Consider the following 41,505-nt stretch of genomic DNA (forward strand, 5'->3'; position numbering starts at 1 on the left):
TTCCACACCGGTGGTGCCGTGTCCGCAAGCGGTGGCGACGACATCACCCAGGGTCTGCCCCGTATCCAGGAACTCTTCGAAGCCCGCACTCCGAAGGGTGTTGCACCGATCGCCGAAGCGGCCGGCCGCATCACCATCGAAGAGTCCGAGCGCCAGATGCGCCTGATCATCACCCCGGACGACGGTTCCGAGGAGATCGCCTACCCGGTGCTGCGCCGTTCCCGCCTCCTCATCGAGGACGGCGAGCACGTCAGCGTCGGCCAGAAGCTGATCAACGGTCCGGTGGACCCGAAGCAGGTTCTGCGCATCATGGGCCCCCGTGCCGCCCAGAAGTTCCTGGTGGACGAGGTCCAGGGCGTATACCGCAGCCAGGGCATCGGCATCCACGACAAGCACGTGGAAGTCATCGTCCGCCAGATGCTGCGCCGCGTGACCGTCATCGAATCCGGCGACTCCGAGCTGCTTCCGGGCGAGCTCGCCGAGCGTGCCCGCTTCGAAGACGAGAACCGCCGCGTGGTGTCCGAGGGTCTTACCCCGGCGTCCGGCCGTCCGGAACTGATGGGTATCACCAAGGCGTCGCTGGCGACCGAGTCGTGGCTGTCCGCCGCTTCCTTCCAGGAGACCACCCGCGTCCTGACGCAGGCGGCCATGGAAGGCAAGAGCGACCCGCTGCTCGGCCTCAAGGAGAACGTCATCATCGGTAAGCTCATCCCGGCCGGTACGGGCCTGCCCCGTTACACCGAGGTCACCGTGGAGCCGACTGAAGAAGCAAAGGCAAGCCTGTTCACGGGCCCCAGCGCCTTCACCGACTTCTCGTACGACGCCCTGGGCGGCGACGGAGCTCCCGAGTTCCACGCCATCCCGCTGGATGACTACGACCTGGGCAACGACTTCCGCTGAGCGGAAGCCTGAACCAGGTGGCAGGAAGCCCCCGCGTCCGTCAGGACGCGGGGGCTTCCTGCTTTCCCGGCCGCCTCTTTGTCCGTGCCCCCGCAAGGGGAGTACGACGGCGGCAGGCGCCGGCCGCCGTCGTACACCGGATTAAGGCGGTTCGGCAAGCCATGCTAGACTTTTCGTAATTGTTCTGTGTGGCAGTGGATGAAGGCCGCCGCGGCATCATTTTGGTTTTGTTCTCATGATGTCGGGTGGAGCCTGTTTCCGGGTTGCGGGCAACTTGCGCAACGAATGCCGCACTTTTGCACGCCCACCGGACCTTCTGGACCTGAAGCTGCATGAGCAACGCCAAAGCTTCCACGTCCCGGGCTGGCGCCTGGTGTGGTGGCAGAGATCAAATTACGGAGAACACGAAAGTGCCTACGATTAACCAGCTGGTCCGCAAGGGCCGCACGCCGAAGGTCTCCAAGACCAAGGCTCCCGCGCTGAAGGGCAGCCCGATGCGCCGCGGTGTTTGCACCCGCGTTTACACCACCACCCCGAAGAAGCCGAACTCGGCCCTTCGTAAGGTCGCACGTGTGCGCCTTGCCGGTGGCATTGAAGTTACCGCCTACATCCCCGGTGTTGGCCACAACCTGCAGGAGCACTCCATCGTGCTCGTCCGCGGTGGTCGTGTTAAGGACCTCCCGGGTGTCCGCTACAAGATCGTCCGTGGTGCACTCGACACCCAGGGTGTGAAGAACCGCAAGCAGGCCCGCAGCCGCTACGGCGCAAAGATGGAGAAGAAGTAATATGCCTCGCAAGGGTCCGGCCCCCAAGCGGCCGCTCGTTTCCGATCCCGTCTACGGCTCCCCGTTGGTCACCCAGCTGATCAACAAGGTCCTGATCGACGGCAAGAAGTCCACTGCAGAGCGCATCGTTTACGGTGCTCTTGAAGGCGCCCGCGCCAAGACCGGCGGCGACCCCGTTGCCGCTCTGAAGAAGGCCATGGACAACGTCAAGCCTTCCCTCGAGGTCCGCTCCCGCCGTGTCGGTGGCGCCACCTACCAGGTTCCCGTTGAGGTCAAGCCGGGCCGTTCCACCGCCCTGGCTCTGCGTTGGCTCGTGGGCTACTCCAAGGCCCGCCGCGAGAAGACCATGACCGAGCGCCTCCAGAACGAAATCCTGGATGCCTCCAACGGTCTCGGTGCCGCTGTGAAGCGTCGCGAAGACACCCACAAGATGGCCGAGTCCAACAAGGCCTTCGCCCACTACCGCTGGTAATACTTCCGTTCGCCGCCGGCTCACCGAGCCGGCGGCGTGCGCGTAGTTCATCCGAAAGGGAGACCCCGTGGCACAGGACGTGCTTACCGACCTTAACAAGGTCCGCAACATCGGCATCATGGCCCACATCGATGCCGGCAAGACCACCACTACCGAGCGCATCCTGTTCTACACGGGTGTGAACCACAAGATCGGCGAAACGCACGACGGCGCTTCGACGACCGACTGGATGGAACAGGAAAAGGAACGCGGCATCACCATCACGTCTGCCGCCGTGACCTGCTTCTGGAACAAGAACCAGATCAACATCATCGACACCCCCGGCCACGTTGACTTCACCGTCGAGGTTGAGCGCTCCCTGCGCGTCCTCGATGGCGCTGTCGCCGTCTTCGATGGCAAGGAAGGTGTGGAGCCGCAGTCCGAGACCGTGTGGCGCCAGGCTGACAAGTACAACGTTCCGCGTATCTGCTTCGTCAACAAGATGGACAAGCTCGGTGCGGACTTCTACTTCACCGTGGACACCATCATCAACCGCCTCGGTGCCAAGCCGCTGGTCATGCAGCTGCCGATCGGTTCCGAGAACGACTTCGTTGGTGTCGTGGACCTCCTGGGCATGCGTGCCCTCGTGTGGCCCGGCGACGCCAAGGGTGACGTGACCATGGGTGCTTCCTACGAGGTCCAGGAGATCCCCGCCGATCTCCAGGCCAAGGCCGAAGAGTACCGCGCACAGCTCGTTGAGACTGTCGCCGAGTCCTCCGAGGAACTCATGGAGAAGTACCTCGAAGGTGAAGAACTCACCATCGACGAGCTCAAGGCCGGCATCCGCAAGATGACGATCAACTCCGAGCTCTACCCGGTCTTCTGTGGTTCTGCCTTCAAGAACCGCGGTGTTCAGCCGATGCTGGACGCTGTTGTGGACTTCCTGCCGAACCCGCTCGACGTTCCCGCCATGATCGGTCACGATCCGCGCGACGAAGAGAAGGAACTGACCCGCAAGCCGTCCGCCGACGAGCCGTTCTCGGCCCTCGCGTTCAAGATTGCTGCCCACCCGTTCTTCGGCCAGCTGACCTTCATCCGCGTGTACTCCGGCCAGGTTGAATCCGGCGCTCAGGTGGTCAACTCCACCAAGAGCAAGAAGGAGCGCATCGGCAAGCTGTTCCAGATGCACGCCAACAAGGAAATGCCCGTTGAGGGCGCTACCGCCGGCCACATCTACGCAGCCATCGGCCTGAAGGACACCACCACGGGCGACACCCTGTGTGATCCGCAGAACCCGATCGTCCTCGAGTCCATGAGCTTCCCGGAGCCCGTGATCTCTGTGGCCATCGAGCCGAACTCGAAGGGTGACCAGGAGAAGCTCTCCACCGCCATCCAGAAGCTCTCCGCTGAGGACCCGACCTTCCAGGTCTCCCTCAACGAAGAGACCGGCCAGACCGTTATCGCCGGCATGGGCGAGCTCCACCTGGACATCCTGGTGGACCGTATGCGCCGCGAATTCAAGGTCGAAGCCAACGTCGGCAAGCCGCAGGTTGCGTACCGCGAAACCATCAAGAAGGCTGTCGAGAAGGTCGACTACACCCACAAGAAGCAGACCGGTGGTTCCGGTCAGTTTGCAAAGGTGCAGGTTTCCTTCGAGCCGATGGACACCACCGACGGCGAGTTCTACGAGTTCAAGAACGCTGTCACCGGTGGCCGTATCCCGCGTGAGTACATCCCCTCGGTTGACGCCGGTATCCAGGACGCCATGCAGTTCGGTGTCCTCGCCGGTTACCCGATGGTGGGCGTGCGTGCAACCCTGATCGACGGCGCTTACCACGACGTCGACTCCTCGGAAATGGCGTTCAAGATCGCCGGTTCCCAGGTGTTCAAGGAAGGCGCCAAGCGTGCCAACCCGGTTCTCCTCGAGCCGCTCATGGCCGTCGAGGTCCGTACTCCCGAGGAGTACATGGGCGATGTCATCGGTGACCTCAACTCCCGTCGTGGCATGATCCAGTCCATGGAAGATGCTGCGGGCGTGAAGGTTGTCCGTGCCAACGTTCCGCTGTCCGAAATGTTCGGCTACATCGGCGACCTGCGGTCCAAGACCCAGGGCCGCGCTGTGTACTCGATGACCTTCGACAGCTACGCGGAGGTCCCGAAGGCTGTTGCCGACGAGATCATCCAGAAGACCCGCGGCGAGTAATCAGCTTCGGAAAAACCAAGGGTGCCTGCCGTCAGGGAGCGCATCCGATGCAGTGGCCGGACCGGGGTTCCGGCTCCGATCCGGCCCCTGCATCACCAGCTTCACGAACCGGTTTCGGTTCCCGGAGCTGTAAATTTCACCAAAACCAAAGCCCCCAAGTAGACTTGCTGAAGTTTCTGCCGCGAAAAGCGCGGTTGAGGAGCACGTCACTTGAAATCGTTCTAGGAGGAACCTGTGGCAAAGGCAAAGTTCGAGCGGACTAAGCCGCACGTCAACATCGGCACCATCGGTCACGTTGACCACGGTAAGACGACGCTGACTGCCGCCATTTCCAAGGTGCTGTACGACAAGTACCCGACTCTCAACGAGCAGCGCGACTTCGCGTCGATCGACTCTGCTCCGGAAGAGCGTCAGCGTGGTATCACCATCAACATCTCCCACGTTGAGTACCAGACCGAAAAGCGCCACTACGCACACGTGGACGCCCCGGGTCACGCTGACTACATCAAGAACATGATCACCGGTGCTGCCCAGATGGATGGCGCGATCCTCGTGGTTGCCGCTACCGACGGCCCGATGGCTCAGACCCGTGAGCACGTTCTGCTCGCCCGCCAGGTTGGTGTTCCCTACCTGCTGGTCGCGCTGAACAAGTCCGACATGGTTGAGGACGAGGAACTCCTCGACCTCGTGGAAATGGAAGTCCGCGAGCTCCTCAGCTCCCAGGGCTTCGACGGCGACGACGCTCCCGTCATCCGCGTTTCCGGCCTGAAGGCTCTGGAAGGCGACCCGGTGTGGGTCAAGTCCGTTGAGGACCTGATGGAAGCTGTCGACGAGTCCGTTCCGGACCCGGTTCGTGACCGCGACAAGCCGTTCCTGATGCCGATCGAAGACGTCTTCACCATCACCGGCCGTGGCACCGTTGTTACGGGCCGCGCCGAGCGTGGCACCCTCGCCATCAACTCCGAAGTTGAGATCGTCGGTATCCGCCCGATCCAGAAGACCACCGTTACCGGTATCGAGATGTTCCACAAGCAGCTCGACGAAGCATGGGCCGGCGAAAACTGTGGCCTCCTGCTCCGTGGTCTGAAGCGCGACGATGTCGAGCGTGGCCAGGTTGTCGTCAAGCCGGGTTCCATCACCCCGCACACCGACTTCGAGGCCAACGTCTACATCCTCTCCAAGGACGAAGGCGGCCGTCACAACCCGTTCTACTCGAACTACCGCCCGCAGTTCTACTTCCGCACCACCGACGTGACCGGCGTTATCACCCTCCCCGAGGGCACCGAAATGGTCATGCCGGGCGACAACACTGAGATGACCGTTGAGCTCATCCAGCCGATCGCTATGGAAGAGGGCCTCGGCTTCGCTATCCGTGAAGGTGGCCGCACCGTTGGTTCGGGACGTGTTACCAAGATCATCAAGTAGTTTCTGCTTGTAGATCGGTAGGACGCCGGGCGCCAGCGCCTGGCCGAACACCTGAAGAAAGCCCCGTCGCTTACGCGGCGGGGCTTTCTTTTGCTATGATTTATCTATCGATTGGATAAATGCTGGAGATCGTGTCCGGCGTTGGCAGCAGGGGGAATGGCGGATGGCCGGTTTGCTGGTGGGATTGTTGATCCTGGTGGTTGTGCTGTGCGGGGTCTCTGCCCTGTTTGGCTATGCGGTGGGCGTCACAAAGGGCAAGCGGCTCGCTGTGGGGAACGACGACGCGCGGTACCGCTCCGGATTCCTGGCAGGCCATTTCGCGGGTTGGCAGGAGGCCGCGGCGCGTTTCGGACCGCCATCCTTGGTGCCGCCGGTGCCCCGTGGCCCCGCCTCGCACTTCATTGCACAGCCCGTGGCCAAGCCCCAGGCCGCAGCCGTTCCCGCTGCTCCGCCGCGTCCCGCGCCTACCGTTGCCCCAATGACGCCGCCGGCCCCACCGCCCACGCCCGAGGAGCTCGCGGCCAAGGCCGAACGCAAAGCCAAGCGCGAGCGGCAGAACATCAACATCACCCTGTACGTGGCGAGCCTCCTGCTCGTTGCGTCCGCGGCGCTTTTCATCGGTTCCGGCCTCCCGGCCGCGCTGCGCTTTGCCGGCGTCTGGGTGATCACCGTGTTGTTCTACGCGGGCGGTTTCATCCTGGCGGCGAAAGCACCCCGCCTGCGGGCGGCCGCTCTGGCCTTCACCGGCACCGGCTTGGCGCTCATCCCTGTCACCGGGCTGGCGATGTACAACTTCGTCCTCCACCACGGCCCCTCTGCATGGCTGGTGACATCGTTGGCAGGCACAGCGGCGTATGTCTTCGCAGCCGTCCGCCTGGACAGCAAGGTGCTGGCCTATCTCTCCTTGACCTTCGTCGTTTCCTCGGCGTGGTCCGGTGTTTCCATGCTGGGTGGCGCGCTTGTCTGGTATTTCGTCGCGTTGATCGGCCTCGCCGTCGTCCTTGGTATCGCGAATCTCAGCGGCCTGCGTGGCGTACCGTCGATTTACCTCCGGCCCTTGCAAGTGCTGCATCCCTGCGTCGTGCCGTTCGTGGCGGTCGCCGCGACCTTCGCTCCGCGTTTCCTCGGCCCTGGCGACTACGCGCTCATCATGGCGATGTGCGGGCTGTACCTTGCGGTGGCGTCGGCGTTCCGCAGTACACCGGGCCGGAAGTTGCATTTCCTCGGGGCGCGCGCTTGCCTCACGGTCGCGGCAACTGTGGCCGTGTCCGACGCCGGTGCCGGACTGGGCGCCGTCCTGTACTTTGCCTCGCTGTTGCTCGGCCTTCAAAGCATCGGGGTGGCATTCGCGTCCGCACAGCTCGACAAATGGTTCCCTGTCGTTCCGGCACGCCCGCGGCCCGACGATCACGCAACCACTGCCTCGGAGCCGGGAGGCTTCTGGCGTTTGGACGCGCTGGTGGGCTTTGTGTTGCAGCTCAGCGCCGTACTCGTCGCGACGGTCATGCTGGTTCCGCAGCGGGAGCTGCCCCTCGCGTTGCCTTTCTATTCGGCGCTGGTGTGCGCGCTGGTCCTGGCGTGGAAGCTTCGCGGCAGCGCGGAACTGCTTCCGGCCGGCGTCTTGCTGGCAGCTTCACCGTTTGTGCCTTCCCTCGGAGGGGGCCCGACGGCGGTCCTGCTTTTGGCTGCGGCGGTCGCCTGGGGGCTCAGGTGCGTTCTTCCGGGAACGGCGGGCATTGTCCGGCGCCGTTTCGTGCTTGCCGCCCGGATTGCCTTGACGCTCGCGGTGCCGGCGTTCCTTATGGCTGCCTTGCCTGCGTCCGCGGAACGGCCAGCCGTCGCCGTTCTGGGCTTCATCACGGCCTGCCTCGCGCAGTTGGTGTTCGAGGCGGGGGCGGTGCGTACCGGCCTCCAGTTGCATGGCCCGGACGCGTCGTTGGCCGGATTTGGCGCAGCCGCAGTGGTCTTCCTTCCGTTTGTGTGGGTGCTCGAAGCCGCAACGGGAGACCACATGCTCAGTGCCACGACCGCGGTGGCCATCGGAGCGGCGTCCGCCGTCGCCGGCTTCCTGCTGTCCGGCCGCGAGGGCGCAAGGCGCCCCGGCCTGCGGGACGGCTTGGCCCCGGCCATGATGCTGGCGGCCGGACTCTTCGCCTTCACTGCGTTGCCTTTGATATGGGGGAACTTCCTTCTCGTCCTTGGCGTCGGCTATTTCACGGGCCAGGCTGTCCGTCCCGGCAACGGACTGCAGCGGCAGCTCCATGCCTGGGCAGCGAGGACCGCCTTCACCCTCCTGCTGTGCACGGCGTACCTGCAGTTCCTCGACGCCGGCGGTGCCTTGGTCTTCTTCGCGGAGTCTGTCTCGCCCGCAGCCGTGGTTTTCGCGGCATGCGGTGTCCAGCTGGTGGTCGCCCTGATGAAAGCGGCGCGCCGGCTGCGTGCCGCAGCGGGGGAGTCCGCCGTCGCCCTCGCGTTCATGGCCATGGCATGGGCTTTCTTGTCGCTCTCGGAACCCGGCAGCTGGCAGCATGGTGGCCTGGCGGTGGCATTGGCCGTTGCCGCCGCGGCGGCGGGATTCCTGCTCAGGCGGACGGCGGCGTCCGTGGCGTTCGCGCCCGCGGCGTTCTTCCTGCTGCTGGTCTTCGGTCCCGGCGGTATCCACCAGCTTGAGCTGGTCCTTGGGGTTTTCGCCGTCTTTTGTGCCGTCATGGTGGCAGCGTCTGCCGGGCCTACGGCGAAAGGCGTCCATTTTGCGGCGGTCCGGGTCCTCACCGCAGCCCTGGCAGGGGTGCTTGCGTACGACCTGGCCGCCTCGGTCACGGTGGTCTCGTTGACTCTTGCCGCCGTGTTCCTTGCCCAGCACGTAGTCCAATGCGCCGCGCGCAGGCTCTTGGCTGAGGTTCCCTTCCAGCACGAAGCCGTCTGGATCACCCTGGCGGCCCAAGCGGTCCTGCCTCTGGTCTACATCTTCCAGCAGGCCGACGACGGCGGACGCTGGGTCCTGCTGCTCGAATTGCTCCTGCTGGGGTGCTCGGCCTTCGCAGCGGACCGTTTCCTTGCCGCGACGGGCGCACGCTACATCGCAATACCGGCGACGGTTGCCCTTGTCCTTGCCGCGGGCCTGGAGATTCCTCTGCAGAGCCCCGAGTGGCTCGGCGTGCCGCTCCTTGACCGCGTAGGCATGGTCGTTGCCCTGCTCGCACCGGCCGCCGCCGTCATGGCCGTGCGGCTGCGCATTACGCCGGGGCCGGCGGCCGACCGTTGGTTCTGGCTGTGGGCGGCGGCCGTTTTCATCGCTTCCGCTTATGTCCTCGCCATCCGGATCGACGCAGCGGCCGGTGCCTCATTGCTGCTCGGAGCCTTGTTGTGCTTCGAAGCCTCGCACCTCGAGCGGATGCCCAAGGCCTACCTCGGGGCGGTGCCACTGAGCCTGGCCGGTGCCACCGTGCTGGCCTCGGGCCTGCCTTCGGCGGGGGAGTGGACGGAGTTCCTGCCGTGGCTGTGCGGCTGCTCTGTTGCAGCCGGCTTGCTTTATGCGGGGTACCGTGGGGCTCCCGTCACGGTCCGGGGCGAGCAGTGGCGCCGCCTTCCGCTGCTTGCCGGCTCGCTCGGCGGTCTTGGCGTGTCCGCCGTCGTCGGGCTGCTGCGTGATGCCACAGCCTTGGCCGGGACAGGCCTGCTGGCTGCGGCCGCCGTCATCGTCGTCGTCGAAGTTCCCCGCAAATACGCGTGGCCATGCGGCGAGGCTGCTGCGGTACTCCTGCTCGCGGCCGTGCAGCGGGCGCTCCTTTTCGCCAGCGGACGGACGCCGGACTTCTTTTGGGCAGCCCAGTGGTTCGTGGTCCTGGGAGCCGTTCTGGCAGTACTGTGCTACATCCGCTCCAGGGGTGGTGCGCCGGGCACGACGGGGGCGCGGGGCAGGATGATTGCCGCCGCGGCCCTCTTCACCGTCTCCGCAGCCGGCACCCTGCTCGCCGGGACGGCACCTCAGCAACTGTGGGTTCTCGCGGGATTCGTCCTGTTGCTGGTGGCGGGACTGCTGCTCGGCGAACGGATTTTCACCTGGTGGGGCGCGCTCGGGGTGGCGGCGAGTGTCCTGTGGGCGATGCGGGCCTATGCCTTCGCGCTCCTGGCGCTTACTGCCTTGGCGCTCATCGGCTTTGCCGTGTGGCGCCTGAACCGGACCAAGGAAGCGCCTGCTCCCGTGGCGGAGGGCCGTCCCGTGGACCCGCGGTCTTGATAGCGTTGCTGGCGGAGAGGAGACGTCAATGGACTTTGTCATAGTGTTGGCCGTTATCGCAGGGGTAGCCGCTGCCGTGTTGTGGGGGCGCAAGTACTTTCGGCACGAAATCGAGCGGGCAAAGCGGATCCGGCGGGCGAACAAGCAGAAGTAGCGTATTTCGCACGCCTGTGCCACCAAGCAGCCTTCGCTGCTTCAGGCGCGCCGTGCACGGCTGAGGGACCTGTACCAGTGGAATGATTCCTTGGGAGTCCGCTGCTGGGTTTCGAAATCGACGTGGACCAGCCCGAAACGCTGCGAGTAGCCGGCGGCCCATTCGAAGTTGTCCAGCAGCGTCCAGACGTAATAGCCTCGCAGCTCGACGTCCTCTGCGACTCCGCCGGGGCTGGTGGCTCCAAGGGCCTGGCCAAGGTGGGCGGCAAGATACCCCACACGTTCCGTGTCGCGCACTGTTTCCGTGACGCGGGCAGGCTCAGGGAAGCTGGCCCCGCTTTCCGTGATCATCACCGGTGGCAGGGAAGCGCCGTAGCGGTCCTTGAGCGTCCGCAGCATGGTTCCAAGGTGCTCCGGGGCCACGGGCCAGCCGAAGCCGGTCACCTTGTATTCGGGAAACGGCACCAGGTGGAACGGCAGCTTGGCCATCACGTCGCTTTCACCCGCCGGCGTGTTCCGGGTGCCGCCGCCGGCCGCGATGCGCACGGGGTAGTAGTAGTTCACCCCGTAGAAATCCAGCGGCTGGTGGATGGTGCGCAGGTCCTCGTCGGGGGCGCTGTTCAGCAGTCTGAACCATGGGCGCACCAGCAGGGGCGGTACCGGATAGCTTCCCGTCAGCAGGGGATCGGAGTAGATCCTGTTCACCAGCAAGTCGAAAGTGTCGGCCATCAGCTTGTCGCGGTAGCCGCCACCTGCCGCAGTGACGGGGGCGTGCATATTGGCGACGCCTATGCCGCCGGGAACGCCGGCCGCGCGCAGCGCCTGGACTGCCAGGCCGTGGCCGAGCAGTTGGTGGTGGACCGCGGGAAGCGCGTCGAAGAGGAGCCCGTGCCCGGGCGCGTGCACACCGAGTCCGTAGCCCTGCAGCGCGACTGATACCGGTTCGTTCAGGGTGACCCATTGGGCGACGCGGTCGCCCAGCCGGGCGGCCACCACTGCGGTGTATTCACCGAACCGTTCCGCGGTCGCGCGGCTCAGCCAGCCGCCGTCGTGCTCCAAAGCGAGGGGTGTGTCCCAATGGAAGAGGGTCACCATCGGCGAAATTCCGGCGGCCAGCAGCTTGTCGACCAACCGGTCATAGAAGTCCAGGCCTTGTTCGTTGACCGGCCCCTTCCCGTCGGGCTGGATCCGGGGCCAGGAGAGCGAGAAGCGGTAGGAGTCGACGCCGAGCTCGCGCATCAGCGCGATGTCCTCGCCGCTGCGGTTGTAATGGTCGCACGCGACGGCGGGGGAGCTGCCGTCGCTGATGGCGCCCGGCTTCTCCGCGAAGGCGTCCCAGCTGGACGGACCGCGCCCGTCGACGTCGAGCGAGCCTTCGATCTGGAAGGCCGCAGTGGCCACGCCCAGGACGAATCCGGCCGGAAGCAAGCGCGCGAGCTGCTCGACGGAAGGTCCATCCTGGACGGTCATGACCCCATCATCCTGACCGCCGCGGGGGATGGCAACGGGTGTTGGCCGCCCGATTCGCATCTGCCGCCGAATTCCGGCATACTAGATGAGTTGTTCAAGCGCTCCTTCGCGTCCCGATCCGGATAATGCCGGGTGCAGGGTCCAGGCTGGAGCCCAAACATAACCCAGATCCCCAAAGGAACTACGGGTCGTTTTGCGTGAAAATCGCGACACGCCCGACCGCGGGGGTCGGAGCATCGGCGGTCTGAGGAACCCGGATTTCCGGATTCAGGCCGTGCGGTGGGTGGTGGTAGAACCTCAATTGCTTCGGCAGCCACGGAACGCAAGTAAACAGGGCAGCCCTAACCCAGGGAAGCACAGACTGAAAGAGAGTCAGGCGACATGGCGGGACAAAAGATCCGCATCCGGCTGAAGTCATATGACCACGAGGTCATTGATGTTTCAGCGCGGAAGATCGTTGAGACGGTCACGCGCGCAGGCGCAACGGTAGTAGGCCCGGTGCCGCTTCCGACGGAGAAGAACGTGTACTGCGTTATCCGCTCTCCCCACAAGTACAAGGACAGCCGTGAGCACTTCGAAATGCGTACTCACAAGCGTCTGATCGACATCATCGACCCCACGCCGAAGGCTGTTGACTCGCTCATGCGTCTCGACCTGCCGGCTGACGTGAACATCGAAATCAAGCTCTAAGGGAGGTGCTGAGAGACTATGACCGCAACCCGCAACGTTAAGGGCCTGCTGGGCACGAAGCTCGGCATGACCCAGGTCTGGGACGAGAACAACAAGCTCATCCCGGTAACTGTCGTCCAGGCTGACTCCAACGTCGTCACCCAGCTGCGCAACGCAGAGACCGACGGCTACGTCGCCGTTCAGATCGGCTACGGCCAGATCGATCCCCGCAAGGTCACCAAGCCGCTGGCTGGTCACTTTGAAAAGGCCGGCGTCACCCCGCGCCGCCACGTCGTCGAACTGCGCACTGCAGACGCCGCGTCTTACGAGCTGGGCCAGGAGCTTTCTGTTGAGCTCTTCGAAGCCGGCCAGAAGATCGACGTCGTCGGCACCAGCAAGGGTAAGGGCTTCGCCGGTGTTATGAAGCGTCACGGCTTCTCCGGCGTCGGTGCTTCCCACGGTGCACACAAGAACCACCGCAAGCCTGGTTCCATCGGTGGCGCATCCACCCCGAGCCGCGTCTTCAAGGGCCTGAAAATGGCCGGCCGCATGGGCGCCGTACGTCACACCACGCTGAACCTCACGGTTCACGCTGTTGACGTTGAGAAGTCGCTGCTCCTTATCAAGGGTGCCGTCCCCGGTGCCCGCGGCCAGGTCGTACTCGTACGTTCCGCCGTGAAGGGAGCCTAGTTAAATGACTAGCACTGTGAAGGTTGACCTGCCTGCAGAGATCTTCGACGTCCAGACCAACGTGCCGCTGCTGCACCAGGTCGTCGTCGCACAGCTCGCTGCTGCACGCCAGGGTACCCACAAGACCAAGACCCGCGCTGAAGTTTCCGGTGCCGGCCGCAAGCCGTTCAAGCAGAAGGGTACCGGCCGCGCCCGTCAGGGCTCGATCCGTGCTCCGCACATGACCGGTGGTGGCATCGTCCACGGCCCGACCCCGCGTGACTACACCCAGCGCACCCCCAAGAAGATGAAGGCCGCTGCTCTCCGTGGCGCCCTGTCGGACCGCGCCCGCAACGGCCGCATCCACGTCGTCGCTGAGCTGGTTGCCGGCACCAAGCCGTCCACCAAGGAAGCCCTGGCGACGCTGAAGGCTGTTACCGAGCGCAAGAACCTGCTCGTCGTGATCGAACGCGCCAACGATGTTGCTGCACTGTCCGTGCGCAACCTCGCCGACGTCCACACCCTCTACGTGGACCAGCTGAACACCTACGACGTTCTGGTTTCCGATGATGTGGTCTTCACCAAGGCTGCTTTCGAAGCGTTCGTCGCTGACAAGGCAAAGAACGAGGAGGCCGCCAAGTGAGCGTCACCACCATCAAGGACCCGCGCGACGTCGTCATCGCACCCGTCGTTTCGGAAAAGAGCTACGGCCTGATCGACGAGGGCAAGTACACCTTCCTGGTGGACCCCCGTTCGAACAAGACCGAGATCAAGCTGGCCGTGGAGAAGATCTTCTCCGTCAAGGTCGAATCGATCAACACCATCAACCGTGCCGGTAAGCGCAAGCGCACCAAGTTCGGATGGGGACAGCGCAAGAGCACCAAGCGTGCGATTGTCACCCTGAAGGAAGGCACTATCGACATCTTCGGCGGTCCGCTCGCGTAGCGGAGACCACTTTAACGAGGAAATAAATTATGGGAATCCGTAAATACAAGCCGACTACCCCGGGCCGTCGCGGCTCGAGCGTAGCCGACTTCTCTGAAATCACGCGATCGACTCCGGAAAAGTCGCTGCTGCGTCCGCTGCACAAGACCGGCGGCCGTAACAACACCGGTAAGATCACCACCCGCCACAAGGGTGGTGGACACAAGCGCCAGTACCGTCTGATCGACTTCCGTCGCCACGACAAGGACGGCGTCAACGCCCGCGTTGCCGAAATCGAGTACGATCCGAACCGTACGGCCCGCATCGCGCTCCTGCACTACGTTGATGGCACCAAGCGTTACATCATCGCCCCCAACAAGCTGTCCCAGGGCGACTTCGTTGAGGCCGGTCCGGACGCTGACATCAAGCCGGGCAACAACCTGCCCCTGCGCAACATCCCCGTTGGTACCGTGATCCACGCAGTTGAACTGCGTCCGGGTGGCGGCGCCAAGATGGCCCGCTCCGCCGGTGCCTCGGTGCAGCTCGTTGCCAAGGAAGGCCGCTTCGCCCAGCTGCGTCTGCCCTCCGGTGAAATCCGCAACGTCGACGTGCGCTGCCGCGCAACGATCGGCGAAGTCGGCAACGCCGAGCAGTCGAACATCAACTGGGGCAAGGCCGGCCGTATGCGCTGGAAGGGCGTCCGCCCGACCGTGCGTGGTGTCGCCATGAACCCGGTTGACCACCCGCACGGTGGTGGTGAAGGCAAGACCTCCGGTGGTCGCCACCCGGTCAACCCCAACGGCAAGCCCGAGGGCCGTACCCGCCGCCCCAACAAAGAGAGCGACAAGCTTATTGTTCGTCGCCGCCGTACTGGCAAGAACAAGCGATAGGAGCCTGGACACATGCCACGCAGCCTGAAAAAAGGTCCTTTCGTTGACCAGCACCTCTTTGTGAAGGTCGCCAAGGAAAACGAAAAGGGCACCAAGAACGTCATCAAGACCTGGTCCCGCCGTTCGATGATCATCCCGGACATGCTGGGTCACACGATCGCCGTTCACGACGGACGCAAGCACATCCCGGTGTTTGTCACTGAGTCGATGGTCGGGCACAAGCTCGGCGAATTCGCTCCCACGCGGACTTTCCGCGGCCATGTCAAGGACGACCGTAAGGGCAAGCGCCGCTAAGGCGCTCGTTCTACGGCTAAGACGAGAGAAGGAAAGCAATGGAAGCCAAGGCTATTGCGCGTCACATCCGCGTAACGCCTATGAAGGCCCGGCGCGTCGTCAACCTTGTTCGTGGCAAGCAAGCGAACGAGGCTCTGGCAATTCTGAAGTTTGCCCAGCAGGCAGCTTCGGAGCCGGTATTCAAGGTAGTTCAGTCGGCAATGGCAAACGCCCGCGTCCTCGCGGACCGCGACGGCGTTGCCTTCGACGAGAGCGACCTCTACATCAGCGAGGCGTTTGTTGACGAAGGTCCGACCATGAAGCGGTTCCAGCCGCGTGCCCAGGGTCGCGCCTACCAGATCAAGAAGCGCACGAGCCACATCACCGTGGTAGTCGCCACCCCGGAGAAAGAGGAGGCTCGCTAAGTGGGACAGAAAGTAAACCCGCACGGGTTCCGACTCGGTATCACCACCGATCACGTTTCGCACTGGTTCGCTGACAGCACCAAGAACGGCCAGCGGTACAAGGACTTCGTCCGCGAAGACATCCGTATCCGCCAGCTCATGTCCACGGGCATGGAGCGCGCCGGCATCGCCAAGGTTGAGATCGAGCGCACCCGCGACCGCGTCCGCGTGGACATCCACACGGCACGTCCGGGCATCGTCATCGGCCGCCGCGGCGCCGAAGCAGACCGCATCCGCGGCGAGCTCGAAAAGCTGACCGGCAAGCAGGTCCAGCTGAACATCCTCGAGGTCAAGAACCCGGAGATCGAAGCACAGCTGGTTGCCCAGGGCGTTGCTGAGCAGCTGACTTCCCGCGTGGCATTCCGCCGTGCGATGAAGAAGGCCATGCAGTCCGCACAGCGTGCGGGCGCCAAGGGCATCCGTATCGCCTGCTCGGGTCGACTGGGCGGCGCTGAAATGTCCCGCTCCGAGTTCTACCGCGAAGGCCGTGTGCCGCTGCACACCCTGCGCGCGAACATCGACTACGGCTTCTACGAGGCCAAGACCACCTTCGGCCGCATCGGCGTGAAGGTCTGGATCTACAAGGGCGACGTCACCGCCAAGGAACTGGCTCAGCAGGCAGCTGCTGCTCCGTCCCGCGGCCGCGCCGGTGACCGCCCGGGCCGCCCGGGTGGCGACCGCCGTCGTCGTAACGACCGTCCGGCAGCTGAGGCAGCACCCGCTGCCGCCGAAGCTCCGGCAGCTGAAGCTGCTGCTCCGGCAGCAGAAGGAGGACAGGCTTAAATGCTTATCCCACGTCGAGTCAAGCACCGTAAGCAGCACCACCCGGGTCGTTCCGGCGCTGCAACGGGCGGCACCAAGGTCAACTTCGGTGAGTTCGGTATCCAGGCCCTGAGCCCGGCATACGTGACCAACCGTCAGATCGAATCCGCCCGTATCGCGATGACCCGCCACATCAAGCGTGGCGGTAAGGTCTGGATCAACATCTACCCGGACCGTCCGCTGACGAAGAAGCCGGCCGAAACCCGTATGGGTTCCGGTAAGGGTTCTCCGGAATGGTGGGTCGCAAACGTCAAGCCGGGCCGGGTTCTCTTCGAACTCTCCGGTGTCAATGAAGAGGTAGCTCGCGAGGCACTGCGCCTGGCAATCCACAAGCTGCCGTTGAAGGCACGCATTGTGCGTCGCGAAGGTGGTGAATAGAAATGGCAGTAGGATCCAAGGATCTGGCTCCCGCACAGCTGGACGGTTTCGACAACGAGCGTCTCGTTGAAGAACTCCGCAAGGCCAAGGAAGAGCTGTTCAACCTGCGTTTCCAGTCCGCCACCGGCCAGCTGGAGAACCACGGTCGCCTGCGCGCGGTAAAGAAGGACATCGCCCGCATCTACACCGTTCTTCGTGAGCGCGAGCTGGGCATTCGTGCCGAGGTTGCCGCACCGGTTGTGGAAGCCAAGGAAGAAAAGAAGTCCAAGAAGGCTGCCAAGGCTGAAAAGGCCGAAGCTGAAGCCGGAGAGGACGCCAAGTGAGCGAGAAGGAAACTGTGACGGAAGCAGCAGCCAGCGCTGAACAGCGCGGTTACCGTAAGACGCGTCGCGGCTACGTTGTCTCGGACAAGATGGAAAAGACCATCGTTGTCCAGGTTGAAGACCGCGTGAAGCACGCTCTGTACGGCAAGGTTATTCGCCGCACCTCGAAGATCAAGGCTCACGACGAAGAGAACACCGCCGGCATCGGCGACCTCGTCCTCATCGCCGAGACCCGCCCGCTGTCCGCTACCAAGCGGTGGCGCCTGGTGGAGATCCTCGAAAAGGCCAAGTAAATCCGAGGCCGGTCCGCCGGCTGGGACTTACTGGAAGGGCCCGCATTCCGCAAGGGATGCGGGCCCTTCCGCGTTTCGGCCCAGGGCCGAAAGCATGCTAGGATATTGAGTTTGTATGGCGCCATTAGTGCGTCTGCAACCACCTCGTAAACAATCGTGCCATGGCATACTGCCCCGCGCCGGTTTCCCCGGCAAGGGAAGCTGATGCTTCTGGCATGGGCGTTTAGGCCTGCTCTGGCAAAATCCAGGCAGGTCCAGAGACACCCCGATCAACCGTTCCGCAAGGCTCATTCCGTATGCACGATTTCGGCTTGAGAACCGGCGCGACGCAAGGAGTAAAAATTGATTCAGCAGGAGTCGCGACTGAAGGTCGCCGACAACACGGGTGCTAAGGAAATCCTTACCATTCGCGTTCTCGGTGGTTCCGGCCGTCGCTACGCAAGCATCGGCGACGTCATCGTCGCAACCGTCAAGGACGCTATCCCGGGCGGCAACGTAAAGAAGGGCGACGTCGTCAAGGCCGTCGTCGTTCGCACCAAGAAGGAACGCCGCCGCGCGGACGGTTCCTACATCAAGTTTGACGAGAACGCAGCTGTGATCCTGAAGAACGACGGCGACCCCCGCGGTACCCGTATCTTCGGCCCGGTTGGCCGCGAGCTTCGCGACAAGAAGTTCATGAAGATCGTCTCCCTGGCTCCGGAGGTGCTGTAACCCATGGGTGCAAAGATCAAGAAGGGTGACCTCGTTCAGGTCATCACTGGCGCCAAGCAGGAACGCGGCGGCGACCGCGGCAAGCAGGGCAAGGTTCTGCGCGTTTTCCCTGAGGCCAACCGCGTCCTCGTGGAAGGCATCAACCGCGTGACCAAGCACACCAAGGTCGGACAGTCCCAGCGTGGCACCACCACCGGCGGCCTCGAGATCGTTGAGGCTCCGATCCACATCTCGAACGTGGCTCTGGTTGACCCCACCACCAAGAAGCCGACCCGCGTCGGTTTCCGTGTTGAGACCGTTGAGAAGGACGGCAAGAAGAAGACCGTTCGCATCCGCGTGTCCAAGGCCACCGGGAAGGACATCTAATGACTGAGACTCTCGAGACTCCGGTAAAGATCGTTCCGCGTCTGAAGACCAAGTACGCCGAATCCATCAAGCAGTCCCTGCTCGAGGAATTCAAGTACGAGAACGTGAACCAGGTTCCCCGCCTCGTGAAGGTCGTTGTGAACATGGGTGTTGGAGATGCCGCCAAGGACTCCAAGCTGATCGACGGCGCTGTCCGCGACCTGACCCTGATCACCGGCCAGAAGCCGCAGGTCACCAAGGCCCGTAAGTCCATCGCCCAGTTCAAGCTGCGCGAAGGCATGCCGATCGGTGCGCACGCCACCCTCCGTGGCGACCGCATGTGGGAATTCGTGGACCGTCTGGTCACCCTCGCCCTGCCCCGTATCCGCGACTTCCGCGGCCTCAACGGCAAGCAGTTCGACGGCAACGGCAACTACACCTTCGGTCTGACCGAACAGGTTATGTTCCACGAGATCGACCAGGACTCCATCGACCGCGTCCGCGGCATGGACATCACGGTTGTCACCACCGCCAAGACCGACGACGAAGGCCGTGCACTGCTCAAGGCACTCGGCTTCCCGTTCAAATCCGAAGACTAATCAACTACGTAACAGGTCCGCTGGCTTGCCCCTCTAGGGGGAAGAACAGCGGAAACCGCTACGAGGAAGGGCAAGAGCCCAAATGACTATGACAGATCCTGTCGCAGACATGCTTACGCGTCTGCGCAACGCCAACTCGGCATACCACGACTCCGTGACCATGCCGTACAGCAAGCTCAAGGCACGCGTTGCCGAGATCCTGAAGGCCGAAGGCTACATCGCCGGCTGGAAGGAAGAGGAAGCTGAAGTTGGCAAGAAGCTGACCATCGACCTCAAGTTCGGTCCGAACCGCGAGCGTTCGATTGCCGGTGTCCGCCGTATTTCCAAGCCGGGTCTCCGCGTTTACGCGAAGTCCACCAACCTGCCCCACGTGCTGGGTGGCCTGGGTATCGCAATCCTGTCCACCTCTTCCGGCCTCCTGACTGACAAGCAGGCCGGCAAGAAGGGCGTGGGCGGCGAAGTCCTCGCGTACGTCTGGTAACGGGAAAGGAAGAGAATAATGTCACGTATTGGACGTCTCCCCATCACCGTTCCTGCCGGCGTCGAGATCAAGGTTGACGGCTCCGTCGTCAGCGTCAAGGGCGCCAAGGGCGAGCTGAGCCACACTGTTGCCAGCCCGATCGAGGTCACCCTTGAAGAAGGCACCCTGACGGTTACCCGCCCGAACGACGAGCGCAACTCCCGCTCGCTGCACGGCCTGACCCGTACCCTCATCGCCAACATGATCGAGGGTGTCACCAACGGCTACGAGAAGAAGCTTGAGATCGTCGGTACCGGTTACCGCGTTCAGGCCAAGGGCTCCGACCTTGAGTTCGCTCTGGGTTACAGCCACCCGGTCAACGTTTCTGCTCCGGAAGGCATCACCTTCACGGTGGAAGGCCCGACCAAGTTCTCGGTCGCCGGTATCTCCAAGCAGCAGGTCGGCGAGGTTGCTGCCAACATTCGCAAGCTGCGCAAGCCCGACCCCTACAAGGGCAAGGGTGTCCGTTACGCCGGCGAAGTCATCCGCCGCAAGGTCGGAAAGGCTGGTAAGTAAACCATGGCCATCGCAATTAACAAGAAGCGCACGAACAAGAGCAAGTCGGCTGCCCGCAGCCGCCGCCAGCTCCGTATCCGCAAGCGCATCGTCGGCACGGCCGTCCGCCCCCGCCTGGTGGTCAACCGCTCCGCACGCCACATGTTCGTCCAGGTTGTCGACGACAGCAAGGGTGTCACCGTGGCCTACGCTTCCACCCTGGAAGCTGACCTGCGCGCATTCGAAGGTGACAAGACTGCCAAGGCCAAGCGCGTTGGCGAGCTCGTCGCCGAGCGTGCCAAGGCCGCAGGCGTCGAGGCTGTTGTCTTCGACCGCGGTGGTAACAAGTACCACGGCCGCATCGCCGCCGTCGCTGACGGTGCACGCGAAGGTGGGCTGGCACTGTGACCGTTGAGAATAACGAAAAGGACATTCAGGTGACTGAAGCTGCAGCTGCTGAGGCAACTGAGACCGCTGCTGCCACCGACGACCGCCGTGGCGGCCGTCGCGGCGGCGAGCGTGGCGACCGTGGCCAGGGCCGCGGCGACCGTGGTGGCCGTGGTGGCCGCGACGGCGGTCGTGAGGCCGAGAAGAGCCAGTTCGTAGAGCGCGTTGTGACCATCAACCGTGTCGCCAAGGTCGTCAAGGGTGGTCGTCGCTTCAGCTTCACCGCCCTGGTCGTCGTCGGTGACGGCAACGGTCTGGTCGGTGTCGGCTACGGCAAGGCAAAGGAAGTTCCCGCCGCTATCGCAAAGGGCGTCGAAGAGGCCAAGAAGTCCTTCTTCCGCGTTCCGCGCATCGGCAACAGCATCCCGCACCGCGTGCAGGGTGAGGCCGCTGCCGGCGTCGTCATGCTGCGTCCGGCTTCCCCGGGTACCGGTGTTATCGCCGGCGGTCCGGTCCGTGCAGTACTGGAGTGCGTCGGTATCCACGACGTCCTCTCCAAGTCGCTCGGTTCCTCCAACGCCATCAACATCGTTCACGCGACTGTCGACGCCCTGAAGCGACTGGAAGAGCCCGCTTCCGTGGCAGCCCGCCGTGGCCTGCCGCTGGACGAGGTTGCTCCGGCTGCTCTGGTGCGCGCCATCCAGAACCAGAAGGCAGGTGCCTAGTCATGGCTAAGAACCTGACTCCCTCCGACGCCAAGTTGGAGATCACCCAGATCAAGGGCGTCATCGGCGCCAAGCAGAACCAGCGCGAGACCCTGCGTTCCCTCGGCCTCAAGCGCATCGGACACACCGTTGTCCGTAACGCTGACGCCGTGACCGTGGGCATGCTCAACACGGTTCCGCACCTCGTGAATGTTGAGGAGGCGAAGTAATGGCCGAGAACAAGACCGCCGAGGCTGCTGAGAAGCAGCACGCGCTGAAGGTCCACCACCTGCGTCCCGCCCCGGGTGCCAAGACTGCCAAGACCCGTGTTGGTCGTGGTGAAGGCTCCAAGGGTAAGACCGCCGGTCGCGGTACCAAGGGTACGAAGGCCCGCTACCAGGTGAAGGCTGGCTTTGCCGGCGGCCAGCTGCCGCTGCACATGCGCCTGCCGAAGCTGCGCGGCTTCAAGAACCCGTTCCGGGTTGAGTTCCAGGTCGTGAACCTGGACAAGCTCAACGAGCTGTTCCCGGAAGGCGGCGCTGTAACCGTCGAGGCACTGGTTGAGAAGGGCGCCGTTCGCAAGAACCAGCCCGTGAAGGTGCTGGGCACCGGCGACATCACCGTCAAGGTTGACGTCACCGCCCACGCTTTCTCCGCCAGCGCTGCGGAAAAGATCGCTGCTGCGGGCGGCACCACCACCGCTCTCTAAGGGACTCATCCCGAAGGAGCGGCGGGGTACCAACCCGTTGTAGAACGACTCCCGGTGTGCGGGGCTTCGGCCCTGCACACCGGGAGTTTTTTCGTTTTCGGGCCCCGTCGATTGTTCGCATGGCGCATCCAACAGCTAGACTCGGGTGTTGGGTTTCATAGGGCCCATCGATACCTTTGGATTTTTCTACTCAGGAGGACGCTTGCTTAGCGCATTCGGCCGGGCGTTTCGGACGCCTGATTTGCGACGCAAGCTGTTGTTCACGCTGGGAATCATCACTATCTTCCGCTTGGGTGCATTCATTCCCTCGCCTGGTGTGAACTACCAGAATGTGCAGCAGTGTTTGCAGGGGGGTCAGACACAAGGCAGCCTGTACCAGCTCGTGAACCTGTTCAGCGGCGGTGCGCTGCTGCAGGTGTCCATCTTCGCGCTGGGCATCATGCCCTACATCACGGCAAGCATCATTGTGCAGCTGCTCCGCGTGGTGATCCCACGGTTCCAGCAGCTGTATGAAGAAGGTGCTGCAGGGCAATCGAAGCTGACCCAGTACACGCGCTATCTGACGATCGCGCTGGGTCTCCTGAACGCCACAACGCTGGTATCGCTCGCCCGTTCGGGCCAGCTGCTGCCGAACTGCCAGCTTCCGATCATCCCGGACACCAGCATCATGACCACGATCCTCATCATCATCACGCTGACGGCCGGCACAGGCCTCATCATGTGGATGGGTGAACTGGTCACCGAAAAGGGCGTGGGCAACGGCATGTCCCTGCTGATCTTCACCTCGATCGCAGCAACCTTCCCGCCTTCCCTCGGCGCCATCTGGACCTCCCGTGGCCCGGGCACCTTCTTCACGGTGCTGGCCATCGGCCTGGTAACGGTGGCCCTGGTGGTCTTCGTCGAGCAGTCCCAGCGCCGCATCCCGGTCCAGTACGCCAAGCGCATGGTCGGGCGCCGCACCGTGGGCGGCACCAGCACCTACATTCCGATCAAGGTGAACATGGCCGGCGTCGTGCCCGTCATCTTCGCTTCTTCCATGCTTTACCTGCCGGGCCTGATTGCGCAGTTCAACCAGCCCAAGGCGGGGGAGCAGATGGCACCGTGGGTTGAGTGGATCAACAACAACCTGGTCCGCGGTGACCACCCGATCTACATGGCGCTCTACTTCGCCATGATCGTGTTCTTCACCTACTTCTACGTCGCGATCACCTTCAACCCTGAAGAGGTTTCGGACAACATGAAGAAGTACGGCGGATTCATTCCGGGCATCCGGGCGGGTAAACCGACCGCGGACTACCTGCAGTACGTGCTTTCCAGGATCACCCTCCCCGGAGCCATCTACCTTGGCTTCGTGGCATTGATCCCGCTGATTGCCATCGTCCTGATCGGCGCCAACCAGAACTTCCCGTTCGGCGGCACTTCGATCCTGATCATGGTGGGCGTGGGCCTGGAAACCGTCAAGCAGATTGATGCGCAGCTACAACAACGTCACTACGAAGGGCTTTTGCGATGACGAGAATGCTGATCATTGGACCTCCGGGTTCGGGCAAGGGTACCCAGGCCGAACGGATTTCCGAACGTCTGGGCGTAGTCGCCATCTCCACCGGCGACATCTTCCGTGCCAACGTCAAGGGCGAAACCCCGCTGGGCCTTGAAGCCAAGAAGTACATGGACGCCGGCGACTTCGTTCCGGACGCGGTCACCAACAACATGGTCCGCGACCGCTTGGGCGAGTCCGACGTCGAGAACGGCTTCCTGCTGGACGGCTACCCGCGCACCACCGCGCAGGTCGACTACCTTGACCAGATCCTCGCCGAAGGGCAGCAGAAGCTCGACGTGGTGCTTCAGCTGACCGCCGACGACGAGGAACTCGTCAGCCGCCTGCTGGGCCGCGCCAAGGAAACCGGCCGTTCGGATGACAACGAAGCCGTCATCCGCCACCGCCTGGACCTCTACCACGAGCAGACCGAAGCCGTGGTGGCGAAGTACGCCGAGCGCGGCATCCTGACCCAGGTTGACGGCATCGGCGGCATCGACGAGGTCACGGACCGCGTGCTGCTGGCCATCGAGGCTGCCAAGGCCGTCTGAACACGGCGCAACTGACGCTTCCTGAAAGGGTGTGTCCCGTACCATGAGTGCGGGGCGCACCCTTTTTGTGTTCCCCGCAGAGCGCGGACTGGATAGTTGGGGGAGCGGATGGCCGCAGCAGCGCCGGGACTCAGCCGGATCACCGGGGTGGAGGTCTACCTGCCGCCCGCGCGGCTGGACACGGCCGCCGTCGAGCAGCGGCTCCGACGGGAGAGTCCGGAGTTCACGGTGCCCCGCGGGCTGATCGGCCGGGTGACCGGAATCCGCAGCCGCAGCGTCATGGCGGAGTCAGAGCAGGCTTCGGACCTGGCGGTCAACGCCGCAGCGAAGGTGCTCGCGGAACGCGGCCTGCAGCCCGAAGACATTTCCCTCTTGATCTTCGCCTCGGCGAGCCAGGACATGGTGGAACCGGCCACCGCGCATATCGTGGCCGCGAAGCTGGGCCTGCAGTGCCCGGTGATGGACGTCAAGAACGCCTGCAACAGCTTCCTCAACGGACTCGAAGTGGCGGATTCCCTGGTGGCCGCCGGGCGCTACTCCCGGGTGTTGGTGGCCGGCGGGGAGTCGCCGTCGCGGGCCGTGCGCTGGAGCGTGCCGGATTTCGAAACTTTCGCCTCGTCCTTTCCCGGGTACACCATGAGCGACGGCGGATATGCGGCCTTGTTCGAAGCGTCCGACAGCGGTGCCTCCGCAGGGGTGCTTGGCTTCGGGTTTTCCGCCAAGAGCGCGCATTGGGCTGTCGGGACGCTCGCGGCCGGCGGTTCCGCGTTTCCCCGCGACCCCGAGGCCAGCTACTTCTCGATGGACGGGGAGAAACTCAAGGACGCCTTCCTGGACCTCGGCAGCGGCATCCTCCACGAGACCCTTGAGCGGCTCGGCCTGGGCTGGCAGGACTTCGCCGCGGTGTGCGTGCACCAGGTCAGCGCCCCGTACCGGGAAGTCTTCGCCCGTGGCGCCGGTGTCCCGGCCGGCTTGCTGATCCCGACCGTCGAGGACTACGGCAACCTCGCTTCCGTGACCCTACCCCTGCAGTTGAAGCTCGCCCTGGACACTGGCCGCTGCGGGCCGGGCGACCTGGTGGCGCTGGTGGGCCTGGCCGGCGGGGTCAGCCTGGGCATCGCGGTGGTGCGGCTGTGAGCGCGGCACAGAGCGGAGGACTGCCCAGCACGGCGCAGACCCGGCCGCTCTGCATCGCAGTTCCGATGCTCAACGAAGAAAAGCTCGTCCGGCAGACCCTCGATTCCCTGGCCGCCCAGGAGCACCCGGACTTCACCCTTGTGGTGGTGGACAACGGCTCCACGGACCACAGCTGCGGCATCGTGGCCGACTTCGCGGCAGCGCATCCCGGGATGGACATCCGGCTGATCCACGAACCGCAAAAGGGCACCGGGGCCGCAGCCGATACCGGCATGCGCTTCGGTGTCGACCACGGTGCCACCTGGCTGGCCCGGACGGATGCCGACTGCCTCGCCGCAACGGACTGGACGGCACGGATCATGGCTGCGTTCGACGACGGCCTGGAACTGGTGGCAGGCCAGCTGCTGCCGCGCGAAGACGAGGGCATCACCGCCATGGAACGACGCATGATGCTGCTCGCCGTCGAGGTGGCGTCCTTCTTCGGCCGGATCCGGCCCGGCAACAAGGGCGAAGGCTACCTGGGCCCGTACCAGATGCTGCCGGGCTGCAACATGGCGATCACCGCGGACATGTACCACCGTTCCGGCGGCTTCCCCCGGACCCGGATCGAGGAGCTCCACGAAGACCGGGCGCTGTCCAACCGGGTGCGGAAGCTGAGCCGCGCCTATGGCCTGCGCCGGGACGTGGTGGTCTACGGTTCCTCGCGGCGGGTGAAGGCCTGGGGGCTGAAAAACACCTTGGCCTGGTACGCGGACCACCGGTACCGGCCCGAGGTGGTGGACATCCGGTGAGTCCGCCGGCAGCGCGCACGCTGGCCGCCTGGGAGCTACGTGTCCACCTTGGCGCCCATCCTGTCCTGTATCCGCTGATCCGCGGGCTCGGATACCTGCGCCCGGTGCAGCGGATCCCGGGGCTGGGGATCCTGGTCAGCGAGGCCGGGCTGCTCCGCGAGGTCCTCATGGACAATGAACGTTTCGTCAAGCACGGGCCGTCTGCCTCCGGAGGCCTCTGGACACCGGTGGTGGGACCGAAGGCGCTGCTGAACATGGACGGCGCAGAACACCATGACATGCGGCGTCTCCTCAGCGGGGTGTTCACGGCCCGCGCGGTCGCCGGCATCGTGGAGCCGGCCGCCGCCAGGTTGCGTGGCCACCTGGCCCGGGAGGTGCCGGCGGGACGGCGCGTGGACCTGGTTGCGGCCGTGAAGGAACTCTCCGGCGGGGTGATCGCCCGGATCCTGGGCCTCGCCGACGACGCCCCCGGTCGCCTACCGGACCGGGACCTTTTCGACATCGGCACCTCCATCACCTCGCAGGTGCGGCTGGGCCGCCATGCACTCACGGCGCCGCAGATCGCCAAGGCGCGCACCGCCGTCGGGCTCCTGGCCGGGCCGGCACGCGCCGCCTACCGGGAGGGGAACGGCGGAACGTTCCCGGGACGCCTGCGGGAACTGGGCATGACTGAAGAGGAAGCGCTGGGCGTGGTCAGCGCGTTCGTGATTGTGGGGACGGAGACGCTGGTGTCCTTCATCCCGCGGATCGTCGCGCTGCTGCACGACGCCGGACTGGTGCCGGAGCTCGCAACCGACCGTTCCGCGCTGCCCGCCGCGGTGAACGAGGGGCTGCGCTATACCGTGCCGTCGCCGATGATGCTGCGCGACGCCGTCGCGCCAGGAACGCTGGGAGGCGTCCGCTTCCGGCCGGGCGACCGCCTCCTGCTGTCCACTGTGCACGCCGCCAAAAGCCTGGGCGGATTCGATCCGGCCCGGCAGGTGCCGGGCCATGCGCGGCAGCTGTGGTTCGGGGCCGGCGCGCATTTCTGCATCGGCATGCCGCTTGCCATGGCACAGATCAATTCCACCTTGGAGAGCCTGCTGGAGCTGTACGCACAGCAGCCGTGGCGGATCGCCGCACGGAAAGTGAAACGGCGCGTCCTCATCCCCGGCTACGACACCCTGGAGCTGGCCCGTGCCTGACGATTCCCTTGACCTGATTGCCGGAGTGTACGCCTCCGCCCGGCGGTGGCCGGAACGTCCGGCCATCACGGCGCCCGCCAGGAAGGTGCCGTGGCGGGCGGACCCGGTACCCGGCCGCACCATCAGCTACGGCGACCTTGTCGCGGGAATCGAGGCGACGGCGCAGGCACTGCGGGCCGAGGGATTCGGTCCCGGGGAACGCATGTTGTTCTCCGTCCGGCCCGGACCGGACGCTTTCGTGCTGGCCCTGGGCGCCGTCCGGGCAGGCGGTTCCATCGTGTTCATCGATCCCGGCATCGGTCCGGCGCTCTTCCGGGACCGGGCCGGGCTTGCCGCGCCGCGCTGGGCCGCCTCGGAGTCGCTGTTGTACGCGCTCAGCGCCAAGGGTCCGCTCCGGCCGCTGGCCCGCCGCCGCGGCCTGCTGCTCCCGGACTACGGCGCCATGGAGGTGCGGCATTTCCATTCCGGGCCACGGCTGCCCGGGGTGCCGCGGGGCTCGCGGTCGGTGAAGAGCCTCGCCCGCGCTGCCGTCCCGCTGACGACGCCGGAGACCGCACCGGAGCAGGAAGCGGTGATCATCTTCACTTCAGGCACCACCGGTGACCCCAAGGGCGTCGTGCACACCCGCGGTTCCCTTGCCGCGGGCTTCGGGCAGCTGACGCAGCGCTGCACCTTCGCCGCCGGGGACCGGATCCATTCCGAGCAGCTCATGATGGGCCTGCCCGCCCTGATCGCGGGGGCGCACTGGACCATGCCCGCGTACGGCTTGTCCGCGTACATCGATCCGCTGCGCCTCGCCGCGGAGCTCGGTCCGGTTCCCGGAAAGTACGACGGCGCCACCCACCTCTTCCTGGTCCCCAGCCAGTTGGCGCCCATCCTTGACGCCGTGGAAGCCGGAGAAGTGAAGCTCCCGGAGACGCTGCGCACCATCATGCTCGGCGCCGCTCCGGTGCTGGCACCCTTCCTGGAGCGGGCCACCCGCGCGCTGCCCGGCGTCGGCTTCAAGCTCATCTACGGCATGACGGAACTGCTGCCGATCGCCATCGCCGACGGCGCCGAGAAGCTCGCGTTCGCATCCGGCGCGGAGGCGGAGCACAAGGCCGCCGACGGCAGCGGCGAAGGCGATTTCCTGGGCGCGCCCCTGCCTGCCGTGCAGCTGCGGGTTGCCGAGGACCATGAGCTTCTGGCCCACGGCCCGAACATGTGCCGCGGCTACCTCGGCCAGCCGGACATGTCCGAACACGCCACCGGCGACCTGGTGCGCCTGGACCACGGCGGTCCGGACGGAATACCCCGGCTGGTGATGATCGGGCGCAAGAAGGACATGATCATCCGCGGCAAGACGAACATCTACCCGGCCCTGTATGAGCCGCTCATCGCCACCGTGCCGGGCGTGGCGCAGTGTGCCATGGTGGGTGTGCCGGATTCCACCGGCGACGAAGCAGTGTGGCTCGCGGTTGTTCCCGCCGCGGGCCAGGACCCTGTACGGCTGAAGGCCCGGCTGTTGCGCGAACTCCCGCGGCTGATCGACGAATCTGCCCTCCCGGACCGGATAGAGGTCATGGAAGCGCTCCCGGTGGGCGGCCGGCACCGCAAGACCGACCGGGCGCAACTCCGGGCGTCCTTTGCCGCCGTCGCCGCCGTCGACGCCGGAACGCGGCCATGAGGATCGCCGTCACCGGCGCCGGCGGCTTCATCGGCGGGGCCATCGCCGCCGCTGCCGAAGCGCGCGGCTGGGAAGTGGTCCGCTTCGGCCGCCGCCCGGGGCCGGGGTTCCTCTACTGGGATATCGCCGGACTGCCGCCGGCGCAGCCGCCGGTGGTTGACGCCGTCGTACATACCGCCGCACACGTGGCCGACTGGGGGCCGGCGCGGCTCTTCCACCGCGTGAACGTGCTGGGCACCCGCGCCGTGGCGGAGGCCTATCCGCGCACCCGGCTGGTGCACATTTCCAGTTCGAGCGTCTACCCGTGGTGGGAGGACTGCGCCGACCGGCCGGAAGAAGAAGTGGCTCCGTGGCACCTGGGCGCGTACGGGCGCAGCAAGGCGCTCGCCGATGTCGAGGCCCGCCGCCACCCGGACGCCGTCGTTCTCCGCCCGCACGCCGTGTACGGTCCCGGCGACCGGACCCTGCTGCCCCGGCTGCTCTCCAACATCCGCGGGCGCACGTTGCTGAGCGTGGGGCATGACGGCATCCTGCACCAGCTCACGCACATCGGGAACCTTGCGGAGGCGGCGCTCGCGGCATGCATCTCGGGTGCCAGGGGAGCGGTGAACGTGGCCGACGCCGGCCCTGTCCCCTTGGGCGCAGTGTTGCGGGAAGTGCTGGACGCCACCGGGCGGGCGGATGTGTCCGTTCGGTACCTGCCGCGTCCGCTGGCGATGGCCGCAGCAGGTGCGTCAGAGGCCGTCGCCGCCGCGGGCGGCACGCCGCCGAGGCTCACCCGCTATGCCGTGAGCCAGCTGGGCCGCCAGCGCACCTACCGCCTGGACCGGCTGCGCGGCGAGCTCGGAGTGGAGCCGATTTCGACCACGCTGGCGGATGCGGGAAAATGGTTGGCAGAGCCTGGGGCGCCGCGCCCCGAATGAGCTGTTTGAAAGCAACCCCTGAGGAGACCATGGCGTTCGGCCAGCCCCGTATCGAATACAAGTCCAACCAGCAGATGCGCAAAATGCAGGAAGCCGGGTTGGTGCTCAGCCGCGCCCTCGACGCCGCCGTGGCCGCTGCCAAGCCGGGCGTCAGCACCCGCGAACTGGATGCGGTGTTCGCCGCCGTGCTCAACGACGCCGGCGCCAAGTCCAACTTCCTCGGCTACCACGGCTTCCCGGCCACCATCTGCACCTCCGTCAACGAGGAAGTGGTCCACGGCATCCCCGGCGACCGCGTGCTGCAGGACGGCGACATCATCTCGATCGACGGCGGCGCCATCGTGGACGGCTGGCACTCGGACTCCGCCCGCACTGTGATTGTCGGTACGGCAGATCCCGAAGACCAGCGACTCTCCGACGTCACCGAGGAAGCCATGTGGCGGGGCATCGCGGCCCTGGCCAAGGGCAAGTTCGTGGGCGACATCGGCAACGCCATCGACGACTTCGTGTCCTCTGTGCCGGGCCAGCCGCTGGGCATCCTGGAGGACTACGTGGGCCACGGCATCGGCTCCGAAATGCACATGGCACCGGACGTGCTGAACTACCGCACCAGCCACCGCGGGCCGAAGATCCGCCCGGGACTGTGCCTGGCCATCGAACCCATGCTGGTGCGCGGCGACATCGAAACCGCCACCTTGGACGACGACTGGACCGTGGTCACCACGGACGGCCAGCGTTCCTGCCAGTGGGAGCACTCCGTAGCGGTGCACGAGAAGGGCATCTGGGTGCTCTCCGCGCCCGACGGCGGTGCTTCGCGACTCGCGCAGTTCGGCGTCACCCCGGTGCCGATTCCGGCCTGAGCCCGGTGATCGAGCCGTTCCGGTGATCGAGCCTGTCGAGATCCCGGTTTCGACGGGCTCAACCGCCGGATCCCCCGGTGATCGAGCTGTTCTGGTGATCGAGCTTGTCGAGATCCTGGTTTCGACGGGCTCAACCACCGGGTTTCGACAGGCTCGGTTTCGACAAGCTCAACCACCGGGTTTCGACGGGCTCGGTTTCGACAAGCTCAACCACCGGGTTTCGACGGGCTCGGTTTCGACTGGCTCAACCGCCGGGGGTGCTACGCCTCGATGAGCGCGGTTTCCGGGTCGTCCAGTTCATCGACGAGCTTCGTGAGGCGGATTTCGACCAGCTTGCGCAGTTCCTCCCGGATGGCGTCGCACTCCGCTTCGGGTGAGTTCGCCAGGCGCGACTTGAGCGCCGCAAGCATCTGCTCGTTCGTCAGGCCGGTTGCGCAGATCAGGAAGACATGGCCGAACTTTGCTTCGTAGGCGTCCTGGGCCTCGTTGAGGTCCTGGAGGGCGTCTTCGTCCCGGTCCATGCGGGCGGATTCCTGCTTGGCCCAGCGCAGCCGCCGGCCGGTGAAGCCATCGTGGCGGGAGCCCAGCCGACGCAGGCCCACGTGTGCGGCCACCACGTTCGCGTCGCTCAGGGCCGTGACGGATGAGCGCGCCTTCGCGATCAGGTCCTCGAAGCCGGTGAAAGGCCGCTGGCGCTCGACGTCGACCGCCCAGTCCTTCACGGGAAGATGGCACAGTTCGGGCATCACGTTGATGAACTCGTCACCGGACAGTTCGTTGAGCCGGGTGACTCCGTGCCTCTCAACAGAAGTTTTCACAACAAGTTTCCTTTCGTTGTCAGAGCACGGTTGTTGTCAGCGCACGGGGAAGCTCGGAGGCAACAGCTCCGGGGTGGGGCGCTTGGCGTGGTCGGAAACGCTGAGCGAGGCGATGTACTTGTCCAGGAAGCCCTGGGCGCGCCCGCGGTAATCGGAGGTATCCACGGTGACGATGTCTCCGTTTTCCACCACGGTGCGCCCGGCCACAACCACGCGGGTGATGTCGCGGCCGTCCGCGTTCATCACCATGGTGCGGATGGGATCCGCATACGGGCCGATGTGCTGCCCGTTCAGGTCCAGCACGAAGTAGTCGGCCTGTGCGCCTGCGGCCAGCCGGCCGAGGTCCGGACGGCCCAAGGCTTCGGCCGGGTCCAGCGTGGCTGAGCGGAACAGGTCCGCCGCCTGCGCGCTGGCACGGTTGCCGGTGATGGCCTTGGTCATTCCCATGGCGAGGTCGAGGGCGCGGATCATGTTCGGCGGCGCGGAGTCGGTGCCCATGACGATCCGGACGCCGCGCTCGCGGTAAGAGTCGTAGCTGTCCAGCATGCCACCGTAGTGCGCCATCGGAATGGGGCAGAGCAGCACGCTGCTCCCCGAGTCCGCCAGCAGGGCAAGGTCGTCCCCGGTGCCGAAGGCTTCCGGCATGAGCGGGTGGCCGGGGATGGTCCAGGCATGCGGGACAAAGGTCTTTTCGGCGAGGAAGCCGAGGTCCGCCAGGTAGGGCAGGGAGCGCTTGCCTGTGCGGGCCACCATGATTTCGATTTCGGAGAGTCCCTGGGCGGCATGCAGGCGGACGGGGATGCCGAGCTCGTCGGCGGCCTTGCGGGTGAGGCGGAGGGTCTGTTCGGTCTGCGTCTCGATCCGGGCAGGAAGCAGGGCGGTCCGGATGAGTCCGTTGGCGCGGCCTTCATAATCCTGTGCGAAGCGGATGGCGTCCTCGAGCCCTTCGAGGCCGCGCCGTTCGTCCTCGTGAAGAAGCACACGCGTGCCGTCGGTATATGGCACGGCCGTGCGGTAACTGGGACCAAGGTAGGCGCGGATGCCCAGGGCTTCAGCGGCCTCGGCGGTATCGGCCATGTCCTGGTAGTCCTCGCACCATTCGTGGTAGGCCTCGGAGGCGATGGGCATCATGGTGGTGATGCCGTTGCGGAGCAGCTGGGAGAGCGCGAATTCGCGGCGGAAGCGGGATTCTTCCCGGGTGAAGACGGCGCCGTGGTCCTTGAGGTACTCCTCGGACCAGACCAAGCCCAGGCGGGTGTCCGGTCCGTGCCAGGAGTCGAAGATGGCGTGGTCGATGTCCGCCAGCGCGTTGAGGTCGATGAAGCCGGGGGAGACGATGGCCTGGCCGGCGTCGACCTCGTTGTCGACGCGGCCGTCATAGTCCCGCCCGACGAACAGGATGGTCCCGTCTTCGTGGACCAGTTCGGCGTCGGGCAGGATGCAGTGGTCGCCGTCGGCATAGCCGATCACGAAGGCGGCCTTGATGCGTGTGATCATGTGTTCTCCAAGTCGGATGCCTGGTTGTCCAGGATGGTTCCGGCCACCAGCATGGCGTCCTGTACGGCGCCGTCGCGGATGGCTTCGAAAAGGTCGTCGTGGTGGTCATGGCCCGCGTGGGCTGCGCGTTCCAGGCCGGCGGGCGAGGTCCAGGACCCATCGATGCTCGCGGCCAATGACCCGTAGATTCCAGCGAGGAGCTGGTTGTGCGCGGCGTCCACCACCGCGCGGTGGAAATCGATGTCCGCCGCCCGGAAGCCGTCGTCGTCGTGCGCTTCGGCTGCCGCGCGACGGCGGTCCAACGCGTCCCGGAGCTTGTCCAGGTCCGCATCGTCCCGGCGCTGGGCCGCCAAGGCTGCGGCGGGCACGTCGAGGCTGCGCCGGACTTCGACGGCTTCGAACGGGTCCGCGTCCTGGAATCCCTTGCGGAGCGCGATTTCCTGTTCGTCGACGGCGGCGACGAACGTGCCGTCGCCTTGCCGCGTGACGAGCAGGCCCGCGTGCACCAGTGCACGCAGCGCCTCGCGCAGGGGAGCCCGGCTGAGGCCCAGGGCCTTGCCGAGTTCGGGTTCGGGTGGAATGCGGTCGCCCAGACCCCATTCGCCTTGCCGAATGCGTTGGCGGATGTCGTCGATTGCCTCATCGACCACGCTGCGCCTGCCGTTCACCGCCATGGTGCCCCCTCTGGTTCTTACGTTCCCGAAGCGTCTCACATGGGCGTTTAAAAATCCACCCTTTCGTAAGACGTCTTACGAGTGTATCTTGATCGACATGACCCAGATCACAGAAGAGATTCGGGAATCGAAACCACTGCACACCGCAGAAATCCCCACCGTCCGCCTCGGCATCCAGTTCACCCGCTACCCCGGGCTGGAAGAACTGCCGCTGACCGCATCACTCCGCCAGGCCGTGGAAGATGGCTTCACGCTGGTGGTCCTGAACAACATCGCCGCGGAGCTTTCGGGCGAAGTGGAGGACCGCTTGGATGAGGTGGCAGCGGAAGCCCGGCGCGCCGGCGTCGAACTCCAACTCGGACTGGGTTGCGCCGGACCGGCCGGCGATCCCGCCACGGTCCGCGCGGAACTGCGCAGGGCGCTGGAACGGGGACTGGAACTCGGCATCACGGAGTTCTTCGTTTACACCCGTTCCGTGCGGGAAGGCCTGCTTGAACAAGGGCGTTTCCTGGACCACCCCGCGCAGCTGCGGCTCGTCCGGGCCACGCTGGAGTCCCTCTCCGCACGGGCGGCAGACGCCGGGGTCCGGATCAACGTGAAGACGCACGAGGACCTTGCTTCCGCCGAAGTCCTGGGGCTGGCGCACAGCCTGGATCCGGCTGTTTTCGGCATCGGGCTCGACGTCGCCAACCTCGTGGTCCGCGGCGAAGATCCCCACGCCGTCGCCGCGGCCCTCGGACCGTGGGTCCGGATGACCCATCTGGAGGACCTGGTCCTCTTCGCCGTGCCGCACGGCTACCGCCGCAGGCTGCGTGCGCTCGGTGAGGGCGTCCTGGACTGGGAGCTGCTCCTGGGCAGCCTGCTCGGCTCCGGCGTCCGCGACTTCACCCTCGAACAACACCGCGGAAAGTTCGACACCCCTGTATTCGACCGTTCATGGTTCCGCTACGAACCCCACCTTGACGCCCCGGAACTCGGCCAGCTGGCCCGGCTCGGGGCCCTGACGCACGACGGCGTGGCGCGCGGGGACATCCCGGCGCTCGCCGACTGGGACGAAGACCCCGCCCCTGCCGAACGCCGTCGACAACTGCTCCACAGCGCCGCAACGATGCGGCGGATCCTCACATCGATCGGAGCCGGCATTGCCGCGCCGGCCACGATCCTTTCAGGAGAGGAAGGACTCTCATGACAGCACTAGCCGCCCCCCAGGCCGCTGTTCCGGCCCGGCGCCGGCCCTTCAGCAGTTTCCTCAAACGGGACCGGAAGCTCACGCTCACCCTGTCCCTCCTGGCAGCCCTGGTGCTGCTGACCCTGGCCGGTCCATTGCTCTGGCGGATCCAGCCGGAGGCCATCAACCTCGGCGCGGTCCTCCAGCCGCCCAGCCTCGCCCACCCCATGGGTACGGACGACACCGGCCGCGACGTCATGGCACGTTTCCTCGCCGGCGGCCGGACGTCCATCCTCGCCGGCCTGGCCATCGCCCTGATCGGGGCAATCGTCGGCTGCGTGACGGCCTTGCTCGCCGGTTCCATGCGCGGCTGGGTGGACACGCTCTTCACCTGGCTGACCAACTCGATCCTGTGCTTCCCGGCGCTCCTGCTGGCCATGGCCATCGCCATGGCGCTCAAGCCCGGCGTCACGGCCGCCGTCATCGGCCTCTCGCTGCACTCCTTCCCCTGGTACATGCGGACCCTTCGCGGCGAAGTCATGCGGCTTTACGGCCAGGACTTCATCCGCTCCACCATGGCGATCGGCGCCCACCCGGCCCGCGTGCTGTTCCGGCACGTCCTGCCGCACCTGGTGCCGATCATGATCCTGCAGATGGCCGCCGTCTTCGGCGCGGCCGTCCTCTCCCTGGCCGCCCTCGGATACCTCGGCCTTGGCGCCCAGCCGCCCACTGCGGAATGGGGCGAAATGATCACCGAAGGCCAGCAGTTCTTCCTGACCGGCCAGTGGTGGATCGCCGGCTTCCCGGGCCTGGGCCTGCTGGCCGCCGTCACGCTTACCACCGTCATCGCGGACCGGGCCCGGGAAGTTCTGGACCCCCGCGGCGAGTTCACCCAGGCGAAGTGAGGCGTGCCATGACCAACACCATCCTCAAGCGCCTCGGCGTGGCACTGGCCACCATCTTCGGGGCCTCGATCTTCACCTTCGTCCTGCTCCGGAAGGTTCCCGGCGACCCCGCCCGGGCCATCGCCGGCGACACCGCCACCGAGGACACCGTCGCGGCGCTGCGCAAGTCCATGGGCCTGGACGACAACCTCCTGGTCCAGTACGGCAACTACATGGGCGCGCTGCTCCGGGGCGACTTCGGTTTCTCCTACAGCACCGGCAACAGCGTGGGCACGCTGCTGGGCCAGCGGCTTCCCGCCACCCTCGAACTGGGCCTGCTGTCCGTGATTATTGCGATTGTTGCCGCCGTTCTCGCGGCGAGCTTCGCGGTCTATTCCCGACGGCGGTGGCCGGACCAGGCGGTACGTGCAGCGTCCTCGCTGGCCATGGGTTCGCCGCCGTTCTGGATCGCACTGCTGGCCCTGATGGTGTTCTCCATCCAGCTCGGCGTGTTCCCCGGCCCCGAAGGCCGGCTCTCGCCCGGCATGGTGAAGCCGCCGAACATCACCGGAATGTTCACCATCGACTCCCTCCTCACGGGCCAGTGGGGAACCTTTGCCAACGCTGTGTGGCACCTCATCCTGCCGGCGACCATTGTTGCACTGGGCCCCTTCGCCTTCCTGAGCCGCCTGTACCGCAACCAGCTGCGCGGCACGCTGCGCGAAACGTTCGTGGCCGTCTCGCAGAGCCACGGTCTGCGCCGCTTCCCGGTCTACAACCGCCACGTGGCACCCCACGGCCTGTTGTCCCTGTTGCCCGCCGCGTCACTCCTTTTCGCAGACCTCCTCGCAGGAAGCCTGCTGGTGGAGAAGGTGTTCGGCTGGCCCGGCATCGGATCCATGACCGCGGACGCCATCATCCAGAAAGACTTCGCCGTGGTCCAGGCCGTCCTCCTGCTGGCAGCCGTCCTCTACGTGGTGGTCAGCCTCCTGGCCGACCTCCTCATGACCGCCGCAGATCCCCGCACCCGAGTAGGAGCACGCTGATGCAAAGCAACGCACTCTCCATCCCCGCCCCGGATGTGGCGGGCGCCGGCGGCCAGGACGCGGACTCCCGCGGACCCGTGCTCAGCGTCCGTGGCCTGCGCACCGATTTCGTGACCGGCCTCGGCACGGTCCACGCCGTCCGGGACGTCTCCTTCGACCTCCGCCAAGGCCAGCGCCTGGCGATCGTGGGCGAATCCGGTTCAGGAAAGTCCGCCATGGCCATGTCCCTGCTGGGCCTGGTGCCGCCGCCCGGCCGCGTGGTGGGCGGCAGCGTCAAGCTCAACGGCAAGGAAATCGTTGGCCTGGACGATGCCGGGATCTCCAGGATCCGCGGCAAGGACATCGGCCTGGTGTTCCAGGACCCCATGGCGGCGCTGGATCCCTTGAGGACCATCGGCAGCCAGTTCGTCGAAACCATCCGCGTCCATCAGGACATGTCCGTCAAAGCCGCCCGGAAGCTGGCCTGCGAGCTCCTTGGCGAAGTGGGCGTCAACGATCCCGCCCGCAGGATCTCCGACTACCCGCACCAGTACTCCGGCGGCATGCGCCAGCGCGTGCTGATTGCCATGGCCATCGCCAACGACCCCTCGGTGGTGGTGGCCGACGAACCCACCACGGCCCTGGACGTCACCACCCAGGCGCAGGTGCTGGACCTGCTGGCCAAGATCTGTGACGAACGGGGCAACGCCCTGGTGATGATCACCCACAACCTGGGCATCGTGGAGGAACTCTGCGACACCGTGAACGTCATGTACGCCGGCCGCTTCGTCGAATGCACCAGCACCGAGGCGCTGTTCGCCTCACCGGGACACCCCTATTCCAAGGCCTTGCTCGACTGCGTCATCGATCCCGCCACTGCGCGGCGGGGCGCGCTGCCCGCCATTCCGGGTTCACCGCCGGACCTCTCGGTGGACGAACCCGGCTGCGCCTTTGCGGCACGCTGCCCGATCGGCCGGGACCAGGAACGCTGCGCCGTCGAAAGGCCACAGCCCCGCAGCCTGTCCACGGGCGCCGTCGTCCGCTGCCACTTCGCCAACGATCCCCAGGGAGGCACCGCATGAACACCTCCGCCGCCACCCCGCTCCTGCGGGTGGAGAAATTGAACAAGTCCTACGCCAAGGGCATCGGCAGCCGGCACCGTACGCAGATCCTGAGGGATGTCTCCTTCGAACTGCGGCGCGGCCAGACCCTCGGACTGGTGGGCGAGTCCGGCAGCGGAAAGTCCACCACCGCCGCCTGCGTCATGGGCCTGACGGGCGTGGACAGCGGACTGATCGAGTTCGACGGCGTGGACCTCACCAAGCTGTCCAAGCCGGAGATGCGCAGGATGCGCCGCCGCATCCAGATGGTCTTCCAGGACCCCAACGGTTCGCTTGACCCGCGCTTCACCGTGGCCGACCTCGTGGAGGAGCCGCTGATCGTGCACGGCGTCACCGACGCCGCCGAACGCTCCCGCCGCGTGTCCGAGGTGTTGGACCGCGTGGGCATCAGCGTCAAACAGGCCCAGCGCTTCCCGTTCGCGTTCTCCGGCGGCCAACGCCAGCGCATCGCGATCGCCCGCGCGCTCGTGCTGAACCCGGACCTCGTGGTGCTGGACGAACCCGTGAGTGCGCTGGACGTATCCATCCAGGCCCAGGTCCTCAACCTCCTCAGCGACCTGCAGGACGAACTCGGCCTGACCTACCTGTTCATCGTCCACGACCTCGCAGTGGCGCGTCTCATGAGCCACCACATCGCCGTCATGAACGCCGGCGAAATCGTGGAGGCCGGAACCTCCGCTGACGTCTTCGACAACACCACCCACCCGTACACCCGGGCGCTGCTCGACGCCGTGCCGGGCGCCCGCCGTCGGGCAGCACAGCAGCAGGCAGCGCAGCAGCAGACCGCGGCGCTCGCCGCCGCGGGAACCGCCGACGCCATGGAAGGAAAGTGACATGTTGACCCTCCTGAAACGGACGACGACGGTGCTCGCCGCCGTCGGGACGCTCGCCCTGTCCGGTGTGCTGGCGGGCTGTGCGCAGCCGGCTGCCCCGACCGCCGCGACCGACCGCCCCTTCACGGTGAACTGGGCGGCTTCCTTGACCAACATCGACCCCGCTTTCGTGTGCGCCGGCAATGAGAACAGCTTCGCGAGCAACTTCTACGCCCGACTGGTGAAGCTGGACCAGGAACCGCAGGCAGACGGCACCCTCGTGGCCGTCAACGAACCCGAACGGGTCAAGCCCGACCTCGCCGCCTCCTGGACGGTATCCCCGGACGGCAAGTCCTATACCTTCTCGCTGCGTCCGGGAGCGAAGTTCGCCAACGGCAACCCGCTGGACGCCGAGGCAGTCCGGTATTCGATCATGCGCAACCTGACGATCGGCGGCTGCGGTTCGCTGGGCCTGCAGATCGGCCTGACTGATCCGCCGCTGATCAAGGACACCGTGGTGGTGGATCCGCAGACCGTGCGCCTGGAACTGTCCCGGCCCTACCCGGCCATCCTGGTGACCCTGGCCCAGAGCCGTGGATCCATCTACGATCCCCGGGTCATCAAGGAACACGGTGAAGACCAGAAGGGTGTGCCCAACCAATGGCTGGCCTCGCACACGGCCAGCAGCAGCGGGCCTTATGTGCTGGAAGAGTACGTCGCCAACAACTACGCCGTCCTCAAACGGAACCCGAACTACTATGGTCCGCCCGCCAGGGAAGCCGAGGTACAGGTCAACTTCATCACCTCGATTCCCACGCTTATGTTGCAGGCCCGCCGCGGCGAGGCCGATGTGACGCTTGGCCTGCCGCCGTATGTCGTGCACCAGCTCAGCCAGGAAGATTGCTGCCGCGTCACGACCGCGCCTGCCTTTGCGCCCGTGACGGTGTCGCTCGACAATTCCTCGGGCAACACCGCCAATCCGAAACTGCGCGAGGCCCTCACGTATGCGGTGCCGTATGACCAGATCCGTTCAAGCGTGGCCTATGGCTACGCGGACAGCTACTACGGCCCGTTCGTCCCCGGCATCCCGGGCTTCGACGCCGAGCGTTCGGCCCCGCGGCCGATGGACAAGGAGAAAGCCCGCACACTGGTCAAGGAATCGGGACTGAAGGACCCTGCGATCGACCTGATGATCAACCCGTCCGTGCCGGGCGTCTCGACGTTGGCCACCATCCTGAAATCGTCCTGGGAGGACGTCGGGGTGAACGTGAACATCGATTCGCAGACGCCCACTGCTTTCGCCACCCGCTTCAACACCGGTAAGTACCAGTCCGCCCTGCTGTTCGAAAGCGGCGGTGCCGTGGCTGCGTACGAGCTGCGCAAGAAGATGACCTGCGGCAGCACCTTCAACAACCAGCACATCTGCATTCCCGGAACCCCGGAGCTCATGGACAAGCTCAACGCGGCCTCCGACCTGGATTCGCAATTGCCGTACATCAACGCGCTGGTGGACTCCTGGCGGGCCAATTCGCCCACCATCATCCTGTACCGCGCGCAGTTCACGGCAGTGCTGGCCAAGGCTGTGAAGCACTTCGAATACTCGCCGACGTACGGCTTCTACAACTGGGGGCGCTAGCCGCTCCCGCCCGGCCGGAACCGGCGGGTTCCGGCCGGGCCCAAGACATCCACAGCTGGAAGGACAAGAAAATGCGAATTGGTGTTGATGGAAGCAAGATTCCCCACGAGGACGGGGACTCCGCGGTCCGGATCCTCGAACGCGCGCACGCGCTGGGCATGGAAGGCGTGTACTTCCGCACCGTGATGGACGTATCGCCCACCCTGGACCGCGGACTGCTGGCCGAGGTCCGCTCCTGCGCGGACGAGCTCGGGCTGTACCTGCAGATGGGCCTCGCCAAGGTGAATCCGTATGCCGCCTCGGAAGCCCCGCAGGTCCGCAAACTGGGCGACGGCGATTACACCCGCGGCATGGTGAAGATGATCGAAGCTGCGCACGAGGCCGCCGGTGTCACCGATTTGTGGGTGGCCTGCGCCAACTACCAGCGCGGCATGCCCGGCTACTACGTGTTCGATCGCTTCCGCACGGACGCCCCGTGGCCGGACCAGCTGGTGGCCATCGAGAAGTTCCTGCGGCTTCTGGCCCCCGTGGCCCGGGACCATGGCGTGCACCTGAACATCGAGACCCACGAGGAAATCACCAGCTACGAGGTGGTGCGGCTGGTGGAATCGGTGGGCCCGGACGTCCTGGGTGTCACCTTCGATACCGCCAACGTGGTGGTCCGCGGTGAGGATCCGGTGGCCGCCGCCCGGCGCGTGGCGCCCTACACCAGGGCGACCCACCTCCGCGACTTCATCCTGGGGGAGCAGGAGGGCGTGTTCGGCCGGGTGTTCGCTCCCATCGGGCAGGGTTCCATCGACTGGGACACCGTGCTGGGCATCTTGCACGAGGCCAACCCGGAGCTGCCGTTGTCGATCGAAAACGCGGGGCCCACCTTGCACCTGCCCATCGGCCTGGATGATCCCGAGTGGCTCGCCGTGCACCCCGACCTTGATGCTGCCGAGGTGGCCCGCATCCGGGAGATGGCCGCAGAGCACCAAGGCCGAGTGGAGCGGGGCGAGGCTGTGCCGATCTCCGAGTTCCGGGCCATCCCGTACGACGGCGAACGCTTCATCCTCGAGTCCGCCCAGGCCCTGCGTGCTTCCTTGGCCCGGCTCGGGATCGCGGAGGGCGTCACCACCCCCTGACACCCTCTTAAGCGCGAACGTACACTTGGGGCCCCAAATCCGCTGGGCGGGTTCTAGCGGTCGTTGCAACACCCTGACTTCGGGAGTTGCAACGACCGTGGTTCGTTTAAGCGGTGATTCATCAGGTTCTGGCTGGTACCGGCAGGAACATAAGGACGCATTTTTCGTAGTGTTTGATCGTCTGCAGGACACGACGGCGGCTGCTAAAGCTTGCGGGATTAATCCAGCGACCGGGGCAGCCTGGGTTCGGAAGGCTGGGTTGAAGGGCCTCGGGAAACGGGGAAGAGGTCCG

45 protein-coding genes (1 of these 45 only partly in view) are annotated in these 41,505 nt (G+C 65.5%); 41 read left to right on the forward strand and 4 right to left on the reverse strand.

The features are described from left to right. The 6 genes from BIU82_RS15700 to BIU82_RS15725 all read left to right on the forward strand — a co-directional run. Positions 1-900, forward strand: the 3' portion of a protein-coding gene (locus BIU82_RS15700) for a DNA-directed RNA polymerase subunit beta' (RefSeq protein WP_070350353.1). The gene continues 3,000 nt to the left of window position 1, outside the view; the window shows 900 of its 3,900 coding nt (coding positions 3,001-3,900); its start codon lies off the left edge, out of view; it ends in the stop codon at positions 898-900. Between the two features lie 410 nt (positions 901-1,310). Next, positions 1,311-1,685: a 30S ribosomal protein S12 gene (rpsL, locus tag BIU82_RS15705; RefSeq protein WP_070350354.1), complete on the forward strand. Its 375-nt coding sequence runs from the start codon at positions 1,311-1,313 to the stop codon at positions 1,683-1,685. A gap of 1 nt (position 1,686) precedes the next feature. After that, positions 1,687-2,157 (forward strand): 30S ribosomal protein S7, encoded by a 471-nt coding sequence (rpsG, locus tag BIU82_RS15710; protein ID WP_021472399.1) that lies wholly within the window; start codon positions 1,687-1,689, stop codon positions 2,155-2,157. Between the two features lie 67 nt (positions 2,158-2,224). Continuing rightward, complete coding sequence (fusA, locus tag BIU82_RS15715; protein WP_070350355.1) at positions 2,225-4,339, forward strand: elongation factor G; 2,115 nt, start codon at positions 2,225-2,227, stop codon at positions 4,337-4,339. A gap of 234 nt (positions 4,340-4,573) precedes the next feature. Further along, positions 4,574-5,764, forward strand: a complete 1,191-nt coding sequence (gene tuf, locus BIU82_RS15720; RefSeq protein ID WP_070350356.1) for an elongation factor Tu — start codon at positions 4,574-4,576, stop codon at positions 5,762-5,764. Positions 5,765-5,927: 163 nt separating this feature from the next. Beyond that, positions 5,928-10,004, forward strand: coding sequence for a hypothetical protein (locus BIU82_RS15725; protein WP_083292376.1), 4,077 nt, complete (start codon positions 5,928-5,930; stop codon positions 10,002-10,004). 195 nt (positions 10,005-10,199) lie between these two features. Here BIU82_RS15725 and BIU82_RS15730 read toward each other — a convergent pair whose 3' ends face one another. Further along, the gene (locus BIU82_RS15730; RefSeq protein WP_070350357.1) at positions 10,200-11,627 is read right to left on the reverse strand and encodes a GH1 family beta-glucosidase; all 1,428 of its coding nucleotides are present in this window, start codon (positions 11,625-11,627) and stop codon (positions 10,200-10,202) included. Positions 11,628-12,008: 381 nt separating this feature from the next. Between BIU82_RS15730 and rpsJ the strand changes: the two genes are divergently transcribed. From rpsJ to map, 28 genes are all read left to right on the forward strand, one after another. After that, the gene (gene rpsJ, locus BIU82_RS15735) at positions 12,009-12,317 is read left to right on the forward strand and encodes a 30S ribosomal protein S10 (protein WP_003803825.1); all 309 of its coding nucleotides are present in this window, start codon (positions 12,009-12,011) and stop codon (positions 12,315-12,317) included. Between the two features lie 18 nt (positions 12,318-12,335). Beyond that, complete coding sequence (gene rplC / locus BIU82_RS15740) at positions 12,336-12,986, forward strand: 50S ribosomal protein L3 (RefSeq protein WP_070350358.1); 651 nt, start codon at positions 12,336-12,338, stop codon at positions 12,984-12,986. Between the two features lie 4 nt (positions 12,987-12,990). Beyond that, on the forward strand, positions 12,991-13,608 hold the full coding sequence (rplD, locus tag BIU82_RS15745) for a 50S ribosomal protein L4 (protein WP_070350359.1): 618 nt from the start codon (positions 12,991-12,993) through the stop codon (positions 13,606-13,608). Beyond that, a complete protein-coding gene (gene rplW / locus BIU82_RS15750) occupies positions 13,605-13,910 on the forward strand; it encodes a 50S ribosomal protein L23 (protein WP_070350360.1) in 306 nt (101 codons plus the stop codon). Before rplD ends, rplW begins: the two co-directional genes overlap by 4 nt. 29 nt (positions 13,911-13,939) lie before the next feature. Beyond that, positions 13,940-14,779 carry a 50S ribosomal protein L2 gene (gene rplB / locus BIU82_RS15755; RefSeq protein ID WP_070350361.1) on the forward strand — a complete coding sequence of 280 codons (840 nt, stop codon included), beginning with the start codon at positions 13,940-13,942 and terminating at the stop codon, positions 14,777-14,779. A gap of 12 nt (positions 14,780-14,791) precedes the next feature. Continuing rightward, positions 14,792-15,073, forward strand: a complete 282-nt coding sequence (gene rpsS, locus BIU82_RS15760; protein ID WP_070350362.1) for a 30S ribosomal protein S19 — start codon at positions 14,792-14,794, stop codon at positions 15,071-15,073. Positions 15,074-15,111: 38 nt separating this feature from the next. Further along, positions 15,112-15,477, forward strand: coding sequence for a 50S ribosomal protein L22 (gene rplV / locus BIU82_RS15765; RefSeq protein WP_070350363.1), 366 nt, complete (start codon positions 15,112-15,114; stop codon positions 15,475-15,477). Further along, positions 15,478-16,299, forward strand: a complete 822-nt coding sequence (rpsC, locus tag BIU82_RS15770; RefSeq protein ID WP_070350364.1) for a 30S ribosomal protein S3 — start codon at positions 15,478-15,480, stop codon at positions 16,297-16,299. It begins immediately after the preceding gene. After that, positions 16,300-16,716 carry a 50S ribosomal protein L16 gene (rplP, locus tag BIU82_RS15775; protein ID WP_070350365.1) on the forward strand — a complete coding sequence of 139 codons (417 nt, stop codon included), beginning with the start codon at positions 16,300-16,302 and terminating at the stop codon, positions 16,714-16,716. Positions 16,717-16,718: 2 nt separating this feature from the next. After that, the gene (rpmC, locus tag BIU82_RS20260) at positions 16,719-17,039 is read left to right on the forward strand and encodes a 50S ribosomal protein L29 (RefSeq protein WP_070350366.1); all 321 of its coding nucleotides are present in this window, start codon (positions 16,719-16,721) and stop codon (positions 17,037-17,039) included. Continuing rightward, positions 17,036-17,332, forward strand: coding sequence for a 30S ribosomal protein S17 (gene rpsQ / locus BIU82_RS15785; protein WP_070350367.1), 297 nt, complete (start codon positions 17,036-17,038; stop codon positions 17,330-17,332). Before rpmC ends, rpsQ begins: the two co-directional genes overlap by 4 nt. Positions 17,333-17,674: 342 nt before the next feature. Next, positions 17,675-18,043: a 50S ribosomal protein L14 gene (gene rplN, locus BIU82_RS15790; protein WP_070350368.1), complete on the forward strand. Its 369-nt coding sequence runs from the start codon at positions 17,675-17,677 to the stop codon at positions 18,041-18,043. Positions 18,044-18,046: 3 nt separating this feature from the next. Further along, entirely contained in the window at positions 18,047-18,409 is a 363-nt protein-coding gene (gene rplX, locus BIU82_RS15795; RefSeq protein ID WP_070350369.1) for a 50S ribosomal protein L24, read from the forward strand. Continuing rightward, a complete protein-coding gene (gene rplE / locus BIU82_RS15800) occupies positions 18,409-18,987 on the forward strand; it encodes a 50S ribosomal protein L5 (protein WP_070350370.1) in 579 nt (192 codons plus the stop codon). The genes rplX and rplE overlap by 1 nt, the downstream gene beginning before the upstream one ends. Positions 18,988-19,069: 82 nt before the next feature. After that, the gene (rpsH, locus tag BIU82_RS15805) at positions 19,070-19,468 is read left to right on the forward strand and encodes a 30S ribosomal protein S8 (RefSeq protein ID WP_070350371.1); all 399 of its coding nucleotides are present in this window, start codon (positions 19,070-19,072) and stop codon (positions 19,466-19,468) included. Between the two features lie 18 nt (positions 19,469-19,486). Beyond that, entirely contained in the window at positions 19,487-20,023 is a 537-nt protein-coding gene (rplF, locus tag BIU82_RS15810) for a 50S ribosomal protein L6 (protein WP_070350372.1), read from the forward strand. A gap of 3 nt (positions 20,024-20,026) precedes the next feature. Continuing rightward, complete coding sequence (gene rplR / locus BIU82_RS15815) at positions 20,027-20,410, forward strand: 50S ribosomal protein L18 (protein ID WP_070350373.1); 384 nt, start codon at positions 20,027-20,029, stop codon at positions 20,408-20,410. Between the two features lie 29 nt (positions 20,411-20,439). Continuing rightward, complete coding sequence (rpsE, locus tag BIU82_RS15820) at positions 20,440-21,114, forward strand: 30S ribosomal protein S5 (protein WP_171906558.1); 675 nt, start codon at positions 20,440-20,442, stop codon at positions 21,112-21,114. A 2-nt stretch (positions 21,115-21,116) separates the two neighbouring features. After that, entirely contained in the window at positions 21,117-21,323 is a 207-nt protein-coding gene (gene rpmD / locus BIU82_RS15825) for a 50S ribosomal protein L30 (RefSeq protein ID WP_070350375.1), read from the forward strand. After that, positions 21,323-21,802, forward strand: coding sequence for a 50S ribosomal protein L15 (gene rplO / locus BIU82_RS15830; RefSeq protein ID WP_070350376.1), 480 nt, complete (start codon positions 21,323-21,325; stop codon positions 21,800-21,802). Before rpmD ends, rplO begins: the two co-directional genes overlap by 1 nt. 202 nt (positions 21,803-22,004) lie before the next feature. Further along, positions 22,005-23,315 (forward strand): preprotein translocase subunit SecY, encoded by a 1,311-nt coding sequence (secY, locus tag BIU82_RS15835; protein ID WP_070350377.1) that lies wholly within the window; start codon positions 22,005-22,007, stop codon positions 23,313-23,315. A 5-nt stretch (positions 23,316-23,320) separates the two neighbouring features. Beyond that, positions 23,321-23,890, forward strand: coding sequence for an adenylate kinase (locus BIU82_RS15840; RefSeq protein ID WP_171906565.1), 570 nt, complete (start codon positions 23,321-23,323; stop codon positions 23,888-23,890). A 108-nt stretch (positions 23,891-23,998) separates the two neighbouring features. Continuing rightward, a complete protein-coding gene (locus tag BIU82_RS15845) occupies positions 23,999-25,027 on the forward strand; it encodes a ketoacyl-ACP synthase III (protein WP_070350379.1) in 1,029 nt (342 codons plus the stop codon). Then, positions 25,024-25,818 carry a glycosyltransferase family 2 protein gene (locus tag BIU82_RS15850; RefSeq protein ID WP_253182803.1) on the forward strand — a complete coding sequence of 265 codons (795 nt, stop codon included), beginning with the start codon at positions 25,024-25,026 and terminating at the stop codon, positions 25,816-25,818. Before BIU82_RS15845 ends, BIU82_RS15850 begins: the two co-directional genes overlap by 4 nt. Further along, positions 25,815-27,002 (forward strand): cytochrome P450, encoded by a 1,188-nt coding sequence (locus tag BIU82_RS15855; RefSeq protein ID WP_083292377.1) that lies wholly within the window; start codon positions 25,815-25,817, stop codon positions 27,000-27,002. The genes BIU82_RS15850 and BIU82_RS15855 overlap by 4 nt, the downstream gene beginning before the upstream one ends. Then, entirely contained in the window at positions 26,995-28,668 is a 1,674-nt protein-coding gene (locus tag BIU82_RS15860; RefSeq protein ID WP_070350381.1) for a class I adenylate-forming enzyme family protein, read from the forward strand. Before BIU82_RS15855 ends, BIU82_RS15860 begins: the two co-directional genes overlap by 8 nt. Beyond that, positions 28,665-29,591, forward strand: a complete 927-nt coding sequence (locus BIU82_RS15865) for an NAD-dependent epimerase/dehydratase family protein (protein ID WP_070350382.1) — start codon at positions 28,665-28,667, stop codon at positions 29,589-29,591. Before BIU82_RS15860 ends, BIU82_RS15865 begins: the two co-directional genes overlap by 4 nt. 29 nt (positions 29,592-29,620) lie before the next feature. After that, the gene (map, locus tag BIU82_RS15870) at positions 29,621-30,451 is read left to right on the forward strand and encodes a type I methionyl aminopeptidase (RefSeq protein ID WP_070350383.1); all 831 of its coding nucleotides are present in this window, start codon (positions 29,621-29,623) and stop codon (positions 30,449-30,451) included. A 260-nt stretch (positions 30,452-30,711) separates the two neighbouring features. Here map and BIU82_RS15875 read toward each other — a convergent pair whose 3' ends face one another. Genes BIU82_RS15875 through BIU82_RS15885 form a run of 3 tightly spaced genes read right to left on the reverse strand, consistent with a single transcriptional unit; the run spans position 30,712 to position 33,440 of the window. After that, positions 30,712-31,269, reverse strand: a complete 558-nt coding sequence (locus tag BIU82_RS15875; RefSeq protein WP_070350384.1) for a 2-oxo-4-hydroxy-4-carboxy-5-ureidoimidazoline decarboxylase — start codon at positions 31,267-31,269, stop codon at positions 30,712-30,714. Between the two features lie 36 nt (positions 31,270-31,305). Further along, entirely contained in the window at positions 31,306-32,766 is a 1,461-nt protein-coding gene (locus BIU82_RS15880; RefSeq protein ID WP_070350385.1) for a chlorohydrolase family protein, read from the reverse strand. Continuing rightward, a complete protein-coding gene (locus tag BIU82_RS15885; RefSeq protein ID WP_070350386.1) occupies positions 32,763-33,440 on the reverse strand; it encodes a FadR/GntR family transcriptional regulator in 678 nt (225 codons plus the stop codon). The genes BIU82_RS15880 and BIU82_RS15885 overlap by 4 nt, the downstream gene beginning before the upstream one ends. Positions 33,441-33,537: 97 nt before the next feature. Between BIU82_RS15885 and BIU82_RS15890 the strand changes: the two genes are divergently transcribed. The 7 genes from BIU82_RS15890 (at position 33,538) to BIU82_RS15920 (ending at position 41,213) form a co-directional block, all read left to right on the forward strand. Further along, entirely contained in the window at positions 33,538-34,629 is a 1,092-nt protein-coding gene (locus BIU82_RS15890) for a TIM barrel protein (RefSeq protein ID WP_070350387.1), read from the forward strand. Continuing rightward, complete coding sequence (locus tag BIU82_RS15895) at positions 34,626-35,513, forward strand: ABC transporter permease (RefSeq protein ID WP_070350388.1); 888 nt, start codon at positions 34,626-34,628, stop codon at positions 35,511-35,513. Before BIU82_RS15890 ends, BIU82_RS15895 begins: the two co-directional genes overlap by 4 nt. Before the next feature lie 8 nt (positions 35,514-35,521). Beyond that, positions 35,522-36,538 (forward strand): ABC transporter permease, encoded by a 1,017-nt coding sequence (locus tag BIU82_RS15900; protein ID WP_070350389.1) that lies wholly within the window; start codon positions 35,522-35,524, stop codon positions 36,536-36,538. Beyond that, a complete protein-coding gene (locus BIU82_RS15905; protein WP_083292378.1) occupies positions 36,538-37,599 on the forward strand; it encodes an ABC transporter ATP-binding protein in 1,062 nt (353 codons plus the stop codon). Before BIU82_RS15900 ends, BIU82_RS15905 begins: the two co-directional genes overlap by 1 nt. Next, positions 37,596-38,471, forward strand: a complete 876-nt coding sequence (locus BIU82_RS15910) for an ATP-binding cassette domain-containing protein (protein WP_070350390.1) — start codon at positions 37,596-37,598, stop codon at positions 38,469-38,471. The genes BIU82_RS15905 and BIU82_RS15910 overlap by 4 nt, the downstream gene beginning before the upstream one ends. Position 38,472: 1 nt before the next feature. Further along, positions 38,473-40,086 (forward strand): ABC transporter substrate-binding protein, encoded by a 1,614-nt coding sequence (locus BIU82_RS15915; protein WP_070350391.1) that lies wholly within the window; start codon positions 38,473-38,475, stop codon positions 40,084-40,086. A gap of 71 nt (positions 40,087-40,157) precedes the next feature. Next, a complete protein-coding gene (locus BIU82_RS15920; protein ID WP_070350392.1) occupies positions 40,158-41,213 on the forward strand; it encodes a sugar phosphate isomerase/epimerase family protein in 1,056 nt (351 codons plus the stop codon). The last annotated feature ends 292 nt before the right edge of the window (positions 41,214-41,505 follow it).

This window comes from Arthrobacter sp. SW1, from assembly GCF_001766675.1.
GTDB lineage: Bacteria > Actinomycetota > Actinomycetes > Actinomycetales > Micrococcaceae > Arthrobacter.

Coding starts and splice junctions, on each gene's coding strand:
- BIU82_RS15885 (WP_070350386.1), bottom strand. CDS start 33,440: ATGGCGGTGAACGGCAGGCGCAGCGTGGTCGATGAGGCAATCGACGAC.
- BIU82_RS15900 (WP_070350389.1), top strand. CDS start 35,522: ATGACCAACACCATCCTCAAGCGCCTCGGCGTGGCACTGGCCACCATC.
- BIU82_RS15920 (WP_070350392.1), top strand. CDS start 40,158: ATGCGAATTGGTGTTGATGGAAGCAAGATTCCCCACGAGGACGGGGAC.
- rplR (WP_070350373.1), top strand. CDS start 20,027: ATGGCCATCGCAATTAACAAGAAGCGCACGAACAAGAGCAAGTCGGCT.
- BIU82_RS15730 (WP_070350357.1), bottom strand. CDS start 11,627: ATGACCGTCCAGGATGGACCTTCCGTCGAGCAGCTCGCGCGCTTGCTT.
- BIU82_RS15915 (WP_070350391.1), top strand. CDS start 38,473: ATGTTGACCCTCCTGAAACGGACGACGACGGTGCTCGCCGCCGTCGGG.
- rplF (WP_070350372.1), top strand. CDS start 19,487: ATGTCACGTATTGGACGTCTCCCCATCACCGTTCCTGCCGGCGTCGAG.
- BIU82_RS15865 (WP_070350382.1), top strand. CDS start 28,665: ATGAGGATCGCCGTCACCGGCGCCGGCGGCTTCATCGGCGGGGCCATC.
- BIU82_RS15840 (WP_171906565.1), top strand. CDS start 23,321: ATGCTGATCATTGGACCTCCGGGTTCGGGCAAGGGTACCCAGGCCGAA.
- rpsJ (WP_003803825.1), top strand. CDS start 12,009: ATGGCGGGACAAAAGATCCGCATCCGGCTGAAGTCATATGACCACGAG.
- BIU82_RS15895 (WP_070350388.1), top strand. CDS start 34,626: ATGACAGCACTAGCCGCCCCCCAGGCCGCTGTTCCGGCCCGGCGCCGG.
- rplO (WP_070350376.1), top strand. CDS start 21,323: ATGGCCGAGAACAAGACCGCCGAGGCTGCTGAGAAGCAGCACGCGCTG.
- rpmC (WP_070350366.1), top strand. CDS start 16,719: ATGGCAGTAGGATCCAAGGATCTGGCTCCCGCACAGCTGGACGGTTTC.
- BIU82_RS15845 (WP_070350379.1), top strand. CDS start 23,999: ATGGCCGCAGCAGCGCCGGGACTCAGCCGGATCACCGGGGTGGAGGTC.
- rpsH (WP_070350371.1), top strand. CDS start 19,070: ATGACTATGACAGATCCTGTCGCAGACATGCTTACGCGTCTGCGCAAC.
- BIU82_RS15910 (WP_070350390.1), top strand. CDS start 37,596: ATGAACACCTCCGCCGCCACCCCGCTCCTGCGGGTGGAGAAATTGAAC.
- map (WP_070350383.1), top strand. CDS start 29,621: ATGGCGTTCGGCCAGCCCCGTATCGAATACAAGTCCAACCAGCAGATG.
- rpsG (WP_021472399.1), top strand. CDS start 1,687: ATGCCTCGCAAGGGTCCGGCCCCCAAGCGGCCGCTCGTTTCCGATCCC.
- rplD (WP_070350359.1), top strand. CDS start 12,991: ATGACTAGCACTGTGAAGGTTGACCTGCCTGCAGAGATCTTCGACGTC.
- BIU82_RS15725 (WP_083292376.1), top strand. CDS start 5,928: ATGGCCGGTTTGCTGGTGGGATTGTTGATCCTGGTGGTTGTGCTGTGC.
- rplE (WP_070350370.1), top strand. CDS start 18,409: ATGACTGAGACTCTCGAGACTCCGGTAAAGATCGTTCCGCGTCTGAAG.
- rplC (WP_070350358.1), top strand. CDS start 12,336: ATGACCGCAACCCGCAACGTTAAGGGCCTGCTGGGCACGAAGCTCGGC.
- rplP (WP_070350365.1), top strand. CDS start 16,300: ATGCTTATCCCACGTCGAGTCAAGCACCGTAAGCAGCACCACCCGGGT.
- rplB (WP_070350361.1), top strand. CDS start 13,940: ATGGGAATCCGTAAATACAAGCCGACTACCCCGGGCCGTCGCGGCTCG.
- BIU82_RS15890 (WP_070350387.1), top strand. CDS start 33,538: ATGACCCAGATCACAGAAGAGATTCGGGAATCGAAACCACTGCACACC.
- rpmD (WP_070350375.1), top strand. CDS start 21,117: ATGGCTAAGAACCTGACTCCCTCCGACGCCAAGTTGGAGATCACCCAG.
- BIU82_RS15880 (WP_070350385.1), bottom strand. CDS start 32,766: ATGATCACACGCATCAAGGCCGCCTTCGTGATCGGCTATGCCGACGGC.
- rpsS (WP_070350362.1), top strand. CDS start 14,792: ATGCCACGCAGCCTGAAAAAAGGTCCTTTCGTTGACCAGCACCTCTTT.
- BIU82_RS15905 (WP_083292378.1), top strand. CDS start 36,538: ATGCAAAGCAACGCACTCTCCATCCCCGCCCCGGATGTGGCGGGCGCC.
- rplX (WP_070350369.1), top strand. CDS start 18,047: ATGGGTGCAAAGATCAAGAAGGGTGACCTCGTTCAGGTCATCACTGGC.
- rplV (WP_070350363.1), top strand. CDS start 15,112: ATGGAAGCCAAGGCTATTGCGCGTCACATCCGCGTAACGCCTATGAAG.